Origin of the sequence: Beutenbergia cavernae DSM 12333, from assembly GCF_000023105.1 — a bacterium.
Lineage (GTDB): Bacteria > Actinomycetota > Actinomycetes > Actinomycetales > Beutenbergiaceae > Beutenbergia > Beutenbergia cavernae.
Genome location: NC_012669.1, coordinates 2,227,560 through 2,284,217 on the forward strand (window position 1 = coordinate 2,227,560; position 56,658 = coordinate 2,284,217).

The window sequence follows — 56,658 nt, forward strand, 5'->3', positions numbered from 1 at the left end:
CGACGGACTCGACGGACGGCATCACGCCGAACGCCTCGGCGAACACCATCTGCTGCTCGCCCGACGTCAGGTACTCGACCAGGGAGAGGGCCGCCTCGCTGTCGCCGCCCGCCGGCACACCCCAGCAGTTGGTGAACTGCAGCGTGCCCGGACCGGCCGGACCGGCCGGGAGCTCGACCACCCGGTAGGGGATGTCCGGGAAGTCGTTGGTCATGGCCCCGATCACCCAGTTGCCCTCGATGACCATCGCCGCGGCCCCGGTGCCGAGCGCCTCGCCGCCCCAGCCGGCGCCGATGTCGGCCGGGTAGGCGGCGGAGCCCGAGCTCAGGAGCCCCTGGACGTACGTCAGCGCCTCGACGTTCTCCGCGCTGTTCGCGATCGGCTGCCCGTCGGCGTCGACGAGGCCTCCGCCGGCCTGAGCCATGAACGAGCCGATCCGCTGCCACTCCGGCCCGAAGCTCAGACCGACCTGGGCGTCGGTGGTCAGCGTCTGCGCGACCGCGGCCAGCTCGTCCCACGTGGTCGGGACGTCGTCGTCCGTCAGCCCGGCCGCCTCCCAGGCGTCCGTGTTGATGATGAGCGCGAGCGTCGAGAAGTCCTTGGGCGCGCAGACGAGCTCGCCGTCGAAGCTGAACGAGTCGCGCAGCGTGACGTAGAAGTCGTCGGCGTTCGGCAGCCCGGCGGCGTACGGCGCCAGGGAGCCGTTCGCGGCGTAGGCGGGGAAGCTGTCGGTCGAGAGGTAGAACAGGTCCGGCGGGGATCCCGCGGCGAAGCCCTGGCTGAGCTCCTGCGGCAGGTCCGCTGCGGCCTGGAGCGTGGCCGTGTTCCCGGTCTCCGTGCTCCAGGCCTCGAGGGCGGCGGTCACGGCCTGGGTCTCGGCGTCGCCGCTGGACCCGATGAGGACGTCGAGCTCCGCGCCTCCCGTGGCCTCGTCGCCGCCGGTGTCCTCACCCGTGCCCTCGTCGAACCCGGACCCTCCGCCGCAGGCCGCGAGCGCCAGCGCCCCGGCGGCCAGGGCGATCCCGACGGCGCTGCCACGCCGTGCCGATCTGCTCATCGTCGTGCTCCTTCAGTGCGTGGTGATGGGTGTCGTCGTCGAGCCCCGCACCATGAGGCGGGGCGCGAGCAGGACCTGTTCCGAGGAAGGCGCCGGGGCCGCGGCCTCGGCGGGCTCGAGGGCGCCGAGCACGAGGTCGACGGCGCACGACGCCGCCGCCTCGAGCGGCTGCGCGATGGAGGTGAGTCCGAGCGCGGCGGCCGTCGGGGTGTCGTCGAACCCGACGACGGCGAGCCCGTCCGTCGTCTCCCGTGCGGCCGCCAGAGCGCCGATCGCGAGCGAGTCGCTCGCGCACACGACCGCGCTGGCGCCGTCGGCGGCGAGCTCCCGTGCCGCACGGGAGGCGAGCCGGCCGTTGTCGGGGATGGCCGCGCTCCACGCGTCCACCGACGCAGCGGGGACGAGCGCGTGGCGCTGCACGGCGCGGCGCCAACCGGTGCGCCGGTCGTCGCCGACGCCGGACCCCGATGGCCAGCCGAGGAACGCGATCCGCCGGTGCCCGCGGGCGACGAGGTGGTCGACCGCCGCCTCGGTGCCGCTCGCACCGTCGACGTCGACCCACGCGTGGGGGTCCGTCGGGGCGCCCCACGGCCGCCCGAACGTGACGAACGGGGTGCCGTGCTCCGTCAGCCACCGCGTGCGGGCGTCGCCGTGGTGGGTGTTGGCGAGCACGAAGCCGTCGACGTCGCCGGTCGAGAGGAGGTCGTGGTACTGCCCGATCTCCGCGGCGTCGCCGGCCGCGGCGAACAGCATGATGCGGTAGCCGCGGCGCTGCGCCGTCTCGGTGAGGGCGTGCAGGAAGCGGTCGCCGATCGAGCCGTTGACGCCGTCGGCGGACGCGCTGCGCGGGGTCAGGGCGAGCGCGAGCGTGCGTGAACGCTGGCTGCGCAGCCGTTGCGCCGCGCGGAGCGGGCGGTACCCGAGCTCGGCGATGGCCGCGGCCACCCGGTCCCGGGTCGACTCGTTGACCACGTGCGGGGAGTTGAGCACGTTCGAGACGGTCTGGCGCGAGACCCCGGCGCGCGCGGCGACGGAGGCGAGCGTGGCTCGGTCGGGCAATTCGGGCCTCCTCGTCACGTCCGCGGGACAGGGGTTTGAACGATCAAATCCGAGGACTAGAGTCAACGCTGCGCGCCCCGCGGTGTCAAGAGGAGAGGGCGCCACGAGGCGGAGGTGGCGCAGTGGCAACGCAGGTCGGGACACCTCGGCAGCCGTTCCTGGACTCGTTGGTCGTGGCCCTGGCCGCGCCGACCCAGGCCTGGTCGGGAGCGGACGGGCAGATCCGGCACGGCGGCGCCCACGGTGTCTTCCACGGTGACGTGCGCGCCCTCGCCCGCGCCGAGCTGCTGGTCGCCGGCGAGGAGCCCGAGGTGATCGCGGCGGGTCCGCAGGGCCGCGGCCGCGTGCACGTCGTCGCCCTCGCGCGGGGGATCGACGCCGCGGGGGCCGATCCCACGGTGCGCCTCGACCGGGTGCGCCGGGTGGAGCCCGGCGCCGTGCGCGAGGACATCACCGTGACGTGTGCCGTGCCGGGCACCGCCAGGGGTCGCCTCGAGATCGTCCTCGGCAGCGATCTCGCGGACATGGACGCCGTGAAGGCCGGGCGGACCCCGGCTCTTCTCCCGGTGCACGCTGACGGCGATCGCCTCACCTGGGCCGCGGCCGGGGTGAGCGTCGCTGTGGAGGCGCCCGGCGCCGTCGTCGACGCGCGGGACCTCGCCGCTCCCCGGATCGCCTGGGACGTCGAGGTCACGCAGCGCGCACCGGTGACGCTCTCGTGGACCCTGACGGCCACGGACTCCGCCGCCGTCGTCGTCCCCGCCCGAGGCCCGGTGCCGTGGTCAGCACCCACGCTCGAGGCGGACGACCACCGCCTCGCTCCGTGGCTCGAACGCTCGCTGGAGGACCTGGCGAGCCTGCGCATGGCGACGACCGAGCTGCCCGACGACGAGTTCCTCGCGGCCGGCGCGCCGTGGTTCTTCACGTTGTTCGGCCGCGACTCCCTGTGGGCAGCGCGCATGCTGCTCCCGCTGGGCACCGGACTGGCCCGCGGCACGCTCCGCACGCTCGCGGCCGGCCGCGGCCGCCGGGAGGACGCGGCGACGGGTGAGCAGCCGGGCAAGGTGCTGCACGAGGTGCGTCGTGCCGGCATCGGGATCGACGACGGCGCCCGCCTGCCACCGGTGTACTTCGGCACCATCGACGCCACCCCGTTGTGGATCGTGCTCCTGCGCGACGCCTGGCGCTGGGGCCTGCCGGCCGACGACGTCGCCGAGCTGCTGCCGGCCCTGGAGGACACGCTCGGCTGGCTCGACGCCCAGGTCTCCGACTCCGACGGCGTCGCGGGCTTCCTGCGGTACGAGGACCGGACGGGGGCCGGGCTCGCGAACCAGGGCTGGAAGGACTCGGGCGACTCCGTGCAGTGGCGCTCCGGCGAGCTGGCGCAGCCGCCGATCGCGCTGGCCGAGGTGCAGGCGTACGCGTACGAGGCGGCGCTGGCGGGAGCCGAGCTGCTGGCGGCGTTCGACCGTCCGGGCGCCGACGCGTGGCGGGACTGGGCGGACCGGCTCGCGCGGCGGTTCCGGTCGGCGTTCTGGGTCACCGTCGACGGCGAGCGGTATCCGGCGATCGCGCTCGACGCGACCGGCAGCGCCGTCGACAGCTTGACGTCGAACCTCGGCCACCTCCTCGGGACGGGCCTGCTCGACGCCGACGAGGAGCGGGTCGTGGCCTCGCACCTCACCGACCCGCGCCTGGACTCCGGCTACGGCCTGCGCACGCTGGCGGCGGGCTCCGGAGGGTACTGGCCGCTGCGCTATCACGGGGGTGCCGTCTGGCCCCACGACACGGCGATCGCCGTGCGCGGGCTCGCGCGTGCGGGGTTCGCCGCGGAGGCCGAGCACCTGGCGTCGGGCCTCGTCCGTGCCGCTCCCGACCTCGACTACCGCCTGCCCGAGCTGTGGTCCGGCGACGCCGCGGGCACCGTGCCCACCGTCGTGCCGTACCCGGCCGCGTGCCGCCCGCAGGCGTGGTCGGCGGCCGGGGCCGTCGCGGTGCTGCAGTCGGTCCTCGGGATCGAGGCGGACGTCCCGGCGGGTGTCGTGCGGGTGCGGGCCCGCCCCGGACCGCTCGGCGCCCTGGCGTGGGGCGGGCTGCGCGCCGGGAACGGGGTGCTCGACGTCGCCCGGGCGGCCGACGGCCGGGTGACGGCTCGTGCGGAGGGCGACGGCGTCGAGGTTCGCGTGGAGTGACGTCCTACCCGCCCGGCGGTGCGCCGTCGTCCGACCGTGGTCGTACAGTAGGGAGCCGGCCGTGCGACATCGCTCGCACCTCGGACCCTCGCCAACGCGGTGGGACAGAGTGGAGGACACCTGATGCCGGACGAGCCCAGGATCCTGCCGACGGTGACGACCCCACGGGACCTCCGTCGGTTGAAGCCGGCGCAGCTCGACGCTCTCGCCGCGGAGATCCGTGACTTCCTCGTCACCGAGGTCTCGAAGACCGGGGGGCACCTCGGGCCGAACCTCGGCGTCGTGGAGCTGACCATCGCGCTGCACCGCGTCTTCTCCTCCCCGACCGACCGCCTCGTCTTCGACACCGGGCACCAGGCGTACGTGCACAAGCTCCTGACCGGGCGGCAGGACTTCTCGCGGCTGCGCGGCCGCGGCGGGCTGTCCGGCTACCCCAGCAGGGCGGAGTCGGACCACGACGTCGTCGAGAACTCCCACGCGTCAGCGGCGCTGTCGTGGGCCGACGGGATCGCCCGGGCGAACCAGGTCGCGGGCCTGCGGGACCGCCACGTCGTCGCCGTCGTCGGCGACGGCGCGCTCACCGGGGGCATGGCCTGGGAGGCGCTCAACAACATCTCCTCGGGGCAGGACCGCCGCCTCGTCGTCGTCGTGAACGACAACGGCCGCTCGTACTCCCCGACGATCGGTGGCCTGGCGCAACAGCTCGACACGCTGCGCACGACCCAGAGCTACGAGCGGGTGCTCGCCCTCGGCAAGGCGACCCTGCAGCGGGGTGGGCCGCCCGGGCGGTTCGCGTACGACGCCCTGCACGGGCTCAAGAAGGGCCTCAAGGACGTCGCCCGCCCGCAGGGGCTGTTCGAGGACCTCGGGATCAAGTACGTAGGCCCCGTGGACGGGCACGACCGGGTGATGGTCGAGCACGCGCTGCGCCGGGCCAAGGCGTTCGACGGCCCGGTCATCGTGCACGTCATCACGGAGAAGGGGCGCGGGTACACGCCCGCGGAGGAGGACGTCGCGGACCGGTTCCACGCCGTCGGGAAGATCCACCCCGAGACGGGGCTGCCCGTCGCGCCGTCGCGGTTTGGGTGGACGGCCGTGTTCGCCGACGAGATCGTGGCGATCGCGCGCCAGCGCAGCGACGTCGTCGGCGTCACGGCCGCCATGCTGCACCCGGTGGGCCTCGCGCCGATGGCGGAGGAGTTCCCGGACCGCGTGTTCGACGTCGGGATCGCCGAGCAGCACGCGGTCACCTCGGCGGCGGGGATGGCGTTCGCCGGCCTGCACCCGGTGATCGGGCTGTACGCGACGTTCCTCGGACGGGGGTTCGACCAGCTCCTCATGGACGTGGGCCTGCACAAGGCCGGCGTCACGTTCGTGCTCGACCGCGCCGGACTCACGGGCGAGGACGGCGCGAGCCACAACGGGATGTGGGACATCGCGATGACCTCGATCGTCCCGGGGCTGCGGCTCGCCGCGCCGCGCGACGAGACGACGTTGCGCGAGGAGCTGCGCGAGGCGGTCGCCGTCGACGACGCGCCGACCGTGCTGCGGTACCCGAAGGGCGCGCTGCCCGAGGCGTTGCCGGCGGTGCAGCGGGTCGGGGGGGCGTACGGCCCGGACGTGCTCGCACGCCACGCCGGCGACGGCGGCGCCCGGGTTCTCGTGGTGGGCGTCGGGGCGTTCGCCGCCTGCGCCGTGGAGGTGGGGGAGCGGCTGGCGCAGCACGGCATCGGCGGCACCGTCGTGGACCCGCGCTGGGTGCTTCCGGTGGGCTCCGAGCTGCTCGAGCTCGCCCAGGGTCACGACCTCGTGGTCACCGTGGAGGACGGGCTCGTGACGGGCGGCGCCGGCTCGCACCTGCGGGACGCGCTGGCCGCGGCCGGGACGCACGTGCCGGTGCAGTCGCACGGCATTCCCCGGACCTACCTCGAGCACGCCTCCCGCGCGGAGCTCGTCGCGGAGCTGGGGCTGCGCCCGGCCGACGTGGCTCGCGAGGCGGCGTCCGCCGTCGCGCACCTGACCGGTGCGACGGAGCCGGCCACGATCGACCGCTGAGCGGCGCGGCCCCGGGCGGGTCGCCTCAGGCTCGGGAGAACGCCGACACGGTTCCGCCCGCCCGCTCGGCGCGAGCGAGCGTGCGCACGACGGCGTCCTGCCCGTGCCGCCGCTGCGCCAGCACGGCGAGCAGCCCGAGGACCGGTTCGAGGACGGCCGGCTCGAACCGCGGTGTCGGGAGGCCGAGGCTCGTCGCCAGGTCGTCGGTGTGCACGACGATCTCGAGGAGCCGGACCAGCAGGAAGTCGTCCGTGGCGAGGGCACAGCCCTGCCACGGCACGAACGTCGCGGGGCCGGCAGCGCGGATCGCCTCGGGCAGTGCGGCACAGGCGGCGTCGCCGACGGCGATCGACGCCTCGTAGCCTTCCCCGGCCATCTCGTTGAAGTCGTCGCGGATCGAGGTGTTCTCCTCGGCGTCCACCGGGGCGTCGAGCCAGTCGAGGAGTCCGGCATACACCGAGAGCGGCACGCGCTCCGCGCCCGCCGGCACCGGCAGGCCGAGGAACTCGACGGCGCACTCCGGCTGGCTCACGAGGTGTCGGGCGAGCCCACCGACCGTCATCCCGGGCAGCGCGGACTCCGTGCCCCAGGCGGCGACCACCGCGTCGTGACGGGCGAGGTCGACCGCCTGCTCGGCCGCGCGGACGACGGCGTCGTGGTCGAGCGATCCGACGGCGGTGGAGGCCACGGCCCGAGAGTACCGGCCGTGCCGCGATGTCGCCCCGGCAGAGGCCGGGTGCATCCGGTGGCCACACGGACCGCCAGCTGCACCCGGCCTCGCCGCCGGGCCCGGCCCACCGCGACGTCAGCGCGGAGCGTTCGCCACGCCGTCGGGCAGGAGACGCCGCCCCAGCACCCGCTCGGAGTAGCCGGCGCGGTCCAGGTACGGCGTGATGCCGCCGAGGTGGAACGGCCACCCGGCGCCGAGGATCATGCACAGGTCGATCTGGTCGGGCGATCCCACCACGCCCTCGTCGAGCATGAGGCCGACCTCCGTCGTCAGGGCCTGGAGGACGTCGTCCAGCACGCCCGCCGCGTCGCGCGGTGACGCCGTCGCTCCCGCCGGGCGGACGGCGTCGAACACCGCCTGCAGCGCCGGGTCCACCGGCTTCGGCAGCCCCTTCGCCGGCGCGGCGCCGACCACCGGGACGCCGTCGGCGACGATCCGCTCGAGCCCGGCGGAAGCCGGGAACCGCTCGCCGAGGTCCTCGCGCAGCGACGTCAGCACGTGCAGGCCGACGGCGGGCCCGACGAGGTCGAACAGCTCGAACGGCGGCATCGGGAGGCCGAGCGGGTCGAGCGAGCGGTCCGCCACCTCGACCGGCGTCCCGTTCTCGACCGCCTCCACGACCTTCCCCAGGAGGAGGACGAGCAGGCGGTTGACGACGAAGCCGGGTCGGTCGGCGACGCCGACGGCGGTCTTCCGCAGCCCTGCGCAGACGGCGAACGCCGTGGCCAGCGCCTCGTCGGAGGTGCGCTCGGCACGGACGACCTCGACCAGCGGCATCGCGTGCACCGGGTTGAAGAAGTGCAGGCCGACGACGCGCTCGGGGTGGGCGAGATCGGCGGCCATCGCCGTGACGGAGAGCGCCGACGTGTTCGTGGCGAGGATCGCGTCGGGTCCGACGACCGGCTCGATCTCCGCGAAGACCCGCTTCTTGAGGTCGAGCCGCTCCGTCACCGCCTCGATCACGAGGTCGCAGCCGGCCAGGTCGGCCAGGTCGGTCGTGCCCGTGATCGACCCCACGAGGCGCGCGGCGGCGTCGGCCGGCATCCGCCCGGACCCGGCGAGCTTCTCGACGCTCGCACGGACGTGCCCGAGCCCGGCGGCGACCCGCTCGTCGTCGAGGTCCCGCATCACCACGGGCACCTTGAGGCGCTGGGCCACGAGCTGGGCGATCTGGGCCGCCATGAGGCCCGCCCCGATGATCCCGACTCGAGTCACCTTCCGCGCCAGTGCCGGGTCGGGCGCGCCGGCCGGACGCTTGGCCCGGCTCACGAGCTGGAACGCGTACACGCTCGCCCGCATCTCGTCGCTCATGATGAGGTCGGCGAGGGCCTCGTCCTCCGCGGCGAACGCCTCGTCCTTCGTCGCCGTGCGTGCGGCGGCGAGGAGGTCGAGGGCGCGGTACGGGGCGGGCCGCGAGCCGCGGACGACGGCGTCGAGCCGCTGGCGAGTGGCGTGGACGACGGCGTCCCACACCTCGGGCGGGTCGAGGTCTCGGCGCGGCACGACGACGTCGCCGCCCAGCACCCGTGCCGCCCACCGGATCGACTCGGCGAGGAAGTCGGCGTCGTCGAGCACGACGTCCACGAGGCCGAGCTTTCCGGCCTCGGCTGCGGAGTACGGCTTGTTCGCGCTCGGGCGGGTCAGCACGACGTCGATCGCCTGCTCGATGCCCACCAGACGCGGCACGAGGTAGGCCCCGCCCCAACCCGGGATCAGACCGATGCCGACCTCAGGAAGCCCGAGCGCCCGCACGGATCCTGCCGCCGTCCGGTAGTCGCAGTTCAGCGCCACCTCGAGACCGCCGCCCAGCGCGACGCCGTTGACGAACGCGAACGTCGGGACGCCCATCTCGCCGAGCAGGCGGTACGCGGCGTGCCCGGACCGACCGAGCTGCAGGGCGGCGTCGCGGGTCGCGACGGCGGAGGCCTGCGTGAGGTCCGCTCCGGCGGCGAGCACGTACGGCTTTCCGGTGACGCCGACGGCCGCGATCTCGCCGGCACGCGCACGGGCCTGGAGGGCCTCGAGCGCTGCGTGCAGTTCGCGGATGCCGTCGGGACCGAGCGTGTTGGGCTTGGTGTGGTCGAAGCCGTTGTCCAGCGTGACGAGCGCGAGCGTCCCGGCGCCGCCGGGCAGGGCGACGTCGCGGACCAGGGAGTGCGTGACACGCTCGGCGCGGTCGGTGGTGGTGGTCGTGCTCATCGGGCGTCCTCCTCGGCGCTCACGTAGTCCGCGTGGTGCGGGTTCTCCCAGATCACGGTCCCGCCCTGGCCGAGCCCCACGCACATCGTGGTCAGGCCGTACCGGATCGACGGGTCGGCCTCGAACCGACGGGCGAGCTGCACCATGAGACGCACACCGGAGGCGGCGAGCGGGTGCCCGACGGCGATCGCGCCGCCGTCGGGGTTGACTCGCGGGTCGTCGTCGGCAATCCCGAACGCGTCGAGGAACGCGAGGACCTGGACGGCGAACGCCTCGTTGATCTCGAACGCGCCGATCCGCGCGATGTCGAGGCCGGCGAGCTCGAGCGCCCGGTGCGTCGCGGGGACCGGCCCGACGCCCATCACCTCCGGGTCCACGCCCGCGTACGCGTACGAGACCAGCCGCATCCGCGCGGGCAGGCCGAGCTCGCGGGCCACGGACTCCGCCGCGACGAGCCCGGCGGTCGCGCCGTCGGTGAGGGGCGACGACGTCGCCGCCGTGACGCGGCCACCGGCGCGGAACGGCGTCGCCAGACCGGCGACACCCTCGAGCGTGGTCCCCGGGCGGGGCGGCTCGTCCGCCGTCGCCAGGCCCCAGCCGCGCTCCGGGTCGCGCAGCGCGACGGGGACGAGGTCGGGCTCGATGCGCCCCGACGCGAGAGCGTCGGCGTACCGGGTCTGGCTCGCGACGCCGAACGCGTCGGCGCGCTCTCGCGTGAGGGCGGGGAACCGGTCGTGCAGGTTCTCGGCGGTGGCGCCCATGACGAGCGCGTCGGCGTCGACGAGTCGCTCGGCGACGAAGCGCGGGTTGGGGTCGGCGTCCTTCCCGAGCGGGTGCCGGCCCATGTGCTCGACGCCGCCGGCGAGGGCGGCGTCGATGGCGCCCACCGCGATCGCCGATGCGACCTGCGTGACGGCGGTCATGGCGCCCGCGCACATCCGGTCGATCGCGTAGCCGGGCACGGTCCGGGGGAGCCCGGCCAGCAGCGCGACGGTGCGGCCGAGCGTGAGGCCCTGGTCGCCGACCTGGCTGGTCGCGGCGATCGCCACCTCGCCGACGCGCTCCGGCGGGAGCTCCGGGTGACGGCGCAGGAGCTCGCGGACGACGGCGACGGCGAGGTCGTCGGCGCGGGTGTGGGCGTAGAGCCCGTCGGGGCGGGCGCGCCCGAACGGGGTGCGGGCGCCGTCGACGAAGACGACCGGTCGACCGAGCATGCGAGGGACCTCCAGTAGGACGGCGATGTCGATCGCGACACTACCTGATACTCCGGGTTCCACCTACACGTGAAGGCGGCTCCGGGGTCGCCAAGGCTCCGCCGAGTGCGTGACGTCTCCCGCGACACGCCGAGGGTGGACGGGAGACACCACGCACTCGGCGGGGTGGCGGTCGTGGTTCCGGGCGCTCAGGAGGGGGCCGGCTCAGGCGTCGGGTGCCGGCTCCGGCTCTGACGCCGGCTCGGGAACCGACGCCGGGTCGCGCACGGCCGCCGCGAGCGGCGCAGCGACGAGCGCGATCTGCCACGGCCGCGCTCCCAGCGCCGCCAACCGTGACACCACCGCCTCGTCCGTGGCCGGCGACGGGGGCTCCCAGGAGAGCCGCCGCTGGGTGTCGGGCGCCAGGAGGTTCTCCTGGGGGAGCGTGTTCGCCGCGGCGAGCTCACGAACGCGCGCCCGCACCGCGCGGAGCCGCTCCGCAGCCTCGGGGTTGCGGTCCGCCCAGGCTCGCGGCGGCGGCAGCGTGTCGCGGCTCGGCCCGCGGCGGGCGGGCAGCTCGGACGCGTCGAGCGCGAGAGCGTCCGCGACCGCGCCCCACCAGCGGGCGAGACGCCGCTTCGCGCCGCGCCCGGAGAACTCCCGAAGTCCGGCGAGCGCCGCCTCGGTACGCGGCAGGGCCGTCGCTGCGGCAACGATGGCCCGATCCGGGAGCACCCGGCCGGGCGCGATGTCCCGCTCCTGCCCGACGGCGTCGCGCTCGACCCAGAGCGCCCGCATCACCGCGAGCTGACGGGGGTCCCGCACCGCGTGGGACCCCGACGTCCGGCGCCACGGCTCCGGTCGGGGCGCCGGCGGCGGGGCGAGGCGCAGCGCCTCGAACTCCTCGCGGGCCCACTCGGCCTTGCCGGCGCGGACGAGGTCGCGCTCGAGCGCGTCGCGCAGCTCGACGAGCACCTCGACGTCGAGCGCTGCGTACCGCAGCCAGTCCTCGCGGAGCGGGCGGGTGGACCAGTCGACGGCGGAGTGCTCCTTCGCGAGCGTGAGTCCGAGCTCCTGCTCGACGATCGCCGCGAGGCCCACGCGTTCGCGGCCCAGCAGCCGTCCGGCGAGCTCCGTGTCGAAGACGTGCCGCGGCACGAGCCCGACCTCCGCGAGGCACGGCAGGTCCTGGTTCGCCGCGTGCAGCACCCACTCGGCGTCGCCGAGCGCGGCTGACAGTCCGCTGAGGTCCGGGCACGCGATCGGGTCGATGAGCGCCGTCCCGGCGCCCAGGCGACGGATCTGCACGAGGTAGGCGCGCTGGCCGTACCGGTAGCCGGAGGCACGTTCGGCGTCGACGGCGACCGCGCCGTCCGCACGTGCCACTGCCTCGACGTACTCGGTCAGCGCGGCGTCGGTCGTGATGACGGGCGGGACGCCGTCCGCCGGCTCGAGCAACGGCGTCGGGTTCGTCATGCGGACAAACTTACGTCCGCGCGGGCCTCTCTCCGGCCAGCCTCGCCGCGGACGCGGTGAGCCGGCGCCTCAGCGGGCGCGGCCGGCCCGCATCGTCTCGACGACCTTGGCGACGCGCCGTGCCCGCGTCTCGGGCTGCTTCGCGCCCGTCACGGACTCGGTGTGGAACCGCTGGTTGCTGTAGGAGAGCGAGTCGAAGAAGCGCCGGGCCTCGGGTTCGTCGTCGAGCGCGGCGGCCAGGTCCGCGGGGACCTCGATGACGCGCGGCGCCGTGTCGAGGGCGATCTCGACGTCGACGTCGTCACCGGCGGCGACGCCCGCGGCGGCGCGGTTCTCGGCGCTCAGGGGCACGAAGTACCGGCCTCCCATCGGCGCGACGGTCGTGCGGTAGGTGTGCCCGCCCACCGTGACGGTGACCGCCGGCCGCTTGCCGGAACCCAGCGTCGCGACGACGTCGTCCGGCACCGGGATGCCCGTCGCCGTCTTCCCACCCAGCTCCACGACCGCTCGGAATCGCATGGCGGGAGTCTGGCAGCGCCTGACCACCCCCGCCAGGGACTACCGCCTGGAGCCGTCCGAGAACGCGCCGTCGAGCAGGAGAGGAACCGCGTCGGAGGCCCCGACCCGGCACGCCAGCTCCAGGTCGTCGTGCCAGCCCCGGCTGCGAGCCTCGGCCGCGGACGCCGATCCGCGCACGAGATCCGCGGCGCCGTCGGCGCACGCCGTCCACAGCCGGGCCGCGGCGTCGGCCTCGGCGGACCGGGAACCGCCCAGCTGCGCGACGACGGCCGCCGCGCCGAGCTCGTCCTCCAGCGCCGGCCGGAGACCGGCCCCGTCCGGCCACTGCTCGCCGCACGCGACGACCAGCACGTCCTCGGCGCCGGTCCCGTCCAGCCAGGCGGCGACGGCCGCCGCGTTGCGCAGGCACGCGGCGAGCACGACGGCGCCCCGCTCGTGGGCCAGGGCCGCGCACGTCGAGCCGTTCGGGGAGGGGAGGACGACGGCGTCCCCCGGGTTCAGCCCGGCCAGGCTGGCGGGGGACAGGGAGTACGGCGAGGACGACCCGTCGGCCAGGTGTGCGCCCGTCTCCGCGGCCAGGTGGCCCGCGCCGCCGTCCCGCCACCGGTACGGATGTACGCGCGCTCCGTGGGAGACGGCGACGTCGACGGCCGTCGTGAAGCGCAGGACGTCGACGACGACCACATGGGTCGCGGGGAAGCGCCGCACCGCCTGCGGTCCCCAGCCGAACCGGACCCGCGCCCCGGACTGGGAGAGCCGGACGGCGTCGTCGGCAGTGCTCAACGCCGCGGGGCCAGGCTCGTCACGTTCTCCGGCAGGGGCGGGAGCCCTCCGGCCCACGCCGTCGTCGCGGCCCACGCCCGCAGGTGCGGTCCCAGGTCGGTGGACGACGGCGTCCACGAGGCCCGGAGCTCGATCTCGACCTCCTGCTCGCGCAGCTCGAGCCCGCCGAAGCTCTCCGAGAGCACGCGGGTCACCGTGCCGGAGAGCGAGTGGTACCCGACGTCGAAGTCGCGCAACGAGTCGGTGAGCCAGCTCCAGCCGACCTCGCCGAGCAGCGGATCGGCCCCGACGTCGTCCTCCAGCTTCGCCCGGGCGAGCACGACCACCCGGAACGTGCCGCGCCACGCCTCCTGACCCTCCGGGTCGTGGAGGACGACGAACCGTCCGTTCGCGAGCAGCGTGTCCGGGTCACGGGTCGTGTTCACCTCGCCGGTCAGGGCGAGCGCCCACGGCGCGATGCGGGTCGGTGGCGGCACCTCTTCGAGGTGGATCTCCGGGCGCAGGCGGTGCCCGCGCAGGCTCAGCAGCGCGGCCTCGAAGTCGGGCGGCAGGGCCGGACTCCCCGAGCTGCCCGAACTGCCCTGTCCGATCACGCCCCCAGGCTAGTTCCTCGGGTGCGGCACCGGTCGGCCCGGCACGCCGGGCTACGCTACCCAGCGATGTCCGAGCCTCCGGCGCACGCGAGCGCCCCCCGAGCAGCGAGCGCCCCCCGGCCCGTCGTCGTCGGCGGCGACATCGGTGCCTACGCCACGGCCCGCGCGTTCCACGAGGCGTACGGCGTGCGCACGGTCGTGCTCGCCACTCTCGCGACCGGGGCCGTGGCCCGGTCGCGGATCGTGGACCTGCGGATCGTCCCGGACCTCGCCGACCCGGACGTGCTCGTCGAGACGCTCCGCGGGATCGCGGCGGAGCCCGGCGGCCCGCCGCTCGTCCTCGGCAGCGCCGACTGGCTCGTCCAGCAGCTCGTCGCGGAGCGGCACCGGCTCGAGGACGTCCTCGTGGTGCCGTACGCGCCGGCGCCGGTCGTCGACGCGATCGGCGACAAGGCGGAGCTCATGGCGAGGTGCGCCGCCGCCGGGGTCCCGCACCCGGCGACCCGCGTGCTCGTGCCGGGCCGCGACGACCACACCGGCGCGCTCGTCGGCTACCCGCAGGTCCTCAAGGCGGCCTCGACGAGCGAGATCCACGACGTCAGCTACACCGGGAAGGCGAAGGTCCACCTGGTGCACACTCCGGACGAGCTCGACGCGGTGCTCGCCGCGATGGCCGCCGCACGGTTCTCCGGGCGGGTGCTCGCCCAGGAGTACGTGCCGGGCGGCGACGACGCGATGGGCGCCGTGAACGTGTTCTGCGCTCCGCGCGCAGGCGGAGGCGGCGACGTGACGTTCGCCCAGCTCGGCCAGGTGCTCCTCGAGGACCACACGCCGAGCGCGCTCGGCAACTCGGTGGCGCAGCTCACGCGCGACGCTCGTGCGGAACCCGGCGCGCTCGAGACGATCACCGCCGTCGGAGAGCTCCTGCGCGAGGCGGGATGGGTGGGGTTCGCGAACGTCGACCTCAAGCGCGGCCCGGACGGCGTCTGGCGGGTCCTCGAGGTGAACCCGCGGGTGGGGCGGAGCGGCTTCGCGGTGACGGCGTCCGGGTACAACGTGGCGCGCATGTACGTCGACGCGTTCGGTCCCCGGGCGCCGCGGGCCGATGCCGGGAACTCCGCGGCGCCTACCCCGCACCTGGAGCTCGGCGTCCACGAGCACCTGTTCACGCTCGTCCCGCTGGCGCTCCTGCGCCGCTACCTCGACCCGGCGCAGCGCCGGCAGGTCAGCGCTCTGCGGCGGCGCGGTGCTGTCACGAACCCGCTGTACTACGCGGCGGAACGCGACCCGCGGAGGTGGGCGTACGTCGTCGCCGCCATGGTCAACCAGGTCCGCAAGTTCCGGCGGCACCACCCGTGGAGCCGCGCGGGGCGGACGCGGGCGGCTCAGCCCACGTAGGACGTGCCCGAGTAGAAGTGCAGCACGGGCACGCCGAGCTCCTCGCGGGCGCGGGAGGCCCAGTCGCGGTGGAACGTGTCCTCGAGCGGCTTCGCGTACGTGACGACGACGATCTCGCCCGCGCCGGTGTTCGCGAGGGCCTGGCGGAGCGCGGGGATCGGGTCGTCGGCCACGACGGAGCCCTGCGCCGTCGCCCCTTCCGCCTCGAGCGCCGCCACCGAACCGGCCACGGCGTCGTGCGCCGTCGCCCGCGCCTGTGCGTCCGACGGCTCCTTGCCGATCATGTCGTCCCACGCCTTCTTCAGCTCGAAGAGACTGAGGTGGTCGATGATCTCGGCGACGACGTTGCGCTCCGTGTCGGCGGGCACGAGCACCTCGTACGTGACGTCCTGACCCTCGTGCAGGCCGACGATGTGCTGGGCGTCGACGGGCTTGAGGGTGTTCTCGGTGAGGACGATGACGGTCTGCGGCACGGGTGCGGCCTTTCGGGTGACGCTGCTCGGACGAGCACGAGCGTAGTGCGCCCGACGGCGACCCTGCGGTTCGGCCCGCTCCGGCTCGCGGACGTACCCTGCTGCCCGTGTCCCACGTGCCGCGCGCCGCGTCCGTGCCCGACGCCCCGAGGGTGCAGGGCACGGTGACCGTCTCCCTGACCGATCGGGTGCCCGCGCCGAACGCGCACGACCTCCTCGCCTCCCTCGTGCCCCCGCCGCAGTTCGCGCAGGCCCGGTTCGCCACGTATCAGCCGGACCCGGCGCACCCGTCGCAGGCCGCCGCCCTGGCCCGGGTGGAGCAGGTCGCGGCGGAGGTGGCGTCGGCGTCGTCGCGGCGGCTGTTCGGGCGTCGCGCCGCGCGGACCGAGGGACGCGGCCTCTACCTCGACGGCGGCTACGGCGTGGGCAAGACGCATCTCCTGGCCTCGCTCGCACACGCCGTCGGGCAGGAGCGCGCCGCGTACGGCACGTTCGTCGAGTACACCCACCTCGTCGGCGCGCTGGGGTTCGCGGCGTGCGTGGAGGCCCTGAGCGGGTTCGCCGTGGTGGGGATCGACGAGTTCGAGTTGGACGACCCCGGCGACACCCTCCTGATGTCCCGCCTGCTGCGCGAGCTCACGGACCGCGGCGTCCGCCCCGTCGCGACGTCGAACACCCTGCCGGAGGCTCTCGGCGCCGGCCGGTTCGCGGCGGAGGACTTCCTGCGCGAGATCCAGGCGCTGGCGGGCCGGTTCGACGTCCTGCGGCTCGACGGCGAGGACTACCGGCACCGCAGCGGGCTCCCGTCCGGCGAGGCGGCGGGCGACGACGCGGTCCGCGCCGCCGTCGCCGCCATGCCGGGTGCGTCGCTAGACGAGTTCGACGGCGTGCTCGCGCACCTCGCCCGGCTGCACCCGTCCCGCTACGGGGCGCTCGTCGACGGGCTCCCGCTCGTCGGGCTCACCGGCGCGCACCCCGTGGACGACGACCTCGTGGGCCTGCGCCTCGTCGTGCTCGTGGACCGCCTCTACGACCGTGACGTGCCGGTGCGCCTCGGCGGCACCGCCCCGCGCGACATCTTCAGCGAGCGCATGCTCTCGGGCGGCTACCGCAAGAAGTACTACCGGGCCCTGTCGCGGCTCGGCGCGCTCACCACGCGGCCGGTCCGCTGAACGTAGCCTGGCTGGCTCAGGAGGGCGCCGCTTGAGCGAGAAAGCTGCCGAAGATGTACCTCACCTGATCCCAGAACGTGAACCCGGTCGGCGTAAACGTCCGAGCAGATTCATCCGCGCATGCCATCACCATGCCGTTCGAGGAACCCGGGAGCTCCGTGGTGGAGATGTTCAACATCACCACACCGAACACGGCACAGATCAGCCCGATGCGAGCCCAGAGAGGGAGCTTGCCGCGCACGACCGGGAGAACCATGACGAAAGCAGTAGCAACCAGGAGAAACCCCGATGTCACCTTGCCGCCGCCAAGCAGCACGACACCACACAATCCGGTGAGGGTGATCCCGGTCCACGTCGCGATCGTCTTGAGGGTGTGCATCAGGGACATCTCCTTGTGTGCGTTCAGACCGTTCGGCGGCCCCGCCGGGGAGGCCGACGGTACTGAGGCGCACCTGTGAAGCACCTGAGAGTCACTCACGCGTGGAGGTCTCGAGCCACGACGATTTCGCCACCACGCTGACGAGGCCGCAGTACGGTCAGCGCCATGAGCATCGAGGACATCCTCGCCAGCACATCGGCGCTCGTTGCGGAGCGCGAGCGGAGGAACGACGAGGTCGAGACACCGAGATCGGTCGATCATGCTCTTCGCGTTCCCCGCCGCACCGCTGACGCCCTTCAGGCTGCGCTAGAGGAAGCCGGGTTCCACGTCTATCAGCGCAAGCCGGGTATCCGCAGCCTTCGGCTGGAGTTCGAGCGGGAGGATGCGGTCGACACAGCTTCCGCGGAAGCGTTCACGAGGGAGGTTGTGCTACTCGCGGAACGGCACGGAGCAAGATATGACGGTTGGGGAGCGATGGTGCTTCCCCGGGACCGTCGGGCTTGGGTCGCTCCGGACGACCTCGTCGCACCCGAGCACGTCGACGTCCGAGCCGAGCAAGACCGTCTTCGCGCTCTTCTCGCCGAGTGCCTCGCGGCTGAGGGTTGCCCCGTGGCCGTGGCAGATTCCCTGAGTCGGACTCTCACGCTGAAGGTCGTGACGGACGGCTGGAGCGTCAGTACCCCTCTCGCCGGGTCCGGCTATGCGGGTGGCTACTCGCCGTCGGAAGCGGACGGATCCGTGCGAGAGCTCGCCGACGCGCAGATCAGCGCCAGTCGCCGACGGCGCAAGCCACGCTGGTAGGACTCGACGCTCAGCTGAGCTCGAGGGCCTCGGCGACCTCGAGCGCGTGGCCCTGCGACGCGAGGCGGTCCCGCAGCCGCGCCGCGTGCTCGTCCAGCACGGCGGCCGGCAGGTCGCGCTGCACGCGGTGCACGTCGAAGTCGGCCGGCGACGACGTCGGCCACACGTGCACGTGCAGGTGCGGCACGCCGTAGCCCTCGACGAGCAGCCCGGCGCGCTCCCCGCCGAACTCCTCGAGCTGGGCTGTCCCGACGCGTCGGGCCACGCTCACGAGGCGCGCCATGAGCTCGTCGGACGCGTCCAGCCATTGCGTGACCTCGGTGCGCGGCACGACCATCGCGTGCCCGTTCGTGATCGGCTCGATCGTGAGCAGGACGACGCACACGTCGTCGGCCCACACGAACCGGCCGGGAAGCTCGCCGTCGATGATGCGGGTGAACAGGGTCGCCATGACGTCACCGTAGCCGCGTCATCGGTGCCCGCTCCTGCGCACGAGTGCCGTGCCGCGCCCGGGGAGGGCGACGGCGTCGCTGCTCACGACGGTCGACGGCGGGTCCCAGGCCAGCACGAGCTCCCCGGCGCCGGCGACGGGGACGCTGGCGGGGGAGTCGGTCCGGGCGACGACGACGGCGTGGCTACCCCGGTACAGCACGAGCCACGCGCCGTCGTCCGCGTGCTCCACGCGCGTGGCGGACCGGTCGCCGGAGGCGAGGTCGGGCGTCGCCGCCCGCAGCGCGATGACGTCGCGGTGCCAGGCGAGCAGGCGGGCATGCTCGCCGTGCCCGGGCTCCGCCCAGTCGAGCCTGCTCGCGGCGAACGTGGCCGGGTCCTGCGGGTCGGGGACGGTCAGCGTGCCGTCCCCGTACAGGTCGGCCCAGCCGTGGGTGCCGAACTCGCGCGCGCGACCTGCCGTCACAGCCGCGCCGAGCTCGGCCTCGGGGTGGTCGGTGAAGTACAGCCACGGCGTCGACGCGCCCCACTCCTCGCCCATGAAGAGCATCGGCACGAACGGCGACCAGAGGACGAGCGCCGCCGCTGCGGCGAGCGCGGCGGCGTCGAGCGTCCGGCCCGGGCGGTCCCCGAGTGCGCGGTTCCCGACCTGGTCATGGTTCGCCGAGAATGCCACGAACCGGTGGCCGTCGACGTCCGCCGGCACCGGCGCACCCCACGCGCGGCCCCGGAACGTCGAGTACGCGCCGTCGTGCACGAACACGTCCTCGACCGCCTTGCGGAACGTCGACGATGCCCCGAAGTCGACGTAGTAGCCGTGCCGTTCCCCGGTGAGGAGCGCGTGCAGGGCGTGGTGCACGTCGTCGTCCCACTGCGCGGTCATGCCCAGCCCGCCGTCGACGACCGGCGTGACCATGCGCGCGTCGTTCAGGTCGGACTCGGCGACCAGGGAGAGCGGGCGGTCCAGCTCGACGGCGAGCGCCGCGACACGCGCGGACAGCTCGGCCAGGAGGTGCACGGGCGAGTCGTCGACGAGCGCGTGCACGGCGTCGAGCCGCAGCGCGTCGACGTGGAAGTCGCGCAGCCAGCGCAGCGCGTTCTCGACCACGAACGCGCGCACCTCGGCGGAGCCGGCGCCGTCGAGGTTGACCGCGGCGCCCCAGGGAGTGGAGTGCGCCTGCGTGAAGTACGGCCCGAACTCCGCGAGGTAGTTGCCGCTCGGGCCGAGGTGGTTGTAGACGACGTCGAGGCACACGGCGATGCCGGCGCGGTGCGCGGCGTCGACGAAGCGCTGCAGCGCAGCGGGACCGCCGTACTCCTCGTGGACGGCGTACAGCGCGACGCCGTCGTACCCCCACCCGTGCCGCCCGTTGAAGGCCGCGACCGGCATCAGCTCGATCATCGTCACGCCGAGGCGCGCGAGGTGCTCGAGACGCTCGGCGGCGTCGTCCAGCGTCCCACCGGCCGTGAACGTGCCGACGTGCAGCTCGTACAGCACGGCGTCGCGGACGTCGCGACCGGGCCAGTCGCCGTCGGACCAGCGGTGCGCTCGGACGTCGAACGTGCGCGAGACGCCGTGGACGCCGTGCGGCTGCCACGGGCTGCGCGGGTCGGGCCGGGCCGAGCCGCCGTCGAGGGAGAACGCGTAGTCGGTGCCGGCGGGAACGCCCGCCGCCCAGCGCCACCAGCCCTCGGCCGTCGGCGTCAACGGGTGCGGCTCGTCGTCGATCACGACGTCCACCCGCTCGGCGCGTGGTGCCCAGACCTCGAGCGGCGCGTTCACGGGGCCGCCACGAGGAGGGCGACCGGGGCGTCGCCGAGAAGGTCGGTGAGCCGGTGCGAGCCCGGCTCCCAGCTCCGTCCGGGTGCGAGCGCATCGATCCACGCGACGCCCGTCGACGGGCCCTCCGGCAGCACGAGCGTGTGCTCGCCCCACCCGCCGAGGCGGTCCAGCTGCCGTTGGAGGCGGGCGACGACGGCCACGATCCGCGGTACTCCGCGTCCGGTGCGCGCGTACGCGACGGCGTGCCCGGTGGAGGTCGGCAGCGGCGTGTACCCCGCGTCCGCGCCGCGCACCGCGTCCGGGTGGGAGCGCCGGGCGTGCAGCGCAGCGGCGACGAGAGCGAGCTTCGCGTCCGCGAGCCCCGGCGGGAGGCCGCCGCCGGACCGCTCGAGGCGGTCCAGCGCCGCCGCCAGCGCGGCATGGTCGACCGGGCGCCTGTTGTCCGGGTCCACGAGGGCCACCGTCGTCGTCTCCGTGCCCTGGTACACGTCGGCGACGCCGGGCAGCGTCAGCTGGAGGAGCACCTGGCCGAGCGTCGCCGTCCGCACCGATCGCTCTGTGCGGCGGACCCAGTCGAGCATCAGGTCCCGCACGGCGGGCTCGGCGAGGACCGCCGTCGCGAACGTCACGAGGTCCCGCTCACGCTCCTCGTCGCCGTCGGTCCAGCTCGTCCAGTCCTTGGCCTCCCGCGCGGCCTTGAGCAGGTAGTGCGTGAGCCGATCCGCGTCGATCGGGCCGTCGGCGGTCCACGTCCCGGCGAGCGTCTGCCACAGGAGGTTCTCGGTGCGGCCGTCCAGCTGCGCCGGGCGGACCGGCTCCGTGACGGTGCGGAGCAGGCCGACCTGCGCCGTCCACTCGCCGGCGTACTCCGACAGGACGCCGAGACGCGCGCGGACGTCGGCACCACGCTTCGTGTCGTGGGTCGTGCCGGCGGTCATCCCCGCGGGCCAGCGCGCCTGAGCGCGAGCCGCCCAGGCGTGGAGGACGTCCGGGCCGATCGCGAACGTCCCCGGCGAACCGCCGACCTCGCACAGGCTCACGAGATGCGTCCACCGGTAGAACGCCGTGTCCTCGACGCCCTTCGCCATCACGGCTCCGCACACCTGCTGGAAGCGGACGACGATCTCGTCGCGCCGCGCCTCTCGCAGCCGGCCCGCGCTTCCCGCCTCCCGCCCGAGCACCAGGTCGACGACGACGTCGAGCGTGTCGCCGCGCTCGGCGTCCAGACGTTCCCGTGCCCGCTGCGCCGCCTCGGCGACGACGTGCTCGCTCACCGGCGGGGCCACCTCGCCCGGCACGACGTAGGCGCGGTAGCGGTCGAACGCGACGAGCAGCTCGACGAGGCAGTCCTGCAGGGCGCGCCACGTGTGGTCGCGCAGGCGGATGTCGTCGGCGCAGACGTCGGCGAGCAACGTCGTCAACCGGTGCACCTCGGCGTAGAGCGACTCGGCCACGATCTGCCGCTTGGCCGCCTCGACGACGTCGGCCAGGCCACCGGGAGCGTCGCCGGTGAGGGTGTGCATCAGCGCGGCCAGGTCGACGGCGCCGGCCGGGTCGTGGAGGACCTGGTTGATGCGCCAGGCGGCGTCGTACCCGGTGGTGCCGGCGACCGGCCAGTCACCGGGCAGCTCCTCGTCGGCCTCGAGGATCTTCTCGGCGGCCACCCACGCCCCGCCCGTGCGCTCGTCGAGGCGACGGAGGTAGCCGCGCGGGTCGGCCAGACCGTCGGGGTGGTCCACGCGCAGCCCGTCGACCAGCCCGGCCTCGACGAGCTCCAGCACGAGCGCGTGGGTCGCCTCGAACACCTCGTCGCGTTCGACCCGTAGCGCGACGAGCGTGCCGACGTCGAAGAACCGCCGGTAGTTCAGCTCCTCGTTCGCCACCCGCCAGTAGGCCAGGCGGTAGTGCTGCGTCTCGAGCTGCTCCGCGAGCGGGAGGCTCTCGGTGCCGGCACGGACCGGGAACACATGGTCGTGGTAGCGCAGCACGCGCTGCTCCAGCCCGCCCACGTCCGCGACGTCGGGCACGATCTCCCCGCGGGCGAGCGCCGTCCCGATGCGGCTGCCGAGTACCGGCATGAGGATCGTGGGCTCGTCGCCCGACCAGTCGACGTCGAACCACGACGCGTACGGCGACGCCTGGCCGTGGCCGAGCACCGACCACAGGGCTGTGTTGTGCCAGGCGGGCGTGGGCACGGCCATGTGGTTCGGCACGATGTCGAGGACGACGCAGAGCCCGCGGTCGTGGGCCGCGCGCGCGAGCCGTTCGAAGGCGGGCCGGCCGCCGAGGACGTCGCTGATCCGCGAGTGGTCGACGACGTCGTACCCGTGGGTCGATCCCGGCGCGGCGGTCAGCACGGGGGAGAGGTACAGGTCGGTGACGCCGAGCCGGTCCAGGTAGGGCAGGAGAGCGCGGGCGTCGTCGAACGTCAGGTCGGGCCCGAGCTGCAGCCGGTACGTCGAGACCGGGGTGCGCGGCGCGGGCCGGGGCGACGGCGCGCTCACGCCTGGAGCCCGTCCTGCTCCGTGCCGGCCTCGCGGAGCGTGCTCGGCCGGCCCAGGACCGCGACGCTGTGCGCGGCGAGCCGCACCGTCGCCCCGCCCGCGAGCACCTGCCAGGTCTCGATCGAGGAGTCCGTGTCGAGCACGCCCTCCCAGGCGGTGCCGTAGTACGCCGGCGGCAGGACGAAGTCGATCGGGTCGCGGTTCGCGTTGAACAGCAGGAGGAACGAGTCGTCGACGATCGGCGCACCGCGCTCGTCCGGCTCACCGATCGCGTCGCCGTTCAGGAAGACCATGACGGCGCGGGCCTGGGCCGTGTTCCACTCCTCGGGAGTCATGGTGGCGCCGGCCGGCGTGAACCAGGCGATGTCCTCGACCTGGTGGCCGTCGGCGTCCGTCGTCCGCCCGTCGAAGAACCGACGACGCCGGAAGACCGGGTGCTCGTTCCGGAGCCGGATGACCTGGCGGGTGAACTCTAGGAGCGCGGTGCCGGCGGCGTCGACACCGTCCCAGTCCATCCACGCGAGCTCGTTGTCCTGGCAGTAGACGTTGTTGTTGCCCCGCTGCGTGCGGCCGATCTCGTCGCCGTGCGCGAGCATCGGCACGCCCTGGGAGAGCAGCAGCGTGGTGAGGAAGTTGCGCTGCTGGCGCGCCCGCAGCGTGCGGATCGACTCGTCGTCCGTGGGGCCCTCGACGCCACAGTTCCAGGACCGGTTGTGCGACTCGCCGTCCTTGTTGTCCTCGCCGTTGGCGTCGTTGTGCTTCTCGTTGTAGGAGACGAGGTCGGCGAGCGTGAAGCCGTCGTGCGCCGTGATGAAGTTGATCGAGGCGATCGGCTTGCGGCCGGTGTGCTCGTACAGGTCGGCGGAGCCGGTCAGGCGGCTCGCGAACTCGCCGAGCGTGGCCGGCTCGCCGCGCCAGAAGTCGCGCACCGTGTCGCGGTAGCGCCCGTTCCACTCCGTCCACAGCGGTGGGAACCCGCCCACCTGGTAGCCGCCGTCGCCCAGGTCCCACGGTTCGGCGATCAGCTTCACCTGCGAGATGACCGGGTCCTGGTGCACGAGGTCGAAGAAGGCGCTCAGCCTGTCGACCTCGTGGAACTGCCGGGCGAGGGTGGCGGCCAGGTCGAAGCGGAACCCGTCGACGTGCATGTCCGTCACCCAGTAGCGCAGCGAGTCCATGATCAGCTGCAGCACGTTCGGCGAGCGCATGAGCAGGGAGTTGCCCGTGCCGGTCGTGTCGAAGTAGTGCAGGCGGTCGTCGTCGACCAGGCGGTAGTACGCGGCGTTGTCGATGCCGCGGAACGAGAGGGTCGGACCCATGTGGTTGCCCTCAGCGGTGTGGTTGTAGACGACGTCGAGGATCACCTCGATGTCCGCTTCGTGCAGCGCCTTCACCGCTGTCTTGAACTCCTGCACCTGCTCGCCGCGGGTGCCGAAGCTCGCGTACGCGTTGTGCGGGGCGAAGAAGCCGATCGTGTTGTAGCCCCAGTAGTTGGACAGACCCTTGCTCACGAGCGTGGCGTCGTTGACGAACTGGTGCACGGGCATGAGCTCGATGGCGGTGACGCCGAGCTGCGTCAGGTGCTCGATCGTGGCCGGGTGCGCGAGGGCGGCGTAGGAGCCGCGGATCTCCTCGGGGATGCTCGGGTGGGTCTTCGTGAGACCGCGCACGTGCGCCTCGTAGATGACGCTGCGGTGGTACTCGTGCTCCGGCGGGCGGTCGTGGCCCCAGTCGAAGAACGGGCTGGTCACGACGGACGTCATCGTGTGCTGGCGCGAGTCGGCGGTGTTGAGCGCGCTCGTCGGCGACGGCGTCTCGCCGAAGGAGTAGGAGTAGAGCGACTCGTCGCCGTCGACGACGCCGTCGTGCGCCTTCGCGTACGGGTCGAGCAGGAACTTGGCCGGGTTGCACCAGTGCCCTTCGGCGGGATCCCACGGGCCGTGCACGCGGTAGCCGTACCGCTGACCCGGGCCGACGCCGGGCAGGTACACGTGCCAGACATGCGCATCCGCCTCGGTGACCTCGACGCGCTGCTCCGCTCCGCCGTCGTCGACGAGGCACAGCTCGACACGCTCCGCCACGGACGAGAAGAGGGCGAAGTTCGTGCCCGATCCGTCGTACGTCGCCCCGAGCGGGTAGGGGTGGCCGGGCCAGATCTGCATGGGCGACAGAGTCTCACGGGCCGACGGCGTGCGCCGGGGTGCGCCCGGCTGCGCCGTGCGAGACGGCCTGCGGCAGTCGCCGCGGCTAGCGTGGGGCCGACGGGGCCAGGGGCGACCGAGGAGGGACCATGGCAGCTGCACCTGCGTCGACGCCTGCCACTCCGGACGCGCGTCCGCGCCGGCGAACGCCTGCGGGGATCGCGAGGTGGGTGGCGTTCGGTCTCGCGTGCGTCGCGGTCGGGTACCTGCTCCTCGTGCCGGTCTATGCCGGCGTGGAGGCGACGTCGACGGGGTCGGCCGTGGAGACGACGGCGACGCTGCTGGAGGTGAACGGTCCGACCGCCCTGGTGTCGCTGGCGTTCCCGATCGTGATGACGATCGTGCCGATCCTCGTGGGCGGGCGACGCGGCCGGGTCGTCAGCGTCCTGTGCACCGTGCTGCTCGTCGCGTTCGTGATCCTCGGCGGCTTCTCGATCGGGCTGTTCTTCGCCCCGGCGGGGCTCGCGGCGATCGTGGGGTTGTTCCTGCGCGACACGGGATCGGCGCCGGCCGAGCCTTGAACCGCGTTCGTGCGTGGCTCAGGTGAGCGCCGCGCGCTCGGCCTACGAGTCGCCGGCGAGGTGCTCGCGCAACCGCGTCGTGTCCGCGTCCGTCCACCCGTCTGGGGGGGCGACGGCGGCCCACGCGTCGGCGTACGCCTCGCGGTAGCGGTGGCCGAACTCCATCGGGACGTCGGGGGAGCCGGCCAGGAACATGTCGCCGGTCAGCTGGAGGAACGTGATGCCGGGGATCCACACGAGCCCCGGCAGCACGTCCTGGCCCGGCGGCTCGGCGAGCCAGTCCGGCCGCCGCCACACGGCGTCGAAGTCCCACCAGACGACGCCGTCGGACGGGTGCTGCACGTAGACGACTCGCGGGTCGCCCCAGTCCTCGCCCAGGGAGGTCAGCCCCTGGTCTCCATCGTTCCGCGTGGCCCAACGCACGAACGCGCCGTCGTCCAGCACGGGATGGATCTCCGGTGACCCGGCGTCACGCGAGCCGGTCAGGCGGGTCCACAGGGGGGTGAACCGGGGCGTCCCCACCCACACGGCGCCGTCGACCCGGTCCGCCACGTCGTCGAGCGTGCGGAACGGCCCTTGGCTCCCGAACGCCCCGAGCGACTCCCCGAACAGGAGCAGACGTGGGCGCTCGTCCTCGGGGAGCTCCGCCCACCTGGTGGTCACGGCGTCGAGCAGCGCCTGCCCGGCGAGCTCGGGGACGGCGCGGTCCGCGACGAGGGTCACCCAGCTCGGGTTCGTGGAGTACTGGAGCGCGGCGACGGCGGTGTCGCCCGCGTGCAGGAGCTCGAGCGCCGTCACGGCTGCGGGGTCGACCCAACCGGTGCCGGTCGTGGTGACGAGCGCCAGCGCCTCGCGCGACCACGCGTCGGTCCGGTCCAGCTCGGCGACCACCCGGGCGGCGGCGTCAGCGAGCCGGTCCGTGGGAGCGTCCGACGCCGTCGCGGATCCCGCGACCCCCGCGTAGACGCGGATCGGTTCCAGGGCATCGCCGCCGGTGTACTCGGCGATCCCGTCGGCGCCCGGGCCGCCCGCCACGAAGATCCGGCCCTCGTAGCCGAGCGTGTCCCACTCCTCGAGCGACGACGGCGACCCGGACCGCTCCGGCTCCTCCGGCTGCTCGACGCCGGCGCGCGTCGTCGTGTCGCGCGTGCGGAACGACGCCTCGATGGGCGCCAGCAGCAGCGGCTGGACGACGCCCGACACCAGCCCGACCAGCACGACGACCGCCACCGCAGCGCCGACCCACGCCGCGACGCCGTGCGGCAGCCACCGGCCCAGGAGACGACCCAGGGCCCGCGCCGTGCCGCGGACCCCGCGGGCGATCCCGAGCAGCAGCAGGGCGAGCACGGCGCCACCCACGACGACGAGCACGTACTGCGGCGACGGCGTGGCATCGAGGCCCCACAACCGGGCGAGCTCGCGCTGGGCACCGGCCCCGATCACGAGGCCGGCCGGGACCAGGACCACCGCCGCGACGGCGATCGACCACCGTGCGCGCCGACGCGCCGCGGCTCCCGGCCGCCACGGAAGACGGAGCGCTGTGAGCAGCCACCACAGCGCGACGCCGGCGGCGTAGCCGAGGACGGCGCACGCACCCGAGATCACCGTCTGGTAGACGGCGCCGCGCGGGACGAGCGACGGCGCCGTCGACGCGACGAACGCGAGCAGGGCCCCCGCGAGGCCGGGCAGGGAGAACGAGCGGCCGAGTCGCGTGAGAGCGCGGGCGACGGCGGAGAGCGCGGGCATCGCTCGTGATCCTAGGTGCGCGCTGAGCGCAGCCCGACCCGGGCGGCGTCACCCGGTGCCCGCGCGGCGAGAGGTCGCAGCGCGCCGCGCCGCCGCGCCGCCGCGCCGCCGGGCACTGCCGAGTTCGTACCTCGGCGGCGAGCTCGCGTCAGTCCGGCGGCATCGCGAGTGCCCGACGTGGCGTCAGGCGCGCGCGCACGGAGTCCGGGAACTTGGACAGCAGCCAGGACGTGGCCAGTTCCGGGTCAGCGAGACGACCGCGGGTGACCCGGTGGACGGCGACGCCGGTGCTCTCGATCGCATCCTGGCGGACCTTCTCGTCGGCGACGACGGCCGCGACCGCGCCGTTCCCGTCGTACTTGACGGCGCCGTCGTACTCGAACGTGATGGCACGCGCGGGCCAGTCGGGCCCGGTCGCCGGCCAAGCGATGTCGCTGAAGTAGCGGCGGCCGTCGGCGGCGACCTCCCATTGGCAGATCGGCGCCGGCAGCCCGGCGACGAGCCCCAGCCATCGCGTGCGGGTCTCGCCGGGCGACGCCGAGAACCCGTCGGCGAACGTGAGCACGGCGCGCGCTCGCACCACGTGCCGGCCCGGCCCGAGCGCAGAGAGGAGCGCCACGAGCTCGGCGCGAACCGCCTCCTGACGTGACTCGGAGGTCGATCGTGCGAAGACCTCGACCGCGGCGAGCTGCCGCAGTGCGCCGTCGGCGACGATCAGCCCCTCCTGTGGTGACAGGACCCGCGCGCAGTCGATGGCCGTCCGGGCCGGCGTGGTGACGGGCAGTCCGGCGACCTCCACGATGTCGGCGTCCGTGAGGCCCGAGCGAACGTGTCGGCGGATGTCGGTTCGCCCGCAGCGCGTCGGGAGCACCGTCTGCACGACGTCGACGACGCCCGGTCGCACCGTCACCGGCCATCGGTGCAGCAGTGCCGCGGTCTCGTGACTGAACGCGAACCGCGTGGTGAGCCGATCGGCGACGGCCACGCACCGCGCGAGGAGCTCCTCGGACGCACGATCCCAGGGGGAGTCTGCGACGAGGGGTCTCCGGTACGCCCCGCGTCTGATCCGGTCGAGCTCGCCGCGGCGCTGCAGGCCGCGCAAGGCGTCCGAACCGAACTCGCGGACGGTCAGCACCTTCGGCATCCCCGGCGACGTCATCACCGTAGGGTGCTCGCTCGGCGCGAGCTCGCGCCGGCGCGAGCGGGTGACCTGTGGACAACGGCCGTCGGATTCCCGGGGTGCGGCCCGGAGCGTGGGACGCATGGCCCGCCGAGGTACGAGCTCGAGCCTTTCGCGACGGCGGGGACCGACGTCGAGCCAGGTGATCCGGCGCCGACCGCCGCCCTGAACGACGAAACGCCGCCTCGGCGAACCGAAGCGGCGTCGTGCCGTTCTCGACAGCGTGGTGGGCGATACTGGGATCGAACCAGTGACCTCTTCCGTGTCAGGGAAGCGCGCTACCGCTGCGCCAATCGCCCGGTGCGAGGTGGAGACGGGATTCGAACCCGTGTAGACGGCTTTGCAGGCCGCTGCCTCGCCTCTCGGCCACTCCACCACTGGGTGCACCCACTGGTGGTGGTGCCTCCGAGCGGACGACGGGATTCGAACCCGCGACCCTCACCTTGGCAAGGTGATGCTCTACCAACTGAGCCACGTCCGCGTGCGGTCCGCGGTCTCCCGCGGTGCGGCCTTGACTTTAGCCGAGGGACACGGGGTAGTCCAACTCGCCTCGCGCCGTGTCCGAGGAACGGGCAGGGAGCGCGCCGGGCCCCGGTGGCAGGATGGCGGGATGACGACGATCGCCTGGTTCGACGGTGCCCTGCGCGACCCGGCCGAGCCCCTCGTGTCCCTGCTGGACCACGGGATCACGGTCGGGGACGGGGTCTTCGAGACGTGCGAGCTCGTCGGCGGCCGCGCGTTCGCGCTGACCCGCCACGTGGCGCGGCTGGGGAGGTCGGCGAGCGGCCTCGGCCTCGCCGCGCCGGACGAGTCGGTCCTGCGCGGCGCCGTCGCCGACGTCGAACGCGCCTGGGTCGCCGCGCACGGCGACGCGGTCGGTCGCCTGCGGATCACCTGGACCGCCGGCGTCGGGCCGCTCGGCTCCGACCGGCTCGACTCGCCCGGCACCCTCATCGTCGCCGCCAGCCCTGCCCGTCCGGCGGCGCCGGCGCGGGTCGCCGTCGTCCCGTGGCCGCGCAACGAGCGGGGTGCGCTCGCCGGGCTGAAGACGACGTCGTACGCCGAGAACGTCGTCGCCCTCGCCCACGCCGCCGAGCGCGGGGCGAGCGAGGCCATCTTCGCCAACACGCGCGGCGAGCTGTGCGAGGGCACGGGCACCAACGTGTTCTGCGAGGACGACCGCGGACTCGTCACCCCGCCGCTCAGCTCCGGCGCGCTCGCCGGCGTCACCCGCGCCCTCGTGCTCGAGTGGGCCGCCGACGCCGGGATCCCGGCCCGCGAGGAGACGTTGCCGCTCGACGCCCTCCGCACGTCGCGGCACGCCGCGCTGACGTCGAGCACCCGCGGCATCGTGCCGATCATCGGCGTCGACGACGTCGCGCTCGAGCCGGGGCCGCTCACGCTCGCCATGGGCGAGGAGTTCGCCCGTCGCCAGGCCGAGCAGATCGACCCGTGAGGCCGCCGCCGGCCGTCCGGCTCACCGCGTACGTCCTGACGCCGGCGGGCGACGACGGCGCCGTGCTCCCGGAGCTCGTCGCGCCCCTGTGCGCCAGGGCGGTCGAGGCGGGCGTCGACGCCGTCGCCGTGCTCGGCAGCACCGGCGGCCTGCCGTACCTCGAGGACGACGACCGCGAGCGGGTGGTGCGCGCCGCCGCCGAGGCGGTCGCCGGGCGGGTGCCGCTCGTCGTCGGCGCGGGCGGCATGACCGCACCCACGCTGCGCCGCGCCGCGCACGACGCCGTGCGGTGGGGCGCCGACGAGCTGCTCGTGCCGCTGCTCTCCTACTGGCCCCTCACGCCGCCTGAGCAGCGAGCGATGTACGACGCCGTCCTGGAGGGACTCGGCGTGCCGCTCACGCTGTACCGGGCACGCGCGACGACGACGGCCCTCGACCTGGGCGTCGTGGCCGACCTCGCGGCGGACGAGCGGGTCGTGGCCCTCAAGGACACCAGCGCCGACGTGGCGACCTGGCTGGAGCACGCGGACGTGCTGCGCGGCCGCCGCGCGGTGCTCCGGCACGAGTTCAGCAGGGACGCGCTCGCCGTCGACCTCGTCGAGGCGGGCGCGGGCGGCTGGGCGTCGGCGCTCGCCGGAGTCTTCCCGGATCGGGTGGTCGGGATCCGGGACCGTGCGGGCGACGGCCCGGCGGGGCGCCAGGCAGCTCGTCGAGAGCTTGCGGCGTTCGGGCCGCTGCTGCGCCTCGCCGCCGCCCACGGGGCCATCCGCGTGCTGGCCGAGGCCATGCGCACGATCGGCCTTCCGGGCGGCGCTCCGCCGGCGCCGCTGCTGCGTCTCGAGCCGGACGCTCGGCGCGCCGTGGAACGTGCCCTCGTCACTCTCGACTGAACGCACGCGGCACGCCTCGGGCGAGTTCGATCATTGCCCGCGGATTCGCTACCATCGTCTGGCTGCACCGCGACCGCGTCGTCGGACGCGGAGTGCGGGCGATTGGCTCAGCGGTAGAGCGCCTCGTTCACACCGAGGAGGTCACTGGTTCGATCCCAGTATCGCCCACCAGCCCACGCGGCCCGCCGCCTCTTCGGAAGCGGCGGGCCGTCGTCGTCCTCGGCTCCGGAGCCCCGCGGCGTGTCGATAGCATCGGCGGGTCATACCCCTGCAATCTCCTGGGAGCCCCACGTGCCCGACATCCGCGTCCACCTCGACGGCGCCCCTCGCGACCTCGAGGCGCCGGCGACGGGCACGACGGCGTACGCCGACGATCGCACCGTCGTCGCCCTCCGCGTCGACGGTGAGCTGCGTGACCTCGACACGCAGCTGCGCGACGGCGCCCACGTCGAGGGCGTGACGATCGACTCCCCGGACGGCCTCGCGATCCTGCGGCACTCGACGGCGCACGTCCTCGCACAGGCCGTGCAGCAGGTGAACCCGGACGCGAAGCTCGGCATCGGCCCGCCGATCACCGACGGCTTCTACTACGACTTCGACGTCGAGACCCCGTTCACGCCCGAGGACCTCAAGGCACTCGAGAAGGCGATGGCGCGCATCGTCAAGGAGGGTCAGACGTTCCGCAGGCGCGTCGTCTCCGACGACGAGGCGCGGGCCGAGCTCGCCGACGAGCCGTACAAGCTCGAGCTGATCGGGCTCAAGGGCCCCGGGGCGGCATCCGCTGCCGAGGGCGCCGGGGCGGAGGTCGGTGCGGGCGAGCTGACGATCTACGACAACGTGCGCGGCGCCGGCCGTGAGACCGAGACGGTGGTGTGGAAGGACCTGTGCCGCGGCCCGCACCTCCCGAGCACCCGCCTGATCGGCAACGGCTTCTCGCTCATGCGGTCCGCCGCCGCGTACTGGCGCGGGAGCGAGAAGAACCCGCAGCTGCAGCGCGTTTACGGCACGGCCTGGCCGACGAAGGACGACCTGCGCGCCCACCTCGAGCGTCTCGCGGAGGCGGAACGTCGCGACCACCGGCGTCTCGGCAGCGAGCTCGACCTGTTCTCCGTCCCCGAGGAGATCGGCTCGGGGCTCGCCGTCTTCCACCCGAAGGGCTCCGTCATCCGGATGGAGATGGAGGACTACTCGCGTCGCCGGCACGTCGAGGCCGGGTACGACTTCGCGTACACGCCGCACATCACGAAGGCGCACCTCTTCGAGACCTCGCGGCACCTCGAGTGGTACGCCGACGGCATGTACCCGCCGATGCAGCTCGACGCCGAGCACCACGAGGACGGGACGCTGAAGCGCGAGGGGCAGGACTACTACCTCAAGCCGATGAACTGCCCGATGCACAACCTCGTGTTCGCGGCGCGCGGCCGCTCCTACCGCGAGCTGCCGCTGCGGCTGTTCGAGTTCGGGACCGTCTACCGGTACGAGAAGTCCGGCGTCGTGCACGGTCTGACGCGGGCCCGGGGGTTCACCCAGGACGACGCGCACATCTACTGCACCCGGGAGCAGATGCGCGACGAGCTCGCCTCGCTCCTGACGTTCGTGCTCGACCTGCTGCGCGACTACGGCCTCGAGGAGTTCTATCTCGAGCTCTCCACGCGCGACCCGGAGAAGTCCGTCGGTGACGACGCGACGTGGGACGAGGCGACCGCCACGCTGCGCGACGTCGCGACGGCGTCCGGCCTGGAGCTCGTGGACGATCCGGGCGGCGCCGCGTTCTACGGCCCGAAGATCTCGGTCCAGGCGCGCGACGCGATCGGCCGCTCGTGGCAGCTGTCGACGATCCAGCTCGACTTCTTCGAGCCCGGGCTGTTCGACCTGGAGTACACGGCGAGCGACGGTTCGCGGCAGCAGCCCGTCATGATCCACCGCGCGCTGTTCGGATCCATCGAGCGGTTCTTCGCGATCCTGCTCGAGCACTACGCGGGCGCGATGCCGCCGTGGCTCGCGCCGGTCCAGGTCCGCGCCGTGCCGGTGGCCGAGCCGTTCAACGCCTACCTCGCCGACGTCGTCGCGCAGCTCCGTGCCGCGAGCGTGCGCGCCGAGCTGGACGACGGCGACGACCGCTTCAACAAGAAGATCCGGACGGCGACGACGCAGAAGATCCCGTTCGTGCTGATCGCGGGCGGCGAGGACGCCGAGGCGGGCGCCGTCTCGTTCCGCTACCGGGACGGGACACAGCGCAACGGCGTCCCCGTCGCCGAGGCGATCGCGATCGTCACGGCAGCGATCGCGGATCGCGTGCAGGTCTGACGTGTCGGCACCGACAGGGGACGGGGCGGTGGCGCACGAGTCGCCTGCGGAGTTCGCGGGCGATCCCGACGACGTCGCCCGCCTGTGGACGCCGCACCGGATGGTCTACATCGGCGGTCAGGACAAGCCGGCCGACACCAGCGCCGACGCCTGCCCGTTCTGCCGGATCCCGGCACGGTCCGACGCCGACGGCCTCGTGGTCCACCGGGGCAGGACGTGCTACGTCGTCCTCAACCTCTACCCGTACAACCCGGGGCACCTCCTGGTGTGCCCGTACCGCCACGTGGCGGACTACCCGGACCTGACGCAGGCGGAGACGCACGAGCTGGCGGCGCTCACGGCGACGGCGATGCGGGTCACGCGTGCCGTGTCCCGGCCCGACGGGTTCAACATCGGGCTCAACCAGGGGGAGGTCGCGGGGGCGGGGATCGCCGCCCACCTGCACCAGCACGTGGTCCCGCGGTGGTCCGGGGACTCGAACTTCCTTCCGATCGTCGCCCGCACGAAGGCCCTGCCGCAGCTGCTCGGCGAGACCCGCGAGCTGCTGGCCGGAGCCTGGCCGCAGGCCACGTCGTCCGAGGGGGAGGGCTCGTGCTGAAGAGCCTGCGCGCTGCCGTGACGCGGATCGTCACGCCGCTCGCGCGCGCTCTCGTGCGCGCCGGCGTGTCGCCCGACGTCGTCACGGTCGTGGGCACGTTGGGCGCCATGGCAGGGGCGCTCGTCCTCTTCCCGCTCGGTCAGCTCTTCGCCGGCGTCATGGTCATCACGTTCTTCGTCCTCTTCGACGTGCTGGACGGCACGATGGCTCGGCTCGCGGGTCGCTCCGGCCCGTGGGGGGCGTTCCTCGACTCCACGCTCGACCGGTTCGCGGACGGTGCGGTCTTCGTCGGGCTCGCCGTCTACCTGGTGGGCCGCGGCGACGATCCCGTCGGCGCCGCCGGGGCGCTGGCCTGCCTCGCGCTCGGCGCGATCGTGCCGTACGCGCGGGCCCGCGCGGAGGGCCTCGGCATGCACGCGACAGTGGGGATCGCCGAGCGGGGCGACCGCCTGCTCATCGCCCTCGTCGCGGCCGGCATCGTGGGCCTCGGCGTGCCGCCGATCGTGCTGACCGTCGTCCTGTGGGCACTGGCCGCCGCCAGCCTGGTCACGGTCGTGCAGCGGATGGTCGTCGTGTACCGGCAGGCCCGCGACCGGGCGGAGGAGGCATGAGGGGGCCCGACCCGGCTCGGCTGTTCGCGTTCGCCTGGCGATCCGTCGGCCGTCTTCCGCAGCCGGTCGCCGTCGCGGTGTTCGACGCCGTCGCTGACGTCGCATGGCTCGGGCGCCTCGCGGGAGCGCGTCAGCTCGAGGCCAACCTCGCCCGGTTGCGGCCCGACCTGTCCACCCGTGAGCTGCGCCGGCTCACGCGCGACGGGATGCGGTCGTACATGCGCTACTACCGCGAGGCGTTCCAGCTGCCGACGTTCACCCGGGAGCAGCTTGCCGCCCGCGTCCGCGCGACCGGCGTGCCAGCGGTCCGCACGGAGCTCGAGTCCGGGCGCGCGGTCGTGCTCGCTCTCGCGCACGCGGGGAACTGGGACCTGGCGGGTGCGTGGGCGACGACGTTCCTCGGCCCCGTTCTCACCGTCGCCGAGAAGCTCCCGGGCGGGCTCTTCGCCGAGTTCCTCGCGTTCCGGGAGAGCCTCGGGATCGAGATCGTCCCGCTGGAGAACCACTCGACGTTTCGCACCCTGACGCGCCGGGCGCGCGCCAGGGCCGCGCTCGTGCCGCTCCTCGCCGACCGCGACCTGAGCACGCGGGGCATCGAGGTCGACCTGGCCGGGCAGCGCGCGCGGGTCGCCGCCGGCCCGGCCGCGCTCGCCCTCACTGGCGACTACGCCCTGGTGCCGGCCGTCATCACGTACGAGCGCCTCACGGGGGAGCGGCGCCGCGCCGCCCGCAGCGCGTGGGGGATCGTCATCGAGTTCCGGCCGGCGATCGAGCGGCCGGCCGGGCTGTCCCGGGCCGACGCGGTGGCGCCGATGACGCAGGCATGGGTCGACGTCGTCTTCACCCGGCTCCGCGAGCGACCGCAGGACTGGCACATGCTGCAGAAGGTCTTCCTCGCGGACCTCGATCCCGAGCGTCTCGCGAAGGCCGCGGCGCGGGACGCCGTCGTCGGCCCGGATGCGGCCGCCCAGGGGGACTCGTGAGGATCGGCATCGTCTGCCCGTACTCGCTCGACGCGCCCGGCGGCGTCCAGGTGCACGTGCGGGACCTCGCGCAGCGCCTCATCGGTCTCGGGCACGACGTCAGCGTGCTGGCGCCGGCGGAGGACGACACCCCGGTCCCGGAGTACGTCGAGGCGGCCGGGCGCAGCGTGCCCGTCCGGTACAACGGGTCGGTCGCACGGCTCTCGTTCGGACCGGTCACCGCCGCCCGGGTCCGGCGCTGGCTGGACGCGGGCGCGTTCGACGTCCTGCACATCCACGAGCCGCTCGTGCCCAGCGTGAGCCTGCTCGCGTTGTGGCTGGCGAGCGGCCCGATCGTGGGGACGTTCCACACCGCGACCGACCGGTCGCGCGCGATGCAGGTCGCGTTCCCCCTGCTGCGCTCGTCGCTCGAGAAGATCGTGGCGCGGATCGCCGTCTCCGAGGAGGCGCGGCGGACTCTCGTCGAGCACTTCGGGGGAGACGCCGTCGTCATCCCCAACGGCGTGTACGTCGACACGTTCTCGGGTGCCACGGTGCGCCCGGAGTGGCAGGGCACGCCCGAACGGCCCACCATCGCGTTCCTCGGCCGAACCGACGAGCCCCGCAAGGGCCTGCACGTGCTGCTCGAGGCGGTGCCGCGCATGCTCGAGCAGCGGCCCGGCACCCGCGTCCTGGTCGCTGGCCGCGGCGATCTGGACGCCCTGCGGGCGGCCGCTCCGGACGCGGTCGAGGTTCTCGGCGAGGTCGACGAGCAGGGCAAGGGCGATCTCATGGCCTCCGTCGACGTGTACGTCGCCCCCCAGACCGGCGGGGAGAGCTTCGGGATCGTGCTGGTGGAGGCGATGAGCGCCGGGGCCAGCGTCGTGGCGAGCGACCTGGCGGCCTTCCGTCGCGTCCTCGACTCCGGGCGCGCCGGGTTCCTGTTCCCCACCGGAGACCCGGCCGGCCTCGCGACGGCGCTGCTCGCGGCGCTCGACGACCCGGCGGAGCGCGACCGACGGCGGGCCTACGCCCGCGACTGGTGCCACCAGTACGACTGGAGCGTGGTGACGGACCAGGTGCTCGACGTGTACGGCCTGGCGCTCGGCGAGGGCGACGGGCACGTCGCGCAGGACCCGCTCGCACGACGCATGCTCTCGCGCCTGCTCGGTGGTGCCGATGACGACTGAGGTGATGATCGCGATCGCCGTCGGCCTGGTCCTCGTGCTCGTCTGGGTGGCGATCGGGGCGGCGAACCGGCTCGACCGGCTGCACCAGAAGGTCGCCCGGACCGGCGCCACGCTCGACGCACAGCTCCTGCGCCGCGCCGCGGCCGCCGCCGAGCTCGCAGCCACCGGCCGGCTGGACCCGGCGAGCTCGCTGGTGGTGGCAGAGGCTGCGGCGCGGGCGCTCGAGGTCGGCCAGTCCGACGACGACGACCCGCTCACCCCGGAGCGCGGCCTCGCGGAGAGCGAGCTGTCCCGCGCGCTCCGCCAGGCTCTCGGCGTCACCGGCCCGGCGCAGGACGGGACGTCGGCACCCGACGACGCCACGAGCACGCTCGAGCAGTGCTGGCACCGCAGCCAGCTCGCGCGCCGGTTCTACAACGACGCCGTGGCCCAGGCGCGCCGGATGCGCGTGCAGGTCGTCGTCCGCGCGCTCCACCTCGCGGGGCGCGCCAGGATGCCGGTGACGTTCGAGATGGACGACGCCACCGAGCGCTGACGCCGTCGAGCCCGCCCTGCGATCGACCGCCGCGAGCCGTTCCCCCTAGTCTGTGGGCCATGTCGAACCCGTACCCCGACCCGTCACGGCCGCAGCCGTACCCGCCGGGGCACCAGCAGCCGCAGCCCGGCCCCGCGCCGCAGCAGCCGTATCCGCAGCAGGCGCCGGCGCAGCCCCAGCCGACCTACGGACAGCCGGGTGCCTACCCGCAGCAGCCGGCGCCGTCGGCCTACCCGAGCCCGGTCCGCCCGGGGCGGTACCAGGGGGGCGGGCCGCAGCCCGGTCAGTACGCGCCGAACCAGTACCGGCCCGGCCAGTACGCGGCGCCGCCGTCGAACCCCACCGCGCAGCTGAACCAGGTGTGGCAGGGCGGTGTCCGGAAGAAGTCGACGTCGGTGTGGTCGGTCATCGCGATCGTGCTGGTCGCGATCGGCGCGCTCGTGGGGCTCGGCCTGGTGCTGATCCAGGTCGGCGTCGGTCCGGCGGTGGTCGGGTTCATCCTCGCCCTCTTCCCGCTCGCCGTCGTGCTCACGGCCGTGTTCTGGCTCGACCGCTGGGAACCGGAGCCGAAGGGGATGCTCGCGTTCGCCCTGCTGTGGGGCGCGGGAGTCTCCGTGATCATCGCGCTGTTCGGGAACACCGCGCTCGGCATCTACTTCTACTCGCTCTCGGGCGACCCGGCCGCAGCGGACACGCTCACCGCCGTCATCTCCGCACCGATCGTCGAGGAGAGCGCCAAGGGCCTGGGCGTCCTGCTCATCTACCTCATGCGCCGGCAGTTCTTCGACGGGATCGTCGACGGCATCGTGTACGCCGCCGTCGTCGCCGCCGGGTTCGCGTTCACCGAGAACATCCTGTACTTCGGCCGGTTCTTCGACGACGGCCTCGGTCAGGTGTTCGTCATGCGCGGGATCATGTCCCCGTTCGCGCACCTCCTGTTCACCGCATGCATCGGTATCGCGCTCGGCATCGCCTCCCGGTCGCGCAACCGGTACGCGGCCTGGTGGCTCTTCCCGCTCGGCCTCCTCGCCGCCATGGGCCTGCACGCGCTGTGGAACGGCGCGGCGAGCCTCAACTTCATCCTCATCTACGTCGTGGTGCAAGTGCCGCTGTTCGTCGGCGCGATCGTGCTCGCGTTCTGGCTGCGCCGGCAGGAGAGCCGCGTGATCCGGGACCGGCTCACGGAGTACGGCCGTGCGGGCTGGTTCGAGCCGCACGAGGTCGAGATGCTCGCCTCGCTGCGGCTGCGCAGCCAGGCGCGGACGTGGGCAGGTCGGATGGGGCCGAGCGCGGTCGCCGCGATGAAGGCCTTCCAGAAGCATGCGACGTCGCTCGCCTTCGCCCGCCAGCGGGTCGTGACCGGGCGTGCCGACCTGCGCACGCAGAGCCAGGACGAGCGTTCGCTGCTCAACGAGCTGACGTCCGACCGTCAGCGGTTCGTGGCGTCCGCGAGCCCGTACCCGATGCGCTGATCCCCACGCTCGCTCGTCGCCTCGGCCGCTCTCGACGACGGCCCGCGCGCGTACGATGAGACCATCCACCACCCCCGTTCCTCATGAGGTCATCGTGTCCGTTGCACCGCTCGACCCCACCGCGCCCGCACCGGCGTCCGGAACCGGCACCGCCCGCGTCAAGCGGGGCATGGCCGAGATGCTCAAGGGCGGCGTCATCATGGACGTCGTCACCGCCGACCAGGCGAAGATCGCCGAGGACGCCGGCGCCGTCGCCGTGATGGCGCTCGAGCGCGTCCCGGCCGACATCCGCGCCCAGGGCGGGGTCTCCCGGATGAGCGACCCCGACATGATCGACGGCATCGTCGCCGCCGTCTCGATCCCCGTGATGGCGAAGGCGCGCATCGGGCACTTCGTCGAGGCGCAGGTGCTTCAGAGCCTCGGCGTCGACTACGTGGACGAGTCCGAGGTCCTCACGCCGGCCGACTACGCGCACCACATCGACAAGTGGCAGTTCACCGTGCCGTTCGTCTGCGGAGCCACGAACCTCGGGGAGGCGCTCCGGCGCATCACCGAGGGTGCCGCGATGATCCGGTCGAAGGGCGAGGCCGGGACGGGCGACGTCTCGAACGCCACCACGCACATGCGCACCATCCGCGACGAGATCCGCCGCCTGACCTCGCTGCCCGAGGACGAGCTGTATCTCGCCGCGAAGGAGCTCCAGGCGCCGTACGACCTCGTCGCCGAGGTGGCGCGCGAGGGGAAGCTCCCCGTGGTCGTCTTCACCGCCGGCGGGATCGCCACCCCGGCCGACGCCGCGATGATGATGCAGCTCGGCGCCGAGGGCGTGTTCGTCGGCTCCGGGATCTTCAAGTCCGGGAACCCCGCCGAGCGCGCGGCGGCGATCGTCCAGGCCACGACGTTCTTCGACGACCCCGACGTCATCGCGAAGGTCTCCCGCGGCCTCGGCGAGGCGATGGTCGGCATCAACGTCGACGACATCCCGGTCCCGCACCGCCTGGCCGAGCGCGGGTGGTGACCCCGGCCTCGTCGGTGGGGCACCCCACCGACGGCGAGGGATGGGTGCGGGGCGCCGACGGCGTCCCGTTCCGCCGCGCTGCGCGGGTGCTGCTGCTCGACCCTCAGGACCGCGTGCTGCTGGTCCGGGGCCACGACGCCGACCAGCCCGAGCGGACGTGGTGGTTCACCGTGGGCGGCGGGATCGACCGGGGGGAGACGGCCCGCGACGCCGCCGTGCGGGAGGTGTTCGAGGAGACGGGCCTGCGGCTCGACCCGGAGCGGCTCGAGGGCCCGGTGCTGACCCGCAGCGCGCTGTTCGACTTCTTCGCGCGCACGGTCCGGCAGGACGAGGAGTTCTTCCTCGCGCGCCTCGACGGTCTGGATCGGGACGCGCCGCTCGTCACCGACAACTGGACGGACGTCGAGCGAGCGTTCATGGACGAGGTCCGGTGGTGGCCGCTCCCGGCGCTGGCGCAGGTCACCGAGGAGGTGTTTCCCGCGGAGCTCGTCGAGGTCACCCAGGCGCTCCTGCCCGGGTGGAACGGCGTCACGCGACACCTCGGCCTGGCCCGGGACGAGGCCGCCACGGGCGACTCGAGCACGCCCGCGAGCGGTGGCTCCGGTCGATGACGACTGTCGGCGTCCTCGCCCTGCAGGGCGACTTCCGCGAGCACATCGCCGTCCTGGGCTCCCTCGGTGTGAGCGCGGTCCCCGTGCGCCGGCCGAGCGAGCTCGACGTCGACGGCCTCGTGCTCCCGGGCGGCGAGTCCACGACGATCTCCAAGCTCCTCGTGACGTTCGGGCTCCTCGAGCCCCTGCGCGAGGCGGTGCGCTCGGGGCTCCCGGTGTACGGCTCGTGCGCAGGCATGATCCTGCTCGCGGACCGGATCCTCGACGGCACCGTGGATCAGGAGACCATCGGGGGCATCGACATGACGGTGCGCCGCAACGCGTTCGGGCGGCAGGTCGACTCCTTCGAGGTGGATCTCGACGCGCCGGGCCTCGCGGGCGAGGCCGGGTCCGAGCTGCTGCGCGCCGTCTTCATCCGGGCACCGTGGGCGGAGGACGTGGGGGACGGCGTCGAGGTCCTCGCGCGCGTCGCGAGCGGCCCGGCCGCCGGTAGAATCGTGGCAGTACGTCAGGGCTCGCTGCTGGCCACCGCTTTCCATCCGGAGATCGGCGCGGACGCGAGGGTGCACTCCACCTTCCTCCGGATGATCGGTGCGTGACGCCCGACCGCCGAGAAGCACCGCTCGAGAAGCGCAGCCCGAGAAGCACAGGAGCAGCAGATGTCCGGTCACTCCAAGTGGGCCACGACCAAGCACAAGAAGGCAGTCATCGACGCGCGGCGAGGGAAGCTCTTCGCCAAGCTCATCAAGAACATCGAGGTGGCCGCGCGGACGGGCGGCGGTGACCCCGCCGGCAACCCGACGCTCTACGACGCCATCCAGAAGGCCAAGAAGACGTCGGTCCCGAACGACAACATCGACCGCGCGGTCAAGCGGGGCGCGGGGCTCGAGGCGGGCGGCGCCGACTACCAGACGATCATGTACGAGGGCTACGCACCGGGCGGCGTCGCCGTCCTCGTCGAGTGCCTGACCGACAACCGCAACCGGGCGGCGTCGGACGTCCGCGTCGCGTTCACGCGCAACGGCGGGTCGCTCGCCGACCCGGGCAGCGTGTCGTACCTCTTCTCGCGCCGCGGGGTCGTCGTCGTCCCCAAGACGGACGGTCTCGACGAGGACGACGTGCTCGGTGCCGTGCTCGACGCCGGCGCCGAGGAGGTCAACGACCTCGGCGAGGCGTTCGAGGTGCTGAGCGAGGCCACGGACCTCGTCGCGGTCCGCACGGCGCTGCAGGACGCGGGCCTCGACTACGACTCCGCGGAGGCGCAGTTCGTGCCCGCCACCCAGATCGAGGTCGACGTCGACGGCGCACGCAAGGTGCTCCGGCTCATCGACGCCCTCGAGGACAGTGACGACGTGCAGAACGTCTTCGCGAACTTCGACGCCACCGACGAGGTGCTCGCGCAGCTCGACGAGGACTGAGCGGGCGCCGCGGCGCCTACTGGCGGTAGCCCTCGACCTCGGCCGCGGACCGGACCTGTGCGGCGGCCGGGTCCTGCCCGGCCTCGCGGCGCGCCTGACGCTGGCGCAACAGGTCCCAGCACTGGTCGAGCGCCGTCTCGATCTGCGCGAGGCGGGACCGTTCCTCCTCGGAGGAGATCGCCCCGTCGGTGAGCTGCGTGCGCAGGTCGTGCTCGGTGCGGACGAGGTCGGAGATGCGGCGGAGCACGGCGGCGTCGGGTGCGGTGGTCATGCGGACTCCTTCGTGGGGGTGCCGGCGCGCCGCGTGACGTAGGAGTCGAGCGCGGCGAGGCGGCGGGACGTCTCGAGGCGGAACGCGGCGCGCGCGGCGGGCTCGAGGAGCCACGCCAGCCACGACGGACGGCACCGGAACGTCATCGTGTAGACGACGTTCGTCCCGGCAGCGGTCGGCTTGTGCCGGATCGACGCCGACCAGGACTCGAAGACCGCCACCGGGCGGGTGAGTCGCACGGCGGCGAGGTCGGGCCGCCGGAACGTGACGTACGTCGTCGTGAACGAGAAGCCGCCCAGCGCGCGTCGCGCCGTGCACACCGCCTCGACGCCGACGGCGGGCTCGGCGTCGTCGACCGTGCGTGCCGCCCGCAGCAGCGTGTCCCACTCGAGGCGCCGATGGTAGTCGTGGACGACGTCGAACAGGTCGTCGGGAGTGGCGCGGATCGTCCGCGAGATCACGGCGTGCGCGACCATCGGTCCCGCTCGCGTGTTGTCGCCCGGCTCACGCCCCCAGGCTGACACAGTGAGGGGGTGACTGCACCCGTCCCCGTGGCCCGACGCGCGTCCGGTGGCCGCGTGATCCTCGGGATCGACCCGGGGCTCACACGGTGCGGCATCGGCGTAATCGAGTCGCTGCCCGGCCGCCGCGTGCGCCTCGTCGACGTCGGCGTGGCGACGACGCCCGCCGGTGATCCCCTCGAGGCACGCCTGGTGTCCGTCGCGGACCGGATCGACGAGTGGCTCGACGCGCACCAGCCGGACGCCGTCGCCGTCGAGCGGGTCTTCGCGCAGGCGAACGTGCGCACGATCACCGGTACGGCCCAGGTGGCCGGGCTCGCGATGGTCGCCGCCGCGCGCCGCGGCATCCCGGTCGCCACCCACACCCCGAGCGAGGTCAAGGCCGCGATCACCGGCTCCGGCCGCGCCGAGAAGCCCCAGGTGCAGGAGATGGTGGCGCGGTTGCTCGCGCTCGCGGAGCGGCCCCGTCCCGCCGACGCCGCCGACGCGCTCGCCCTCGCGATCTGCCATGCCTGGCGCGGAGGGGCGACGACGCCGGCATCCTCTCCGGATCGTGGTGCTCCCACGGCCGCGCAGCGTGCGTGGGCGCAGGCCGAGGCGGCCGCCCGCCGCCCCGCGCGGCGCCTCGACGTCGTGCGCGCCGGGCGGCTACGGTAGTGCTTCGTACAGGTGTTCGCGGTGTGCTCGCTCGAGCCGGCCGCGCGCGGCGGGAACGCCGCACGGGAAGGAGCAGCCCCAGATGATCGCGCTGGTGCAGGGCCGGGTGGCCGCCATCGGGCTCGACGCCGTCGTCGTGGTCGTCGGAGGTGTTGGGATGCGCGTGCTGGCCACGCCGGCGACGCTGGCCGGGCTGCGCGTCGAGGCCGACTGCGAGCTGCACACGTCGCTCGTCGTCCGGGAGGACTCGCTCACCTTGTTCGGCTTCGCGGACGCCGACGAGCGCGACGTGTTCGAGCTCGTGCAGACGGTGTCCGGCGTCGGCCCGCGTCTCGCGCTGGCGATGCTCGCCGTGCACACGCCGGACGGTCTGCGGCGCGCCGTCGCCCAGGAGGACCTGGCGGCACTCGTGCGTGTCCCCGGGATCGGCCGGAAGGGCGCGAGCCGCATCGTCCTCGAGCTGGGCGACCGGCTCGGGCCCGCCCAGGGTGCGGCTCCGGCGGCTCCTGTGGCCGTGGACGACGGCGCGGACGTCGTCGACGCGCTGGTGGGCCTCGGGTGGCCCGTGCGGCAGGCGCAGGACGCCGTCCGCGGCGTGCTCGAGGACGCCGACGGCACGGCCCCGGACGCGGCGGGCCTGCTCCGGGCCGCGCTGCGGTCGCTCGCCGGGGACGCCCGTGGCTGAGGAACGCGACGATCTCGCGCAGCTCACGTCGGCCGAGGCCGACGAGATCGAACGTGCCGCGGAGGCGGCTCTGCGGCCCCGACGCCTCGCCGAGTTCGTCGGCCAGCGCGTGGTGCGCGACCAGCTGTCGCTCGTGCTCGAGGCGGCCCTGGCCCGTCGCCGCCCGCCCGACCACGTCCTGCTCGCGGGCGGTCCGGGGCTCGGCAAGACGACGCTCGCGATGATCGTGGCGAGCGAGGTCGGCGCGGCGCTGCGCCTCACGTCCGGGCCGGCCATCCAGCACGCGGGGGACCTCGCGGCGATCCTGTCGTCGGTGCAGGAGAACGACGTCCTGTTCATCGACGAGATCCACCGGCTCGCGCGCCCGGCCGAGGAGATGCTGTACCTCGCGATGGAGGACTTCCGCGTCGACGTCGTCGTGGGGAAGGGCGCCGGTGCGACGGCGATCCCGCTGGCCCTCCCACCGTTCACCGTGGTGGGCGCGACCACCCGGGCGGGGCTGCTCCCGGCTCCGCTGCGCGACCGGTTCGGGTTCACCGGGTACCTGGACTTCTACGAGGTCGCCGAGCTCGAGCAGGTGCTCGAACGCTCGGCCCGGCTGCTCCGTGCGGAGCTGACCCCGGCGGCGGGCGCGGAGATCGCCTCCCGGTCCCGCGGGACGCCGCGCATCGCGAACCGCCTGCTGCGCCGGGTGCAGGACTGGGCTCAGGTGCGGGGGAGCGGAGTCGCCGACGTCGACGCCGCCCGTGCCGCGCTCGAGGTCTTCGAGGTCGACGAGCGCGGGCTCGACCGGCTCGACCGCGGCGTCCTGCGTGCCCTTTGCGTGCGGTTCCGCGGCGGCCCGGTGGGCCTCGGCACCCTGGCCGTGGCCGTGGGCGAGGAGCCCGAGACCGTCGAGACGGTCGCCGAGCCGTTCCTCGTGCGCGAGGGGCTGATCGCGCGTACGCCACGGGGGCGGGTGGCGACCGCCGAGGCGTGGGCTCACCTCGGCCTGGAGCCGCCCGCACCACCGGACACCCTGTTCTCCTGACGTCGTCCTGCGACGGCGGCTGGTTGGTCCACGCAGTTCCCTCGCCTAGACTCCGGGGCGGACCGTCACCAGCCCTATGGGAGCCCTTACTCGTGGACACGTCGCAGCTGCCGCTTCTGCTCATCCTCGCCGTCGCGATCGTCGGTCTGTTCTTCCTGAACAGCCGCGGTCGCAAGCAGCAGGCGAAGCAGGCCGAGTTCCGCAACAACCTCGAGGTGGGGCAGGACGTCATGACGCTGTCCGGCCAGCTCGGCACCATCGTGGACATCGAGGGTGACACGATCACCATCGAGTCGACACCCGGCACGCGGACGCGCTGGGTGCGGGCGGCGATCGGCAAGGTCGTGGAGCCGACCGAGCCGGCCGAGGAGCCGGAGACGGACGCCGAGCCGGCGGACCCGGCGGAGCCCGGCTCGACCGACGGCCCGGAGACCCAGCGCCCGCAGCCCTGACGCGGCGCCGTCGTCACCCACCTCGCGCCACCGACCGGCGTGACCCGTCCCTGAGAGAAGACCTCGTTGGCCACACGCAAGCGACCCGGCGGACGCCCGCTGCGCCCGTTGCTGTTCCTGCTGCTGATCGTGGCGGCGATCTTCGGCTCCGTCGGCGCCGGCGCGAAGTGGGGTGACGCGTCGTTCACCCCGGAGCTCGCTCTCGACCTCGAGGGCGGCACGCAGATCATCCTGACGCCGAACACGACCGACGGGCAGGAGGTCACGTCCGACGACGTCAACCAGGCGATCGCGATCATCCGGCAGCGGGTCGACGGCTCGGGCGTCTCCGAGGCGGAGATCACGAGCCAGGGCGGACGCAACATCGTCGTCGCGATGCCGGGCAACCCGAGCCAGGAGACGATCGACCTGGTCTCGGCGTCTGCCGTGATGCGGATGCGTGCCGTGCTCGTCGAGTCGGGGCCGGGAGCGATCGACCCCGCGGCGCTGGAGCCGGGCGAGGAGCCGACCGACGGCAGCACTGCCGATCCGACGGCGGATCCCACCGCGGATCCGACGGCAGAGGCGACCGACGCCGCACCCGACGGTGCGCTGCCGCGCGAGACCACGCCGACGCCGTCGCCGTCCGACGAGGCGACGTCGGAGTCCGGTGAGGAGCCGACCGCCGAGCCGACGGACGGCGCGACCGACGCCCCGGCGGCCACGCCGGAGGAGATCGACGAGGCGGCCTTCGCCGCCGCCGACGCCGACGGCAACGGTGAGCTGTCGAACACCCCCGCGACGGAGCCGACGTCGGCGAGCGACACGGCTTGGATCACCGAGCAGGTGACGTACGACTTCTACCGCCTCGACTGCTCCCTCCCGGAGAATCGCACCGGTGGCGGCGGCGACGACCCGGACGCCCCGCTGGTCGCGTGCACCACTGACGGTGCCGCGAAGTACATCCTCGGCCCCGCCGAGCTGTCCGGCTCCGACCTGACGTCGGCCCAGATGGTGTACCAGACAACATCGACCGGCGCGGCCACGAACATCCCCGTCGTCCAGATGAACTTCACGAGCGAGGGCGGCGAGAAGTTCGCCGAGATCACCACCCGCCTCGCGGGCCTTGCGGCGCAGCCGCCGCTGAACCAGTTCGCGATCGTGCTGGACGGGAATGTCATCTCGGCTCCCGGCGTCGACGAGCCGATCCCGAACGGCGAGGCCACGATCTCCGGCCCGGAGACCAACCCGTTCACCCGCTCCCAGGCGCAGACCCTCGCGAACCAGCTGAACTTCGGCTCGCTGCCGATCACGTTCGACGTGCAGTCCCAGGAGCAGATCTCCGCGACCCTGGGCGGCGAGCAGCTCCGCAACGGCGTGATCGCCGGCCTCATCGGCCTCGTGCTCGTCGTCCTCTACACGGTGTTCCAGTACCGCGGGCTCGCGTTCGTCACGCTGACCAGCCTCGCGGTCGCCGGCGCGTTGACGTACGGGGCGATCCTGCTGCTGTCGTGGCTGCAGGGCTACCGGCTCTCGCTCCCTGGCGTCGCCGGCCTCATCATCGCCATCGGCGTCACCGCCGACTCGTTCATCGTGTACTTCGAGCGCATCCGCGACGAGGTGCGCGAGGGGCGGGTCCTGACGGCGGCCGTGGAGCAGGGCTGGCTGCGCGCCCGGCGCACGATCCTGGCGTCCGACGCCGTGAACTTCCTCGCCGCGGTGGTCCTGTACTTCCTCGCCGTGGGCGGCGTGCGCGGCTTCGCGTTCACGCTCGGCCTCACGACGCTCGTCGACATCGTCGTCGTGTTCCTGTTCACGCACCCGATGATGAAGATCCTCGCGCGGACGAAGTTCTTCGGCGACGGGCATCCGATGTCCGGCCTGGACCCCGTCCACCTCGGCGCCACGGTGGCGGCGTACGCCGGACGCGGCCGCACCCGCACCCGTGCCGAACGGACCGCCGTCGCGGCGAACGCGAACCGCATGACGATCGCGGAGCGACGCGCCGCGGAGGCCAGGGAACGCGCGGAGGCCGAGAGCCCTGACGACGGCGCCGTCGTCGGGGCCAAGGCCAGCGACGAGCAGGAGGGGAAGCGCTGATGCCCAGCTTCGCCAAGTTCGGCAACGACCTCTACACCGGGCACCGGTCCTACGACATCGTCGGGCGCCGGAAGACGTGGTTCCTCATCGCCCTCGGGCTCATCGTCATCTCCGGCCTGCTCGTGGGGATCCGCGGGCTCAACCCCGGGATCGAGTTCCGCGGCGGCTCGGAGTTCGTGGTGTCCGAGGCCTCGACCACGGACCAGGAGCTCGCTCAGGAGGTGCTCGACGGGATCGCGCCCGAGCAGGTCGCACGCGTGTCGATCGTCGGTTCGTCGACCGTCCGCGTCCAGACGGACCAGCTGACCAACGAGCAGACCGACGAGATGCAGATCGCCCTCGCCGAGGCGTACGGCGTCCCGACCGAGCAGGTCACGTCGTCGTTCGTCGGCCCCACGTGGGGCCGTGACGTCACGACGAGGGCGCTTCAGGGCCTCGTGACGTTCCTCGCCATCGTCAGCGTGGTCATGGCGGTGTACTTCCGCACGTGGACGATGGCGGCGGGTGCGCTCATCGCGCTCGTGCACGACCTCATCGTCACGGTCGGGCTGTATGCCGGGGTGGGCTTCGAGGTCACACCAGCGACGGTTATCGGGTTCCTCACGATCCTCGGGTACTCGCTGTACGACACGGTCGTGGTGTTCGACAAGGTGCGCGAGAACACGTCCGGGATCACCGAGCAGACCCGGGTCACCTACGCCGAGGCCGCGAACCTCGCCGTCAACCAGACCATCGTGCGCTCGATCAACACGTCGGTCGTGGCGGTGCTGCCGGTCGCGTCCATCCTGTTCGTCGGAGCGCTGCTCCTCGGCGCCGGCACGCTGCGCGACATCGCGCTCGCGCTGTTCATCGGCACGATCGTCTCCACGGCGTCGTCGATCTTCATCGCGACGCCGGTGTTCGTCGCCTTCCGGGAACGGCAGCCGCAGATCGCCGCGCACACGCGCAAGGTGCTCGAGCTGCGCGCGAAGAACGGTGCCGACGCCGAGACGCCCGAGCAGGTCGTGGTCGGCGGCCTCGTGGCCGGCGAGCACCAGGGTGTCGCCGCGCAGCCCCGGCGCAAGCGGAAGCGCTGACGGGCGTGCCCGAGCGCCGCGCCGGCGACGACCTCGCGGCGGTATCGACCGAGGTCGGCGGGGCCATCCGCGCGGTCCCGGACTTCCCGAGCCCCGGGATCGTCTTCCGCGACATCACGCCGCTCCTGTCGGACGGGCCGCTGCTGCGCACGCTCGTCGACGCTCTCGCGGCCACCTACTCCGGCACCGTCGACGTCGTCGCGGGCATCGAGTCCCGTGGGTTCCTGCTCGCCGCGCCGCTCGCCACGGCGCTCGGCCTCGGCCTGGTGCCGATCCGCAAGGCGGGCAAGCTGCCGCCGCCGGTGATCGCGCAGCCCTACGAGCTCGAGTACGGCTCTGCGGTCCTCGAGCTGCGCGAGGGCGCCCTCGCGCCCGGCGCGCGGGTGCTGCTCGTCGACGACGTGCTCGCGACCGGCGGCACGGTCGGCGCGGCGGCGGACCTCGTGGAGCGCGCAGGCGGGATGGTGAGCGCCGTCTGCGTCCTCATCGAGCTGCTGGACCTCGGCGGACGGGCGGCGCTCGCCGGGCGCCGCGTCGACGCCGTCGTCGCGTACTGATCGGGCGCTCCGAGGCGAGGCCTCGTGGGCCCTGGCGGCGGGGCGCGTGCCGTGCGGACGTAGACTGTCGCGATGGCCGAGGAGACCGCGTCGCGCGAGCGGAGCGCGGGCGTGGAGCGGAACGACGCCACAGTCGTCCCGGGCTCCCGTGTGCGTTCACGGCTCGTCAGGCTGGGCTCCCGCGGGCACGCGACGCCACCGGCGATCGAGCCGCTGCTCCGGATCGTCCGCGCCCATCACCCGAAGGCCGACATCGGTCTCCTGGAGCGCGCGTACGCCGTCGCCGAGAAGGCCCACACCGGCCAGCTGCGCAAGAGCGGTGACCCGTACATCACGCACCCGGTCGCCGTCGCGACCATCCTGGCCGAGCTGGGGATGACGCCGCCGACCCTCGCCGCAGCGCTCCTGCACGACACGGTCGAGGACACGCCGTACTCCCTGGACTCGCTCCGGGCCGACTTCGGCGACGAGATCACGCTCCTGGTCGACGGCGTCACGAAGCTCGACAAGGTGACGTTCGGCGATGCCGCTCAGGCCGAGACCGTGCGCAAGATGGTCGTCGCGATGGCGCGGGACATCAGGGTCCTCGTGATCAAGCTCGCGGACCGCCTGCACAACGCCCGGACCTGGCGGTACGTGTCGCAGGAGTCCGCGCAGCGCAAGGCCCGCGAGACCCTCGAGATCTACGCCCCGCTGGCTCACCGCCTGGGCATGAACACCATCAAGTGGGAGCTCGAGGACCTCTCGTTCGCGGCGCTGTACCCCAAGGTCTACGACGAGATCGTGCGTCTCGTCGCGGAACGGGCGCCGGCCCGCGAGGAGTACCTGGCTACCGTGCGCGAGCAGGTCACCGCCGACCTGAAGTCGGCGAAGATCCGCGCCACCGTCACGGGCCGGCCGAAGCACTACTACTCGATCTACCAGAAGATGATCGTGCGCGGCCGCGACTTCGACGAGATCTACGACCTCGTCGGGGTCCGCGTGCTGGTCGACTCCCTCCGGGACTGCTACGCGGCGCTCGGGGCGCTGCACTCGCGATGGAACCCTGTGCCGGGGCGGTTCAAGGACTACATCGCGATGCCGAAGTTCAACATGTACCAGTCGCTGCACACGACGGTCATCGGTCCGGGCGGGAAGCCCGTCGAGATCCAGATCCGCAGCCAGGAGATGCACCGCCGCGCGGAGTACGGCGTCGCCGCGCACTGGAAGTACAAGGAGTCGCCGTCGGCCGGCCGCGGCAAGGAGAAGGGCGGGGGCGCGGGCACGGGAGAGATGCCGTGGCTGCGCCAGCTGATCGACTGGCAGCAGGAGACCGCCGACCCGGGCGAGTTCCTCGACTCCCTGCGGTACGAGATGTCCGGGAGCGAGGTGTACGTCTTCACCCCGAAGGGTGAGGTCATGGCGCTCCCGGCGGCAGCGACGCCGGTGGACTTCGCGTACGCGGTCCACACCGAGGTCGGGCACCGGACGGTGGGCGCGAAGGTCAACGGTCGTCTCGTGCCGCTCGAGTCGACCCTGGAGAACGGCGACACGGTCGAGATCTTCACCTCGCGTGCGCAGACCGCGGGCCCGAGCCGCGACTGGCTCACGTTCGTCAAGAGCCCGCGGGCCCGGAACAAGATCCGCGCGTGGTTCACGAAGGAGCGCCGCGAGGAGGCGATCGAGCAGGGCAAGACGGCCATCGCGAAGACGATGCGCAAGCAGAACCTCCCGATCCAGCGCCTCCTCACCCACGACGCGCTCGTCGGCCTGGCCTCCGACATGCGCTACGCCGACGTGTCAGCGCTGTACGCAGCGGTCGGTGAGGGGCACGTGTCCGCCGCGAACGTCGTCAGCCGGCTCGTCGCGAGCCTCGGCGGAGAGGACGGCACGAGCGAGGACCTCGCCGAGGCCACCCGGCCCGGCGAGGGCCGGGCCCGGCCCCGGACAGGGGGTGTCGGTGTCGTCGTCGCCGGGATGGAGGACGCGGACGTCTGGGCGAAGCTCGCGAAGTGCTGCACGCCGGTACCGGGCGACCCGATCGTCGGCTTCGTGACGCGCGGCGCGGGCGTGTCGGTGCACCGGACCGACTGTCCGAACCTCGAGCAGCTGCGCAACGAGCCCGAGCGGTTCGTCGACGTCACGTGGTCGCCGGACGCGCAGAGCGTGTTCCTCGTCCAGATCCAGGTGGAGGCGCTCGACCGAGCGCGGCTCCTGTCCGACGTCACGCGCGTGCTGTCGGACAACCACGTCAACATCCTCTCGGCCACCGTCTCCACCACCCGCGACCGCGTCGCGCTCAGCAAGTTCGTCTTCGAGATGGCCGACACCTCGCACCTCGGGCACGTCCTGCGTGCCGTCCGGGGCATCGACGGCGTGTTCGACGTCTACCGGCTCACGGGTGTCCGACCGGACGCCGGCCCGAGCCTCGCGGCCGCCGAGCACGGTCACGGCCGAGCCGACTGAACCTCCGCGAGGAGGTCCCGCGCGCGGGCCGTCCCGGCGTGCCGGCACAGCTCCTCGCACCGGAGGGCCGCCGCCGTCGGGTCCGCACCCGCCGCGACGAGGGCACGGGCGAGAACGACGGCGTCCGCGTCCTCCCACCGCAGCACGTCGAGCAGCGTCGCCGTGAGGGTGGTGACGGCGCTCCCGCCGATCACCTCGACGTCGTCGTCGCGCAGCGCGGCGACGTGGGTGCGCACGACACCGGGACGGTGCCGCCGGGGTCGCGGCAGCACGACGTCGACGACGTCCGGGCGAGGGGTGCCGGTGTGGACCCAGGCGGCGCACCGGCGCACCAGGACGCCGCCGGGCGGCACCAGCCCGGCGAGGCAGCGGGCGCGGTCCGCGGGACCGATGGGCAGGTCGGTGGCGGCGAAGCCCGAGCCGACGAGCGCCTCGACGAGGCCGTCGCGGTGCGGCCCGAGCGCCGCTCGGCCGTGCACGAGCGTGATCGGCGTCAGCCGGCGAGGGCGGAGCCAAGCGAGCGGGTGCGGGTCGGACGCGGCCATGGCCCATCGTGGCGCACGGCGCGTCCAGCTCGCCGTGCGCCTGTGGACGACGACGCCGTCAGGAGTCGCCGGCGGTCCGCTCCACCATCTCGAGCCACTGCCGCCGTGCCGCGAGCGCGGTCCGGACCTCCTCGACCTTGCGTGAGTCCCCGGACCGCTCGGCGTCCGCGAGGTCCGACTCGAGCGCCGCGATCGCGTCGATCAGCTGGGCCGCCGCGCCCTCCGCCCGAGCCCGGACCTCCGGGTTGCTGCGCGACCACTGGCGCTGCTCGGCGTCCCGCACGGACTGCTCGACGGCACGCAGCCTGCCCTCCACGCGCTGCACGTCGCCACGCGGCACGTGGCCGACGGCGTCCCACCGGTCCTGGATGTCGCGAAGAGCCCGCCGGGCTGCGGCGACGTCGGACACCGGCACGAGCGCCTCCGCGTCGGCCAGGATCGCGAGCTTCGCCTCGAGGTTCTGGCCGTACTCGGCGTCCACGACCGCATTCTGCGCGTTGCGCGCCGAGAAGAACTCGTCCTGCGCGCCCTTGAACCGCGCCCAGAGCGCGTCGTCGTCGCGCCGGGCGGCTCGCCCGGCGGCCTTCCACTCGTCCATCAGGGCGCGGTACGCGATGGTCGTCGGCCCCCAGTCCGTCGACGCCGCGAGAGCCTCCGCGCGGACCACGAGGGCCTCCTTCGCCGCCTTGGCCTCGCCGTGCCGGCGGTCCAGGTCGGCGAAGTGCGCCCGACGATGCTTGTCGAACGTCGTCCGGGCGTGCGAGAACCGCTTCCAGAGCGCGTCCTCCGTGGGCCGGTCGATGCGCGTGCCGGTCCGTTGCGCCGATTTCCACGACTCGAGCAGCGCGGCGATCCGGTTCGAGGACTCACGCCACTGCGTGCGCGCCGGGTCCTCGGCGGCGATGGCTTCGACCTCCTCGACGATGGCCGCGCGCTCGGTGACGGCCTTCGCCCGGGCTGCCTCACGTTCCGCCGCGGCTGCCGCGCGGCGCTCCTCGGCCCGCTCGGCGAGCGCGGCGAGCCGTTCGCGGAGGCCGGCGAGGTCGCCGACGACGGCGGGCTCGGTCAGCTGCTCGGTCAGCGAGGCGAGCGTCGCGGAGATCTCCTTGCCGCCGAGGCCGGGCAGGCGGGTCTCGAACAGGAGGACCTGAGCCTTGAGGTCCAGGAAGCGGCGGACGTACAGCCCGAGCGCGTCCTCGACGTCCGGACCGGCGACCTGACCGATCGCCCGCTCGCCGTCGCCCTCGCGCACGTACACGGTGCCGTCGTCGGCCACACGCCCGAACTCGCTCGCCGCGGCGATCTCGGCGGCCTCCGGGGCCGGGGGAGCGGCGACGACCGGGGCCGGAGCCGAGGCGCCGGCGGCCGGCGTGGGGCGCGCAGCGAGCGGCGGTCGCGGCCCGGGGCGGGGACCCGGTCGCGGACCTGGCCTCGGTGCCGGCTTCGGGGGCGCCGGCACCGCGGGCACGTCCTCGGCCGGTGGCTCGTCAGCGACCGGCTCCTGCTCCGCTGCCGGTTCCTGCGTGGCCGGCTCGGCGGCAGCCTCGGGTTCGGCGGCAGCAGGCTCTGGGGCCTCGGGCTCGCCGGCGTCGGTCTCGCTGGCCTCGGGCTCAGCGGCCTCGGGCTCAGCGGCCTCGGGCTCAGCGGCCTCGGGCTCGGCGACAGCCTCGGGCTCAGCGGCCTCGGGCTCAGCGGCCTCGGGCTCAGCGGCCTCGGGCTCGCCGGCGACCTCCTCGTCGGCGGTCGCGTCCGGGGCGGCTGCCTCCTCGGCGGGCGCCGCGGCGTCGGTCGGCTCGCTGTGCTGCGCCGGGACGTCCTCGCCGGTCGGCACGTGTGCCGCCTCGAGCTCGTCGGCGGGGACGGCGTCGCCGCCCGTCGGCTGCTCGCTCACTGCTGCACCTTCACTTCCTCGATGATGACGTCCTCCGCGGGGCGTTCCGTGCCCGGGAGCGTCCCGGCGGCGCCGATCGCCTGGAGGATGTCGAGACCCTGGGTCACGGTACCGAACACGGTGTAACCGGGCGGTTCGGGGTTCACGTACTCACCGAAGACGAGGAAGAACTGGCTCCCCTGGCTGTCTTCGGCGGCCCCGCGCGCCATCGCGACGGTGCCCGACGGGTAGACGCCGTCCTCGGGCGGGTTCTCGACGGGGCCGAACGTGTACCCCGGACCGCCGCTGCCGGTCGCCGTCGGGTCGCCGCACTGCAGCAACGTGTCCGGCAGCAGCCGGTGGCACGCGGTGCCGTCGTAGAAGCCGCTCCCGGCCAGCATGTTGAACGAGGCGACGGCCTGCGGAGCCGCGGCGCCGTCGAGCTCGACGACGATGTCGCCCAGGTTGGTCGTGATCGTCCACGTCCACGTCGAGGCGAGCGCGTCGGCCGGCGGCGGCGGCGCCTCGAACATCTGAGGGTTCGTGGTCGGCAGCGGAGCGGGCGAGTCCGTGGGCGCGTCCGTCGGGGCGTCGGTGGCCGAGGGGTCGGTCGCCGTCGGCGTCGCGGCGGGATCGCCCTCGTCCGGCCGCGTCTGGGTCCAGATGATGCCGCCGATGAGCACGAGCGCGAGGAAGCCGGCGAGCACGCCACCGACGATGCGCCGCTCGCGGCGCACCTTCTCCGCGGCGGCACGGCGCTGCTCCCACTTCTGGTAGCGCCGCTTCGCGTTCTCGCGTTCCCGTCTGCTCGGGGACACCGGACCTCCTGGAGAGTGTGCTGGGCGCCCTCCGCGGGACCTGACCCGGGCGCAACCCGGGACAGTCTAGGAGGCGCGGCCGGTCCCCGTGCGCGTGTCCGGCCCGGCCGTCGACTCTGGGAAGATCGGCCCATGGCACGTCCCACACCGCTCTCCGGCTTCCCCGAGTGGCTCCCGCAGCAGCGCGTCGTCGAGCAGCAGATCCTGGACAGCTTCCGCCGCACGTTCGAGCTGCACGGGTTCGCGGGCATCCAGACGCGGTCGGTGGAGCCGCTCACGGAGCTCCTGCGCAAGGGCGACACGTCGAAGGAGGTGTACGTCCTCGGGCGCCTGCAGGGAGAGGGCGAGCCCACGGAGTCCGCCCGGCTCGGGCTGCACTTCGACCTGACGGTGCCGCTCGCCCGGTACGTGCTCGAGAACGCCGGGAAGCTGGACTTCCCGTTCAAGCGCTACCAGATCCAGCCCGCCTGGCGCGGCGAGCGACCGCAGGAGGGCAGGTTCCGCGAGTTCTGGCAGGCGGACCTGGACGTCGTCGGCGACGGCGATCTGCCGTACCACTACGAGGTCGAGCTGCCGCTCGTCGCCGCCGAGGCGCTCGGCGAGCTGCGTCGGTTCGGCGTGCCGCCGGTCCGCGTGCTCGTGAACAACCGCAAGGTCGCGGAGGGCTTCTACCGGGGGATCGGGCTCGAGGCCGTCGACGAGGTGCTGCGCATCATCGACAAGCTCGGCAAGGTCGGTCCCCAGGTGGTCGCTCAGATGCTGGCGGAGGAGGCCGGTGCCAGCCCGGCGCAGGCGGCCGCGTGCCTCGAGCTGGCCGCGATCTCCGGCTCGGACGACGGCGTGATCGACGCCGTGCGCGCGCTCGCGCAGACGCACGGTGCGTCGTCGGACCTGCTCGACGTGGGCCTCGCGGAGCTGGGGGCTCTCGTCACCGCGGCGGCCCGGCGAGCGCCCGGCGTCGTCGTCGCCGACCTGGCGATCGCGCGCGGCCTCGACTACTACACGGGCTCCGTCTACGAGACGGTGCTCGTGGGTCACGAGGACCTCGGGTCCATCTGCTCCGGCGGTCGGTACGACACCCTGGCCTCGGACGGCGCCCACACCTACCCCGGGGTCGGGTTGTCGATCGGGGTCTCGCGACTCGTGTCCCGGCTGATCTCCGCCGACCTGGTCCGCGCCACCCGGAAGGTTCCGACCGCCGTGCTCGTCGCCGTCGCGAACGAGGAGGCCCGAGCGACGTCGGACGCCGTCGCCGCCGCCCTGCGGCTGCGCGGGATCCCGGCCGACGTGGCACCCACCGCGGCGAAGTTCGGCAAGCAGATCCGGCACGCCGACCGGCGTGGCATCCCGTTCGTCTGGTTCCCCGGCGACGACGGCGCGCCGGACCAGGTCAAGGACATCCGGTCCGGCGACCAGGTCGACGCCGAGGCGGCGTCGTGGGAGCCGCCGCCCGAGGACGTCCTGCCGCGGGTCGAGGCCACGTAGCCACGAGCGCGGCGCGTCGATGGTTGCCATGACGTTCGGACGCGTGTTCGACTGGGGGCATGAGATGGGACACGCAGGAGCTCGACGGCGCGGCCGGGGCCGGTGAGCTACCCGGGCTGGGGCTACGCGGGCTCGTCCGCTCCGTGACGACACCGGAGTTCGCGGGAGTCACGTTCCACGAGGTCGCCGCGAAGAGCCTCCTGAACCGGGTGCCGAGCGGTTCGGCGATGCCGTACGGCTGGACGATCAACCCGTACCGCGGGTGCACCCACGCCTGCACGTACTGCTTCGCGCGCCCGACGCACACGTACCTCGACCTCGACGCGGGCGAGGACTTCGACCGGCAGATCGTCGTGAAGGTCAACGCGGCGGACGTCCTCCACGCGGAGCTGCGCCGCCCGGGCTGGAACCGCGAGCACGTGGCGATGGGCACGAACACCGACCCGTACCAGCGCGCCGAGGGCCGGTACCGGCTGATGCCGGGGATCGTGGCGGAGCTCGCGCGGTCCGGCACGCCGTTCTCGATCCTCACGAAGGGCACGCTGCTGCGGCGCGACCTTCCGCTGCTCACGGCGGCACGCAAGGACGTCGCCGTCGGGCTCGGCGTCTCCCTCACCCTCCTGGATGCCGGGCTC

General features: G+C 73.7%; 51 protein-coding genes and 4 tRNA genes (2 of these 55 running past the window's edge). 30 read left to right on the forward strand and 25 right to left on the reverse strand.

Going from position 1 to position 56,658, the window contains the following annotated elements:
* Both BCAV_RS09850 and BCAV_RS09855 read right to left on the reverse strand, forming a co-directional pair.
* On the reverse strand, nt 1-1,057 hold the 5' portion of the coding sequence (locus BCAV_RS09850; protein ID WP_015882450.1) for an extracellular solute-binding protein. 203 nt of this gene lie to the left of the window's left edge; only the first 1,057 of its 1,260 coding nucleotides appear in the window; the start codon lies at nt 1,055-1,057; its stop codon lies off the left edge, out of view.
* 12 nt (nt 1,058-1,069) lie between these two features.
* Nucleotides 1,070-2,116 carry a LacI family DNA-binding transcriptional regulator gene (locus BCAV_RS09855; protein ID WP_015882451.1) on the reverse strand — a complete coding sequence of 349 codons (1,047 nt, stop codon included), beginning with the start codon at nt 2,114-2,116 and terminating at the stop codon, nt 1,070-1,072.
* 122 nt (nt 2,117-2,238) lie between these two features.
* Between BCAV_RS09855 and BCAV_RS09860 the strand changes: the two genes are divergently transcribed.
* Complete coding sequence (locus BCAV_RS09860; RefSeq protein WP_015882452.1) at nt 2,239-4,308, forward strand: amylo-alpha-1,6-glucosidase; 2,070 nt, start codon at nt 2,239-2,241, stop codon at nt 4,306-4,308.
* Between the two features lie 123 nt (nt 4,309-4,431).
* A complete protein-coding gene (gene dxs / locus BCAV_RS09865; RefSeq protein ID WP_015882453.1) occupies nt 4,432-6,363 on the forward strand; it encodes a 1-deoxy-D-xylulose-5-phosphate synthase in 1,932 nt (643 codons plus the stop codon).
* Between the two features lie 25 nt (nt 6,364-6,388).
* On the opposite strand, the gene BCAV_RS09870 is transcribed toward dxs, so the two are convergent.
* From BCAV_RS09870 to BCAV_RS09900, 7 genes are all read right to left on the reverse strand, one after another.
* A complete protein-coding gene (locus BCAV_RS09870) occupies nt 6,389-7,051 on the reverse strand; it encodes a maleylpyruvate isomerase N-terminal domain-containing protein (protein ID WP_043346956.1) in 663 nt (220 codons plus the stop codon).
* A gap of 117 nt (nt 7,052-7,168) precedes the next feature.
* Complete coding sequence (locus BCAV_RS09875) at nt 7,169-9,292, reverse strand: 3-hydroxyacyl-CoA dehydrogenase NAD-binding domain-containing protein (RefSeq protein ID WP_015882455.1); 2,124 nt, start codon at nt 9,290-9,292, stop codon at nt 7,169-7,171.
* Nucleotides 9,289-10,506, reverse strand: coding sequence for a thiolase family protein (locus BCAV_RS09880; RefSeq protein ID WP_015882456.1), 1,218 nt, complete (start codon nt 10,504-10,506; stop codon nt 9,289-9,291). Before BCAV_RS09880 ends, BCAV_RS09875 begins: the two co-directional genes overlap by 4 nt.
* Nucleotides 10,507-10,710: 204 nt before the next feature.
* Nucleotides 10,711-11,961: an HRDC domain-containing protein gene (locus BCAV_RS09885; RefSeq protein ID WP_015882457.1), complete on the reverse strand. Its 1,251-nt coding sequence runs from the start codon at nt 11,959-11,961 to the stop codon at nt 10,711-10,713.
* A gap of 69 nt (nt 11,962-12,030) precedes the next feature.
* Nucleotides 12,031-12,480, reverse strand: a complete 450-nt coding sequence (locus tag BCAV_RS09890; RefSeq protein WP_015882458.1) for a YdeI/OmpD-associated family protein — start codon at nt 12,478-12,480, stop codon at nt 12,031-12,033.
* A 39-nt stretch (nt 12,481-12,519) separates the two neighbouring features.
* Nucleotides 12,520-13,263 (reverse strand): 2-phosphosulfolactate phosphatase, encoded by a 744-nt coding sequence (locus tag BCAV_RS09895; RefSeq protein WP_015882459.1) that lies wholly within the window; start codon nt 13,261-13,263, stop codon nt 12,520-12,522.
* A complete protein-coding gene (locus BCAV_RS09900; protein ID WP_015882460.1) occupies nt 13,260-13,856 on the reverse strand; it encodes a DUF3000 domain-containing protein in 597 nt (198 codons plus the stop codon). The genes BCAV_RS09895 and BCAV_RS09900 overlap by 4 nt, the downstream gene beginning before the upstream one ends.
* A 66-nt stretch (nt 13,857-13,922) precedes the next feature.
* On the opposite strand from BCAV_RS09900, the gene BCAV_RS09905 reads away from it, so the two are divergent.
* Entirely contained in the window at nt 13,923-15,254 is a 1,332-nt protein-coding gene (locus BCAV_RS09905; RefSeq protein WP_015882461.1) for a carboxylate--amine ligase, read from the forward strand.
* On the opposite strand, the gene BCAV_RS09910 is transcribed toward BCAV_RS09905, so the two are convergent.
* Entirely contained in the window at nt 15,242-15,727 is a 486-nt protein-coding gene (locus tag BCAV_RS09910; RefSeq protein WP_015882462.1) for a hypothetical protein, read from the reverse strand. The genes BCAV_RS09905 and BCAV_RS09910 overlap by 13 nt on opposite strands.
* Nucleotides 15,728-15,834: 107 nt before the next feature.
* Between BCAV_RS09910 and zapE the strand changes: the two genes are divergently transcribed.
* Nucleotides 15,835-16,899 carry a cell division protein ZapE gene (gene zapE, locus BCAV_RS09915; protein WP_015882463.1) on the forward strand — a complete coding sequence of 355 codons (1,065 nt, stop codon included), beginning with the start codon at nt 15,835-15,837 and terminating at the stop codon, nt 16,897-16,899.
* 16 nt (nt 16,900-16,915) lie between these two features.
* Here the strand turns inward: zapE and BCAV_RS09920 are convergent, their stop codons facing one another.
* On the reverse strand, nt 16,916-17,278 hold the full coding sequence (locus tag BCAV_RS09920) for a hypothetical protein (RefSeq protein ID WP_015882464.1): 363 nt from the start codon (nt 17,276-17,278) through the stop codon (nt 16,916-16,918).
* A 165-nt stretch (nt 17,279-17,443) separates the two neighbouring features.
* Here BCAV_RS09920 and BCAV_RS09925 point away from each other — a divergent pair, with 165 nt between their 5' ends.
* Nucleotides 17,444-18,079, forward strand: a complete 636-nt coding sequence (locus BCAV_RS09925; protein WP_043346959.1) for a ribonuclease E inhibitor RraB — start codon at nt 17,444-17,446, stop codon at nt 18,077-18,079.
* Nucleotides 18,080-18,089: 10 nt separating this feature from the next.
* Here the strand turns inward: BCAV_RS09925 and BCAV_RS09930 are convergent, their stop codons facing one another.
* From BCAV_RS09930 to glgX, 4 genes are read right to left on the reverse strand one after another with little or no spacing between them, the layout of a single operon-like run.
* Nucleotides 18,090-18,530 carry an HIT family protein gene (locus BCAV_RS09930; protein ID WP_015882465.1) on the reverse strand — a complete coding sequence of 147 codons (441 nt, stop codon included), beginning with the start codon at nt 18,528-18,530 and terminating at the stop codon, nt 18,090-18,092.
* Between the two features lie 18 nt (nt 18,531-18,548).
* The gene (treZ, locus tag BCAV_RS09935) at nt 18,549-20,312 is read right to left on the reverse strand and encodes a malto-oligosyltrehalose trehalohydrolase (RefSeq protein WP_015882466.1); all 1,764 of its coding nucleotides are present in this window, start codon (nt 20,310-20,312) and stop codon (nt 18,549-18,551) included.
* On the reverse strand, nt 20,309-22,816 hold the full coding sequence (gene treY, locus BCAV_RS09940) for a malto-oligosyltrehalose synthase (protein ID WP_015882467.1): 2,508 nt from the start codon (nt 22,814-22,816) through the stop codon (nt 20,309-20,311). The genes treZ and treY overlap by 4 nt, the downstream gene beginning before the upstream one ends.
* On the reverse strand, nt 22,813-24,978 hold the full coding sequence (gene glgX, locus BCAV_RS09945; RefSeq protein WP_015882468.1) for a glycogen debranching protein GlgX: 2,166 nt from the start codon (nt 24,976-24,978) through the stop codon (nt 22,813-22,815). The genes treY and glgX overlap by 4 nt, the downstream gene beginning before the upstream one ends.
* A 128-nt stretch (nt 24,979-25,106) precedes the next feature.
* Between glgX and BCAV_RS09950 the strand changes: the two genes are divergently transcribed.
* Nucleotides 25,107-25,538: a hypothetical protein gene (locus BCAV_RS09950; RefSeq protein ID WP_015882469.1), complete on the forward strand. Its 432-nt coding sequence runs from the start codon at nt 25,107-25,109 to the stop codon at nt 25,536-25,538.
* Between the two features lie 42 nt (nt 25,539-25,580).
* Here BCAV_RS09950 and BCAV_RS09955 read toward each other — a convergent pair whose 3' ends face one another.
* The 5 genes from BCAV_RS09955 to BCAV_RS09975 form a co-directional block, all read right to left on the reverse strand.
* On the reverse strand, nt 25,581-27,284 hold the full coding sequence (locus tag BCAV_RS09955) for an alpha/beta hydrolase (RefSeq protein ID WP_015882470.1): 1,704 nt from the start codon (nt 27,282-27,284) through the stop codon (nt 25,581-25,583).
* A gap of 148 nt (nt 27,285-27,432) precedes the next feature.
* Entirely contained in the window at nt 27,433-28,548 is a 1,116-nt protein-coding gene (locus BCAV_RS09960; protein WP_144016756.1) for a type IV toxin-antitoxin system AbiEi family antitoxin domain-containing protein, read from the reverse strand.
* A gap of 140 nt (nt 28,549-28,688) precedes the next feature.
* A tRNA-Val gene (locus tag BCAV_RS09965) sits at nt 28,689-28,763 on the reverse strand.
* 6 nt (nt 28,764-28,769) lie between these two features.
* Nucleotides 28,770-28,840, reverse strand: a tRNA-Cys gene (locus BCAV_RS09970).
* Between the two features lie 32 nt (nt 28,841-28,872).
* A tRNA-Gly gene (locus BCAV_RS09975) sits at nt 28,873-28,945 on the reverse strand.
* A 129-nt stretch (nt 28,946-29,074) separates the two neighbouring features.
* Here BCAV_RS09975 and BCAV_RS09980 point away from each other — a divergent pair.
* The 14 genes from BCAV_RS09980 (at nt 29,075) to BCAV_RS10045 (ending at nt 41,532) form a co-directional block, all read left to right on the forward strand.
* A complete protein-coding gene (locus BCAV_RS09980; protein ID WP_015882472.1) occupies nt 29,075-29,920 on the forward strand; it encodes an aminotransferase class IV in 846 nt (281 codons plus the stop codon).
* Nucleotides 29,917-30,810 (forward strand): dihydrodipicolinate synthase family protein, encoded by an 894-nt coding sequence (locus BCAV_RS09985; RefSeq protein ID WP_015882473.1) that lies wholly within the window; start codon nt 29,917-29,919, stop codon nt 30,808-30,810. Before BCAV_RS09980 ends, BCAV_RS09985 begins: the two co-directional genes overlap by 4 nt.
* 96 nt (nt 30,811-30,906) lie before the next feature.
* Nucleotides 30,907-30,981, forward strand: a tRNA-Val gene (locus tag BCAV_RS09990).
* Between the two features lie 120 nt (nt 30,982-31,101).
* Nucleotides 31,102-33,117 carry a threonine--tRNA ligase gene (gene thrS / locus BCAV_RS09995; RefSeq protein WP_015882474.1) on the forward strand — a complete coding sequence of 672 codons (2,016 nt, stop codon included), beginning with the start codon at nt 31,102-31,104 and terminating at the stop codon, nt 33,115-33,117.
* 28 nt (nt 33,118-33,145) lie between these two features.
* The gene (locus BCAV_RS10000) at nt 33,146-33,715 is read left to right on the forward strand and encodes an HIT family protein (protein ID WP_015882475.1); all 570 of its coding nucleotides are present in this window, start codon (nt 33,146-33,148) and stop codon (nt 33,713-33,715) included.
* Nucleotides 33,709-34,326: a phosphatidylinositol phosphate synthase gene (gene pgsA, locus BCAV_RS10005; protein ID WP_015882476.1), complete on the forward strand. Its 618-nt coding sequence runs from the start codon at nt 33,709-33,711 to the stop codon at nt 34,324-34,326. Before BCAV_RS10000 ends, pgsA begins: the two co-directional genes overlap by 7 nt.
* Nucleotides 34,323-35,309, forward strand: coding sequence for a phosphatidylinositol mannoside acyltransferase (locus tag BCAV_RS10010; RefSeq protein ID WP_015882477.1), 987 nt, complete (start codon nt 34,323-34,325; stop codon nt 35,307-35,309). The genes pgsA and BCAV_RS10010 overlap by 4 nt, the downstream gene beginning before the upstream one ends.
* Entirely contained in the window at nt 35,306-36,478 is a 1,173-nt protein-coding gene (locus BCAV_RS10015) for a glycosyltransferase family 4 protein (protein WP_015882478.1), read from the forward strand. The genes BCAV_RS10010 and BCAV_RS10015 overlap by 4 nt, the downstream gene beginning before the upstream one ends.
* The gene (locus tag BCAV_RS10020; protein WP_015882479.1) at nt 36,468-37,013 is read left to right on the forward strand and encodes a hypothetical protein; all 546 of its coding nucleotides are present in this window, start codon (nt 36,468-36,470) and stop codon (nt 37,011-37,013) included. Before BCAV_RS10015 ends, BCAV_RS10020 begins: the two co-directional genes overlap by 11 nt.
* A gap of 59 nt (nt 37,014-37,072) precedes the next feature.
* Complete coding sequence (locus tag BCAV_RS10025) at nt 37,073-38,485, forward strand: PrsW family intramembrane metalloprotease (RefSeq protein ID WP_015882480.1); 1,413 nt, start codon at nt 37,073-37,075, stop codon at nt 38,483-38,485.
* Nucleotides 38,486-38,579: 94 nt separating this feature from the next.
* Nucleotides 38,580-39,503 (forward strand): pyridoxal 5'-phosphate synthase lyase subunit PdxS, encoded by a 924-nt coding sequence (pdxS, locus tag BCAV_RS10030; protein ID WP_015882481.1) that lies wholly within the window; start codon nt 38,580-38,582, stop codon nt 39,501-39,503.
* Nucleotides 39,497-40,114, forward strand: coding sequence for an NUDIX hydrolase (locus BCAV_RS10035; RefSeq protein WP_342618199.1), 618 nt, complete (start codon nt 39,497-39,499; stop codon nt 40,112-40,114). Before pdxS ends, BCAV_RS10035 begins: the two co-directional genes overlap by 7 nt.
* Complete coding sequence (pdxT, locus tag BCAV_RS10040) at nt 40,111-40,713, forward strand: pyridoxal 5'-phosphate synthase glutaminase subunit PdxT (protein ID WP_015882483.1); 603 nt, start codon at nt 40,111-40,113, stop codon at nt 40,711-40,713. Before BCAV_RS10035 ends, pdxT begins: the two co-directional genes overlap by 4 nt.
* A gap of 60 nt (nt 40,714-40,773) precedes the next feature.
* On the forward strand, nt 40,774-41,532 hold the full coding sequence (locus BCAV_RS10045; protein WP_015882484.1) for a YebC/PmpR family DNA-binding transcriptional regulator: 759 nt from the start codon (nt 40,774-40,776) through the stop codon (nt 41,530-41,532).
* 16 nt (nt 41,533-41,548) lie between these two features.
* On the opposite strand, the gene BCAV_RS10050 is transcribed toward BCAV_RS10045, so the two are convergent.
* Nucleotides 41,549-41,803 (reverse strand): DUF2630 family protein, encoded by a 255-nt coding sequence (locus tag BCAV_RS10050; protein ID WP_015882485.1) that lies wholly within the window; start codon nt 41,801-41,803, stop codon nt 41,549-41,551.
* The gene (locus BCAV_RS10055) at nt 41,800-42,279 is read right to left on the reverse strand and encodes an SRPBCC family protein (protein ID WP_015882486.1); all 480 of its coding nucleotides are present in this window, start codon (nt 42,277-42,279) and stop codon (nt 41,800-41,802) included. Before BCAV_RS10055 ends, BCAV_RS10050 begins: the two co-directional genes overlap by 4 nt.
* Before the next feature lie 57 nt (nt 42,280-42,336).
* On the opposite strand from BCAV_RS10055, the gene ruvC reads away from it, so the two are divergent.
* From ruvC to BCAV_RS10095, 8 genes are all read left to right on the forward strand, one after another.
* Nucleotides 42,337-42,981 (forward strand): crossover junction endodeoxyribonuclease RuvC, encoded by a 645-nt coding sequence (gene ruvC / locus BCAV_RS10060; protein WP_245529004.1) that lies wholly within the window; start codon nt 42,337-42,339, stop codon nt 42,979-42,981.
* Between the two features lie 82 nt (nt 42,982-43,063).
* Nucleotides 43,064-43,666 (forward strand): Holliday junction branch migration protein RuvA, encoded by a 603-nt coding sequence (gene ruvA / locus BCAV_RS10065; RefSeq protein ID WP_015882488.1) that lies wholly within the window; start codon nt 43,064-43,066, stop codon nt 43,664-43,666.
* Complete coding sequence (gene ruvB / locus BCAV_RS10070; protein ID WP_015882489.1) at nt 43,659-44,696, forward strand: Holliday junction branch migration DNA helicase RuvB; 1,038 nt, start codon at nt 43,659-43,661, stop codon at nt 44,694-44,696. The genes ruvA and ruvB overlap by 8 nt, the downstream gene beginning before the upstream one ends.
* A gap of 92 nt (nt 44,697-44,788) precedes the next feature.
* Nucleotides 44,789-45,148 (forward strand): preprotein translocase subunit YajC, encoded by a 360-nt coding sequence (gene yajC / locus BCAV_RS10075; protein ID WP_015882490.1) that lies wholly within the window; start codon nt 44,789-44,791, stop codon nt 45,146-45,148.
* Nucleotides 45,149-45,214: 66 nt separating this feature from the next.
* A complete protein-coding gene (gene secD, locus BCAV_RS10080; RefSeq protein WP_015882491.1) occupies nt 45,215-47,227 on the forward strand; it encodes a protein translocase subunit SecD in 2,013 nt (670 codons plus the stop codon).
* On the forward strand, nt 47,227-48,303 hold the full coding sequence (secF, locus tag BCAV_RS10085) for a protein translocase subunit SecF (RefSeq protein WP_015882492.1): 1,077 nt from the start codon (nt 47,227-47,229) through the stop codon (nt 48,301-48,303). Before secD ends, secF begins: the two co-directional genes overlap by 1 nt.
* Before the next feature lie 5 nt (nt 48,304-48,308).
* Nucleotides 48,309-48,860 (forward strand): adenine phosphoribosyltransferase, encoded by a 552-nt coding sequence (locus tag BCAV_RS10090; RefSeq protein WP_015882493.1) that lies wholly within the window; start codon nt 48,309-48,311, stop codon nt 48,858-48,860.
* Nucleotides 48,861-48,932: 72 nt separating this feature from the next.
* Nucleotides 48,933-51,305: a RelA/SpoT family protein gene (locus BCAV_RS10095; protein WP_015882494.1), complete on the forward strand. Its 2,373-nt coding sequence runs from the start codon at nt 48,933-48,935 to the stop codon at nt 51,303-51,305.
* Here the strand turns inward: BCAV_RS10095 and BCAV_RS10100 are convergent.
* Genes BCAV_RS10100 through BCAV_RS10110 form a run of 3 tightly spaced genes read right to left on the reverse strand, consistent with a single transcriptional unit; the run spans nt 51,287 to nt 54,538 of the window.
* Nucleotides 51,287-51,850 (reverse strand): hypothetical protein, encoded by a 564-nt coding sequence (locus BCAV_RS10100; RefSeq protein ID WP_015882495.1) that lies wholly within the window; start codon nt 51,848-51,850, stop codon nt 51,287-51,289. The genes BCAV_RS10095 and BCAV_RS10100 overlap by 19 nt on opposite strands.
* 58 nt (nt 51,851-51,908) lie before the next feature.
* The gene (locus tag BCAV_RS10105) at nt 51,909-53,741 is read right to left on the reverse strand and encodes a DUF349 domain-containing protein (RefSeq protein ID WP_015882496.1); all 1,833 of its coding nucleotides are present in this window, start codon (nt 53,739-53,741) and stop codon (nt 51,909-51,911) included.
* Nucleotides 53,738-54,538 carry a peptidylprolyl isomerase gene (locus BCAV_RS10110; RefSeq protein WP_015882497.1) on the reverse strand — a complete coding sequence of 267 codons (801 nt, stop codon included), beginning with the start codon at nt 54,536-54,538 and terminating at the stop codon, nt 53,738-53,740. The genes BCAV_RS10105 and BCAV_RS10110 overlap by 4 nt, the downstream gene beginning before the upstream one ends.
* A gap of 132 nt (nt 54,539-54,670) precedes the next feature.
* Here BCAV_RS10110 and hisS point away from each other — a divergent pair, with 132 nt between their 5' ends.
* Nucleotides 54,671-56,023, forward strand: coding sequence for a histidine--tRNA ligase (gene hisS, locus BCAV_RS10115; protein WP_015882498.1), 1,353 nt, complete (start codon nt 54,671-54,673; stop codon nt 56,021-56,023).
* A 59-nt stretch (nt 56,024-56,082) separates the two neighbouring features.
* Nucleotides 56,083-56,658: the 5' portion of an Rv2578c family radical SAM protein gene (locus BCAV_RS10120; RefSeq protein WP_015882499.1), read on the forward strand. Its footprint extends 531 nt past the window's final position; the window shows 576 of its 1,107 coding nt (coding positions 1-576); the start codon lies at nt 56,083-56,085; the stop codon falls past the right edge of the window.

Excerpts from the sequence above, each read along its gene's own strand:
- BCAV_RS10095 (WP_015882494.1), top strand. The coding sequence starts at position 48,933 with ATGGCCGAGGAGACCGCGTCGCGCGAGCGGAGCGCGGGCGTGGAGCGG.
- BCAV_RS09905 (WP_015882461.1), top strand. The coding sequence starts at position 13,923 with ATGTCCGAGCCTCCGGCGCACGCGAGCGCCCCCCGAGCAGCGAGCGCC.
- BCAV_RS09960 (WP_144016756.1), bottom strand. The coding sequence starts at position 28,548 with ATGCGTCCCACGCTCCGGGCCGCACCCCGGGAATCCGACGGCCGTTGT.
- BCAV_RS10055 (WP_015882486.1), bottom strand. The coding sequence starts at position 42,279 with ATGGTCGCGCACGCCGTGATCTCGCGGACGATCCGCGCCACTCCCGAC.
- BCAV_RS09950 (WP_015882469.1), top strand. The coding sequence starts at position 25,107 with ATGGCAGCTGCACCTGCGTCGACGCCTGCCACTCCGGACGCGCGTCCG.
- BCAV_RS09885 (WP_015882457.1), bottom strand. The coding sequence starts at position 11,961 with ATGACGAACCCGACGCCGTTGCTCGAGCCGGCGGACGGCGTCCCGCCC.
- BCAV_RS09920 (WP_015882464.1), bottom strand. The coding sequence starts at position 17,278 with ATGCACACCCTCAAGACGATCGCGACGTGGACCGGGATCACCCTCACC.
- dxs (WP_015882453.1), top strand. The coding sequence starts at position 4,432 with ATGCCGGACGAGCCCAGGATCCTGCCGACGGTGACGACCCCACGGGAC.
- BCAV_RS09925 (WP_043346959.1), top strand. The coding sequence starts at position 17,444 with ATGAGCATCGAGGACATCCTCGCCAGCACATCGGCGCTCGTTGCGGAG.
- BCAV_RS10050 (WP_015882485.1), bottom strand. The coding sequence starts at position 41,803 with ATGACCACCGCACCCGACGCCGCCGTGCTCCGCCGCATCTCCGACCTC.
- BCAV_RS10045 (WP_015882484.1), top strand. The coding sequence starts at position 40,774 with ATGTCCGGTCACTCCAAGTGGGCCACGACCAAGCACAAGAAGGCAGTC.
- pdxT (WP_015882483.1), top strand. The coding sequence starts at position 40,111 with ATGACGACTGTCGGCGTCCTCGCCCTGCAGGGCGACTTCCGCGAGCAC.
- BCAV_RS10020 (WP_015882479.1), top strand. The coding sequence starts at position 36,468 with ATGACGACTGAGGTGATGATCGCGATCGCCGTCGGCCTGGTCCTCGTG.
- BCAV_RS09955 (WP_015882470.1), bottom strand. The coding sequence starts at position 27,284 with ATGCCCGCGCTCTCCGCCGTCGCCCGCGCTCTCACGCGACTCGGCCGC.
- BCAV_RS09875 (WP_015882455.1), bottom strand. The coding sequence starts at position 9,292 with ATGAGCACGACCACCACCACCGACCGCGCCGAGCGTGTCACGCACTCC.
- BCAV_RS09880 (WP_015882456.1), bottom strand. The coding sequence starts at position 10,506 with ATGCTCGGTCGACCGGTCGTCTTCGTCGACGGCGCCCGCACCCCGTTC.
- hisS (WP_015882498.1), top strand. The coding sequence starts at position 54,671 with ATGGCACGTCCCACACCGCTCTCCGGCTTCCCCGAGTGGCTCCCGCAG.
- secF (WP_015882492.1), top strand. The coding sequence starts at position 47,227 with ATGCCCAGCTTCGCCAAGTTCGGCAACGACCTCTACACCGGGCACCGG.
- BCAV_RS10025 (WP_015882480.1), top strand. The coding sequence starts at position 37,073 with ATGTCGAACCCGTACCCCGACCCGTCACGGCCGCAGCCGTACCCGCCG.
- BCAV_RS09930 (WP_015882465.1), bottom strand. The coding sequence starts at position 18,530 with ATGGCGACCCTGTTCACCCGCATCATCGACGGCGAGCTTCCCGGCCGG.
- BCAV_RS09980 (WP_015882472.1), top strand. The coding sequence starts at position 29,075 with ATGACGACGATCGCCTGGTTCGACGGTGCCCTGCGCGACCCGGCCGAG.
- BCAV_RS09890 (WP_015882458.1), bottom strand. The coding sequence starts at position 12,480 with ATGCGATTCCGAGCGGTCGTGGAGCTGGGTGGGAAGACGGCGACGGGC.
- ruvA (WP_015882488.1), top strand. The coding sequence starts at position 43,064 with ATGATCGCGCTGGTGCAGGGCCGGGTGGCCGCCATCGGGCTCGACGCC.
- BCAV_RS10010 (WP_015882477.1), top strand. The coding sequence starts at position 34,323 with ATGAGGGGGCCCGACCCGGCTCGGCTGTTCGCGTTCGCCTGGCGATCC.
- BCAV_RS10100 (WP_015882495.1), bottom strand. The coding sequence starts at position 51,850 with ATGGCCGCGTCCGACCCGCACCCGCTCGCTTGGCTCCGCCCTCGCCGG.
- glgX (WP_015882468.1), bottom strand. The coding sequence starts at position 24,978 with ATGCAGATCTGGCCCGGCCACCCCTACCCGCTCGGGGCGACGTACGAC.